This window comes from Streptomyces sp. NPDC101166, from assembly GCF_044768125.1.
Lineage (GTDB): Bacteria > Actinomycetota > Actinomycetes > Streptomycetales > Streptomycetaceae > Streptomyces.
Window position 1 is genome coordinate 110862 of the sequence record NZ_JBIWPF010000003.1, and the last position, 57167, is coordinate 168028.

The following is a 57167-nucleotide window of genomic DNA, read 5'->3' on the forward strand; positions in this document are numbered from 1 at the left end:
CAGCCGGCGCAGCGGCGCGCCCGCGTCCGAGCCGCGGGCCGCGGCGAGCAACTCGCGCGCGCCGGCGACGGGTTCGCGGCGGGCGAGCCAGTGCTCGGTCTCGGCGCGGGCGGCCTGCGGACCGTACCCGGCGCTGCCGTCGAGGAGGGCGTCGGCGCCCTTGTCGGCGAGGTCGCCGACGGCGGGCGCGGTGAAGCCGGCCTCCAGCAGTCGCGCCCGCAGCCCGTACAGGCCGAGCGGAGTGAGGCGGACCATGCCGTAGCGGGCGACGTCGGTGTCGTCGGCCGAGGCGGCCCCCTCACCTGAACCACCGGCCCCGCCGGAACCCTCGGCCCCGCCGCTCTCTTCGGCGTCACGCATGAGCGCCTCGTCGACGGGCCGGTAGGAGACGAGCCCGACCGGCTCCAGCAGGCGGAACTGGTCGTCCAGGCGCATCATCGCGTCGGAGATCTGCTCCAGCATGTCGTTGGTGGGCTCGACCGCGTCACCGGGGACGATCATGGATGCGGCGAGCGCGGGCAGCGGGACGGCCGCGTCGCCGGGGCCGTCCTCGCCGACGGTGAGCAGATAGAGGTTGCCGAGCACGCCGTCGAGGAAGGCGGCCTCCCGCTCGGGGTCGAAATCCAGCTGGGAGAAGTCGACATGGCCGCCGTCGGCGTCCATGGCGTCGATCAGGTCGTCGAGGTCGGGCACGCTCGCGTCGGCGAGGACCGTCTCCAGCGCGGCGAGCCAGACGGCGAGCACGTCGTGCGGGGAACCGCCGGTCAGCAGGGCGAGTTCCTCGCCGGGGGCGACGGCGCCGTTCTCCTCGTCGGTGATCTCGACCAGCCCGGTGTCCACGGCGATCCGCCACGCCTCGCTCGCGTAGGCGGCGGCGTCGTCGCCGGTGAGGCCGAGGAGTTCGGCGGCGGCCGGAAGCTGTGCGTCGACGAGTCCGCCCCCGGCGTCGACAAGGGTGTCGGGCCCGGCCCAGCGGGCTAGGCGGGCGGCCCGGGAGAGCAACGGGGTCGACAGCGCGTCGCGCGCCAGCTCCGCTTCGGAAGTCAGCCGTACTGGCGGCAGGGGGGAGCTGTCTGACATCGGCTGGTTCTCCTCGAAACGCGTGGTGCCACTCAGTCGCTCAGCCTAGACGGATATCCACCCATGCCGCCCGGTTCATCTGCCGGACGGTATCCGTACATGGCCGAAACCTTGACAACTGGCCGGAGCAGGCAGGAGATTGACGCGCGTAGAAGTTGGGGGGACAGGTGTTCACTGATCTTTCTCCGCGCGTCCGTCCGCGCCCACGCCTCACCCTCGTCCCGGCGCTCATGCACGTCCCCCGGAGGGAATCCGTTGCCTAGCAGGTCTTCCGCGCGCCTCGCCGCGCTCACCGTCGCCGCCGTCTGCTCCGCGGCGTCCGCCGTCGTCATCGCCTCGCCCGCGCACGCCGACGCCGTGCGCATCCACGACATCCAGGGAACGACCCGGATATCGCCGTACGCCGGTCAGCAGGTCACCGACGTGACCGGAATCGTCACCGGGGTGCGCTCCTACGGCTCCTCCAGAGGCTTCTGGATCCAGGACCCGTCCCCGGACGCGGACCCCGCCACCAGCGAGGGCGTCTTCGTCTTCACCAGCTCCGCGCCGAAGGTCGCCGTGGGCGACGCCGTCACCGTGAACGGCACGGTCTCGGAGTTCGTCCCCGGCGGCGCCTCGACCGGCAACCAGTCGGTGACGGAGATCGTGCGGCCGACGGTCACCGTCGTCTCCAGCGGCAACCCCGTCCCGGCCGCCGTCGTCGTGGACGCCGGGTCGGTCCCGAACAAGTACGCCCCGGAAGGCGACCCGGCCGCCGACGGCTCGGTCAACGGCCTGACGCTGCGGCCGCGGAAGTACGCCCTGGACTACTACGAGTCCCTCGAGGGCCAGAACATCCGGGTCAAGGACACCCGCGTGGTCGGCGCGACCGACCCGTACACCGAGCTGTGGGTCACGGTGAAGCCGCAGGAGAACGAGACCCCCAGCGGCGGCGCGGTCTACGGCTCGTACAAGCAGCAGAACACGGGCCGGCTGCAGATCCAGTCGCTCGGCGCGGCGGCCGGCTTCCCGAAGGCGAACGTCGGCGACGTGCTCGCGGGCGTGACCGAAGGCCCCCTGGACTACAACCAGTTCGGCGGGTACACCCTGATCGGCAACCGGATCGGCACGCTCGAGGGCGCCGGCCTGGAGCGTGAGACCACGCGCAAGCAGGGCGAGCGCGAGCTGGCCGTGGCGACGTACAACGTCGAGAACCTCGACCCGGGCGACACGACCTTCGCCGCGCACGCCGCCGCGATCGTGCAGCACCTGCAGTCGCCCGACATCGTGTCCCTGGAGGAGATCCAGGACGACAACGGCGCGAAGAACGACGGCACGGTGACCGCCGGTCAGACGGTGCGCAAGCTGATCGACGCGATCGTCGCCGCGGGCGGCCCGCGCTACGACTGGCGCTCCGTCGACCCGGTGAACAACGCCGACGGCGGCGAGCCGGGCGGAAACATCCGCCAGGTGTTCCTGTTCAACCCCGAGCGGGTCTCCTTCACCGACCGCGCGGGCGGCGACGCCACGACCGCGGCCGGCGTCACCGGGGTCCGTGGCAAGGCGGCCCTGACGGTCTCCCCCGGTCGCATCGACCCGGCGAACACCGCCTTCAACTCCAGCCGCAAGCCGCTCGTCGGCGAGTTCGCCTTCCAGGGCCGCACGGTCTTCGTGATCGCCAACCACTTCAACTCCAAGGGCGGCGACCAGGGTCTGACCTCGCAGTACCAGCCGGCGGCCCGCAGCTCCGAAGTCCAGCGCCACCAGCAGGCGGCACTGGTCAACGGGTTCGTGAAGGACATCCTGGACACCGAGCGCAAGGCGAACGTCATCGCGCTCGGCGACATCAACGACTTCGAGTTCTCCGGCACCGCGGACGTCCTCGAAGGCGACGGCGAGCTGTGGTCGGCGATCAAGTCGCTGCCGAGGAGCGAGCGTTACTCCTACGTCTACCAGGGCAACAGCCAGGTCCTCGACCAGATCCTGGTCAGCCCGGCGATCCGGCGCGGGGTCTTCGAGTACGACAGCGTGCACGTGAACTCGGAGTTCCACGACCAGATCAGCGACCACGACCCGCAGGTGCTGCGCTTCCAGCCGTAGGCGGCGGAGGCGGCGGCCGGCGGCACAGGTCGACGGGGCCGGCCGAACGGTGTGTTCGGCCGGCCCCGGGTTACCGGCCGGGCAAACCCGGCCGGCGCGCGGTTCGCGGCCCGGTTTCGGGAGACACGCAGGTCATGGACGAGGATTCGGACGAGGCGGGGCGTGGTCCCGGCCGGTTGCCCGCACGTTCGTGGTGGGCGGTGACACGGCGCACGGCGAAGGAACTGCTCGACGACGAACTCTCCGACCGGGCAGCCGCGTTGACGTACTACGGCGTGCTGTCGCTGTTCCCAGCCCTGCTGGTGATGGTGTCCGCGCTGGGCGTGGTCGGCCGCCGCGCCACCGACGCCATCCTCGACAACATAGGGGAGCTGACCCCCGGCCCTGCCCGGGACATCCTGCGCGACTCGGTGGTCCAGCTCGGCGACAGCGGCGGCACGAGCGGCGTGCTGGCGATCGCCGGTCTGCTCGCCGCGCTGTGGTCGGCGTCCGGCTACGTCGCCGCGTTCATCCGGGCGTCGAACGCCGTGTACGACCTCCCGGAGGGCCGGCCGGTGTGGAAGCTGACGCCGCTGCGCCTCGCGCTGACCGTGACGCTGATGCTGATGCTGGCGGCGAGCGCGCTGATCGTCGTCTTCACCGGGCCACTGGCCGAGCGGGCGGGCAGGCTGGTGGGGGCCGGCGACGCGGCGATCGCGGTGTGGGGCGTGGCCAAGTGGCCGGTGCTGCTGCTCCTCGTCGTGCTGATGATCGCGCTGCTGTACTGGGCCGCCCCCAACGTCCGTGGCCGCGGCTTCCGTTGGGTCTCCCCTGGCAGCTTCGTCGCCACCCTCATCTGGCTCGTCGCCTCGGGCGGGTTCGCGCTGTACGCGGCCAACTTCTCGCTCTACAACCGGACGTACGGCACCCTCGCCGGGGCCGTCGTCTTCCTGGTGTGGCTGTGGCTGAGCAATCTGGCGATCCTGCTCGGCCTGGAGTTCGACGCGGAGCTGGCCCGGGAGCGGGAGGAGACCGAGGACCCGTACACCGAGCCGTACGTGGAGCCGCGGGACACCCGGAAGTGGCCGGCGTGGCTGCGCACGACGTGGGCGGCGGCCCGGCGCGGCCGCTCGGCCCCGCCGCCCTCGGCCCCGTCGGCGTGAGGCCTCGGCGCCCAGCACACACGGAAGGGTCCGGCACCCGCAGGGGGTGCCGGACCCTTCCGTCCTGCGGCCGTCAGCGGCGGGCCGCTCGGCGCCGCCCCATGACACCCGCCGCGAGGAGCACCGCGCCCGCCGCCGCGGCGACGATCATCGGACGCGGGTGCTGCCGGGCGAACCGCACCGGGGCGCGCATCGCCTCGGGCATGCCGCGGGACGTCGTCTCCTGCAGGCCGTGGCGTGCGTGCACGGCCTTGTCCTGGGCGGTGAGCGCCGCCTCCTTGGCCTTGCTCTGGACGGCGTGGCCCGCCAGCCCCGCCTTCTCCTGGACCGTGTGACCGGCCCGCCCCGCGCCGTCCTGCACCGCGTGCGTCGCGCGCCCGGCCCTGCTCTGCACGGTATGGGTCGCGCGTCCGGCCTTCTCCTGCACTGTGTGGCCCGCCTGGGCCGCCGTGCTGCGGAGCTGGACCGTCATCGCACCCGCGCGGTCCCGAAGGTCCGCCGCCCGTGCGCGGGCCCGTCCACGAAGGTCCGTCTTCGCCGCCAACTCCTCGACGGTGTGACCGAGTTGACTGCGCGTCTGGGCGATCTGCCTGCGCAGCTCCGCCGCCGTCGTCCTGTCCGTCATCGATGCGCCCTTTCCCTGATCTCCTCGACGTCGGCCCTGACACTGCCGATGGCTTCCTCGGGGGTGGGGGGCGTGGCCCGGCGCAGCTGGCTGCGGCCGGTCACGGCCAGCACGGCGGCGATCGCGAACAGCACCGCCGTCACGATGAGCGCCGCCGCCCAGACGGGCAGCACCAGCGAGAGTGCGGCGACGCCCGTCCCGGCGAGCGCGAGCAGACCCGCGTAGGCGAACGCGCCCGCCCCGCCGAGCATTCCGCCGCCACGCCCCGCGCGGCGGCCCTTCTCGGTCAGCTCCTCCTTGGCGAGGGCGAGTTCCTGCCGCACGAGCTGGGAGAGCTGTTCGCCGGCCTGGTTCACGAGTTCGCCGACCGTGTGATGCCCGTCGTGGACGGGCCGGGTGTCCGTGGTCCCGGTCACGGTGTTCCGCCTCCTCTCGGTTCCGGACCACCCGGGTACCCGTACGCGCCGGCGCTACCCCTGCCCCTCGACGCCGCGCACCGTACAGCACAGCTAACCGTTGACCCATAGCAGATTTAAGTGGAGCTTCACCCGGACCTGGTCGAAGCTACCTGTATGACAACCGGACTCCGCCACACCCCCGCCCCTCCTTTCGGCCGCGCCCTCTGCGCCATGATCACGCCCTTCACGGAGTCGGGGGCGCTCGACCTGGACGGCGCACAGCGGCTCGCCGACCGGCTGGTCGCACACGGCTGCGACGGGCTCGTGCTGTCGGGGACGACGGGCGAGTCCCCGACCACGTCGGACACGGAGAAGGCGGAGCTGGTCCGGGCGGTGCGCGAGGCCGTCGGGGACGGGGTGCCGCTGGTGGCGGGCGTGGGCACCGCCGACACCCGGCACACCGTCGAGCTCGCCCTGGCCGCCGGGAAGGCGGGCGCGGACGGCGTCCTCGTCGCCACCCCCTACTACAGCAGACCTCCGCAGGACGCCCTGGAGGCCCACTTCCGTGAGGTCGCGGACGCCTGCGGGCTGCCGGTGATGCTGTACGACGTGCCCGGCCGCACCGGCGTGCGCATCGCGCCGGAGACGATGATCCGGCTCGGGGAGCACCCGGGGATCGTGGCGGTGAAGGACTGCTCCTACGACCTCCTGGGTGTCCAGAAGGTCCTGGCCCGCACCGGGCTGGCGTACTACGCGGGCTGCGACGAGCAGATCCTCGCCCTGTACGCGGTGGGCGCGGCCGGCTACGTCAGCACCGTCGCCAACGTCGCCCCGCGCCGGCTCCGCTCGATCCTGGACGCGTTCGACCGGGGCGACACCCGCGCGGCCGCCCGGCTCCAGTTGCGCGCGCTGGACCTCATCGAGGCGATGATGGCCACGGACCTGCCCGGCACGGTCACCGCCAAGGCCCTCCTGACCGCCCTCTCCCTCCCCTCCGGCCCACTCCGCCCCCCGCTGCTCCCCGCCACCCCGGAAACGACCCTCACCCTCCGAGCCGCCTACGACCACCTCATGACCAACCCGGAGTAAGGCCCGCACCGGCCGCCCGGCCGGCCTCCGCCGGCCGCTGGAAACAGCGAGAGCGCCCCGCCGGCCCGGTTGAGGCTGGATGCCTCCACGATCACATGATCATCCGTGGGTGGTGCGTTGATCACTTGAGGGTGCCATCGTTTGCCGACAGGCGACCGATGCACCTGTGAGTTGGAGCGGGCGGCTCGCCGCCGCCTCGTAGTCCCGTTACGACAGATGACGGGCGAAGAAGGTCCCCACCCGGCGCCGTACCTCAGCGAGTGTCACCGCAGGGTCGCCGGTACCGACGAGTGCGGTCCGCGCCGTCGCTGTCACGAGACCGGAAGTCTGGAGTCGAGGGACGAGCGACGTCTCAGCTCTCGGCGGGGGCGGCGGGCTGGTCTGCTTGCCGGGAATCGGATCGCCATCAACGAGGTTGGTGGGTGATGAACCGTTATTGGAGGGTCATGCGAGCGATTCAGGTGTACGAAGTGGGCGGTCCCGAGGTGCTGCAGGAGGCTGAGGTGGACCAGCCGCGGCCGGGTCCGGGCGAGGCGATCGTGGAGGTCGCCGCATCCGGGGTCAACTTCCTCGACGTCTACCACCGCGAAGGTCGGTACAGCCTCCCGCTGCCCTTCACCCCGGGCTCTGAGGGCGCCGGCACGGTCGTCGAAGTTGGACCCGGCGTCGCTGACGTCGCAGTCGGGGACCGGGTCGGTTGGGTGGAGATTCCCGGCACGTATGCCGAGCGGGCCGTCGTGGACTCCTCCCGGCTGGTGCCGCTGCCCGACGATATCGGCTTCGAGACAGCCGCCGCCGTGCTCCTCCAAGGCATGACCGCGCACTATCTCGTCAAGGACGCCTACCCGGTTCAGGGGGGCGACACGGTGCTCGTGCATGCGGCTGCTGGTGGCATGGGGCTGCTTTTGACCCAGCTCATCACCCATCTCGGCGGCAGGGTGATCGGCACGACGTCGACCACGGCGAAGGCCGAGCTGGCGAAGCGTGCCGGGGCCGCCGAGGTGATCCTTTCCTCCGCAGTCGACGATCTCGCAGCCGAGGTGAGGCGGCTCAACGGCGGTCAGGGACTGCCGGTCGTCTTCGACGGCGTCGGCGCGCACACCTTCGATGCGAGCCTCGCCAGCCTGCGAACCCGCGGCCATCTCGTGCTCTTCGGCGCGGCAAGTGGTGCCGTGCCTCCGTTTGATCCGATTCGGCTCGCCCACGGCGGTTCGCTGACCCTGATCCGGCCCAGTCTCGGGGACTTCATCGCCGATCGGTCCGAACTGCTCCGACGGGCCGCCGATGTGTTCGAGTGGGTGCGCTCCAAGGCGCTTGAAGTCACCGTAACGGGCCGCTACGCATTGTCCGAGGCCGCCCAGGCCCACAGCGATCTGGAGGCTCGACGTACCACCGGCAAGCTGCTCGTCGTACCCGATGCGGCCGCTATGGGACGCTGCGAGGAGACGCAGAGCTGATCGCGGGTGACGAGGCCGGGGATCTTGGAGACTGAGATGTCGAGGGCATGGCCGACCGTCATCGCCAAGATCCCCGACAGCGTCAGGCACTCATTTCGCCAAGAAGGTCGGCAAGGAGCGATTCGACGCCGAGTTCGCCAAGGTGATCAAGGGCAGTGACATCGCCCCGCGCACTCCCCGGCAGCGGTGCGCGACGGCCGCGAAGCGGCTGACCGAGGCGAGGGATTGCTCATCGCTACGCATACTCAGCGACGAACTCCGGGCGGTACGTGGTTTGGTAGTTGTCGAGCGCCCGGCGGAGCATGGCGGCCCCGCGAGGGACGCCGGCCGTGAGCTGGTCCCAGCCAAGGAAGCGCACGTGATCCGGGATCCTGACCAGGCCAGTGATTGCGTCCCAGAAGGCAGCCCAGTTCATGCCGTAGAAGTCCGGGAAGCTCAGCTCCCGCTTCAGAAGCAGCTGCAGGGCGCGCTCGTCGGTCACCTCGCTGACATCAATGGTGATCACGGCGACATGCTTGCACGTGGTCGCACATTCCGACATCCACGAGTGACATCAACGGCAGCGACAACGAGCAGCCGCGTGCGGCACCAGTGCCTGAGGCGGGTTCCCGCCGGACCGGGTGGAGAACGAACTTGTAGTGCGAGGCTCACGCACGAGCGCCCTCCCGGGCCGGCCTCGGGCCGTGGAAGGGCGCTCAATGGTGACCAACGTCGACAGGTGCCGACAGCTAGGCAGCAGGTCACCGCCGCCGATGATCAGTTGTGGCTGTGCAGGATCTCGTTCAGGCCGCCCCAGACCGCGTTGTTGGGGCGGGCCTCGACCGTGCCGGTGACCGAGTTGCGGCGGAAGAGGATGTTCGAGGCGCCGGAGAGGTCGCGGGCCTTGACGATCTGGCCGTCGGGCATGGTCACGCGGGTGCCGGCCGTGACGTAGAGGCCCGCCTCGACCACGCACTCGTCGCCCAGCGCGATGCCGACGCCCGCCTCCGCGCCGACCAGGCAGCGCTCGCCGATGGAGATGATCACGTTGCCACCGCCGGAGAGCGTGCCCATCGTGGACGCGCCGCCGCCGATGTCGGAGCCGTCGCCGACGACGACGCCCGCGGAGATGCGGCCCTCGACCATGGACGTGCCGAGCGTGCCGGCGTTGAAGTTCACGAATCCCTCGTGCATGACCGTGGTGCCCTCGGCGAGGTGCGCGCCCAGGCGGACGCGGTCCGCGTCGGCGATGCGGACGCCCTTGGGGGCCACGTAGTCCGTCATGCGCGGGAACTTGTCGATCGACGTCACCTGGAGGTGCAGGCCCTCGGCGCGCGCGTTCAGGCGGACCTTCTCGACGTCGTCCACGGCGACCGGGCCGAGGGACGTCCACGCGACGTTGGCGAGGTGGCCGAACATGCCGTCCAGGCTCTGGCCGTGCGGCTTGACCAGGCGGTGGGAGAGCAGGTGCAGCCGCAGGTAGACGTCGTGCGCGTCGAGCGGCTTGTCGTCCAGGGAGGCGATGACCGTGCGGACCGCGACGACCTCGACGCCGCGGCGGGCGTCCGGGCCGACGGCCTTGGCCGCGCCCTCGCCGAGCAGCTCCACGGCCTTCTCGGGAGAGAGGCGCTCGGTGCCGGCCGGACCGGGCTCGGCGGTGAGCTCGGGCGCGGGGAACCAGGTGTCGAGAACGGTGCCGTCGGCGGCGAGCGTGGCGAGCCCGGCGGCCGCGGCGCCGGTGGTGCGAGGAGCAGTCGTTTCGGTCATAAGCGCAACCTAACCGGCACAGCCCACCCGAGGCCAACCGGCCGCCGGGCGTCTCAGGTGGCGGTCGGGGCGGGCGGCGGGGCCGCTCCGGCGACGCGGGGGAACGGCACGGAAACGCCCGGGGGCAGGTCCGGCGACGCCGTGCGTGTCCCCTCCGTACACCGCGCATGCCCGCCCGCCCACAACTGCCCCTGTGTGAGAAACCGTTATGGAAACCGCTCGCTGAAACGGCTGCTCATGAGCCACACGTTCCACTACTGTTTCACCGTTCACATACCGGGCCTTCGCAGCCGCGGCCGCCGACACGAGCGCCGCTGGAGGAACAGCGCATGCCAGACAACAAGTCCCGGCCTTCCCCGGAGCACCCCTGGGGGAACGGTTGGGCCCCGGAAACCTCCCGGGCTCCCGGAACGCGACGGCTGTGGCTGGCCGGCGCTCTCGCCGTGGCCACCGTGGTGGCCTGCGTGACGGCGATATCCGTGACCGAAAAGGCCAATGACAAGCAGTCAGCCGCCCGCCAGGGCCGGACGACGTCCGACAAGGAGACGACCTCGGGGCTGATCTCCTTCGCGACGCCTTCGGCGAGCGGCTCTCCGACGACGTCCGCGCCGGCCGGGAGCCCCTCGCCGTCCGCGTCCGCTTCGGCGTCGGCCTCGCCGTCCGCCTCGGCTTCGCCCCGGCCGCAGGGGAGTTCGTCGCCCCGCCCGTCCACCGCCCCGGCCCCGCCGGTCAAGGACGTGCCCGCGCCGCGGCCGGCGAGCAACCGCAAGTCGGTGCAGTCGGTCAACTACCCCGACCGGTACTGGCGCGCGAGCGGCGGACTGGTGCGGCTGGAACAGAGCGGCGGCTCGGAGTTCCGCGAGGACGCCTCCTTCGACGTCGTGGCGGGCCTGGCCAAGAGCTCCTGCTACTCGTTCAGGACGGCCGACGGCACGTATCTGCGCCATCGCAACTTCGTGCTGCGCGCGGAACGCAACGACGGCTCGAACCTGTTCTCCCAGGACGCCACCTTCTGCCCCAACTGGTCGCCCTACTCGGGCTCCATGACGCTGCGTTCGGTGAACTACCCCGACCGCGCGCTGCGGCACCAGAACATGGAGATGCGTCTGGACCAGTACGGCTACAACACCCGGGGCAGCGAGGACTTCGCGTTCCGCCTCGTCGGCGGTCTCGCCTGAGCGGACCGTCACCCGCACACACGTGTGGCCCCCGGCGAGACTCGCCGGGGGCCACACGTGTCACCACAGTCCTCAGACGTTGAAGCCGAGCGCCCGAAGCTGCTCACGGCCGTCGTCGGTGATCTTGTCCGGGCCCCACGGCGGCATCCAGACCCAGTTGATGCGCAGCTCGTTGACGAGGCCGTCCGTGGCGGACTTCGCCTGGTCCTCGATGACGTCCGTCAGCGGACAGGCCGCCGAGGTCAGGGTCATGTCGATCGTCGCGATGTTCGCGTCGTCGATGTGAATGCCGTAGATCAGGCCGAGGTTGACGACGTCGATGCCCAACTCGGGGTCGACGACGTCGTACAGCGCCTCGCGGACCTCCTCCTCCGAGGCCGGCTTCATCTCCAGGGTCTCGCTCATGCGGTCTTCCTTTCGGCGTCGGCGCCCAGCGCCTGGGCCGTCGCGTCCTTCCACGCCATCCAGCTGAGGAGGGCGCACTTGACCCGGGCCGGGTACTTGGAGACACCGGCGAACGCGACCGCGTCCTCCAGCACCTCCTCCATCGCGTCGTCCGGCTCGATCTTGCCCTTGGACTGCATCAACTCCAGGAAGGTCTCCTGGATCCGGTGCGCCTCGGACAGCTCCTTGCCGACGAGGAGTTCATTCAGCACGGACGCGCTCGCCTGGCTGATGGAGCAGCCCTGGCCCTCGTACGAGACGTCCTCGATCTTCGTGCCGGCGTACTTCACCCGCAGGGTGATCTCGTCGCCGCAGGTCGGGTTCACGTGGTGCACCTCGGCGTCGCCGTCGCGCAGACCACGCCCGTGCGGGTGCTTGTAGTGGTCCAGGATGACTTCCTGGTACATGGAGTCCAGCTTCATGCGCTCGCTCGCCAACCCCTCAGCCGAAGAAGTTCCGTACGTGCTCCAGGCCGTCCACCAGAGCGTCGATCTCGGCGGGCGTGGAGTACAGGTAGAACGACGCTCGCGTCGTCGCGGGAATTCCGTAGCGCAGGCAGACGGGTCGCGCGCAGTGGTGGCCGACGCGGACCGCGATGCCCTGCTCGTCGAGGACCTGGCCCACGTCGTGCGGGTGGATGTCGCCGAGCGTGAAGGAGATCGCCGCGCCGCGGTCCTCGGCCGTGGTCGGGCCGATGATCCGCAGGTCGGGGACCTCGGCGAGCCGCTTCACCGCGTACTCGGTGAGCGCGTGCTCGTGGGCGAGGATCTTGTCCATGCCGATCGAGGACAGGTAGTCGATGGCCGCGCCGAGGCCGACCGCCTGGGCGACCGGGGGCGTGCCCGCCTCGAACTTGTGGGGGGCGGGGGCGTAGGTCGAGGAGTGCATGGACACCGTCTCGATCATCTCGCCGCCGCCGAGGAACGGAGGCAGGTCCTCCAGCAGCTCCTGGCGGCCCCACAGCACGCCGATGCCGGTCGGGCCGCACATCTTGTGGCCGGTGAAGGCCACGAAGTCGGCCTGGAGGGCCTGGACGTCCAGCGGCATGTGCGGGGCGGCCTGCGAAGCGTCGATGCAGACCAGCGCGCCGACCTCCTGCGCCCGGCGGACTATCGCCTCGACCGGGTTGACCGTGCCGAGGATGTTCGACACCAGCACGAAGGAGACGATCTTCGTCTTCTCCGTGATGATCTCGTCGATGTTCGACAGGTCGAGACGGCCGTCGTCGGTGAGGCCGAACCACTTCAGCTTCGCGCCCGTGCGCTGCGAGAGCAGCTGCCACGGCACGATGTTGGAGTGGTGCTCCATCTCCGTGATGACGATCTCGGTCTCGGAGTCCACGCGGTAGGGCTCGTCGGCCCAGCCCAGCATGTTCGCCACGAGGTTGAGCGACTCGGAGGCGTTCTTGGTGAAGATCACCTCGTCGCGGCTGGGCGCGTTGACGAACTCCGCGACCTTGTCGCGCGCGCCCTCGTACAGCGCCGTGGCCTCCTCGGCGAGCACATGCACACCGCGGTGGACGTTGGCGTTGTAGCGCTCGTAGTACTCGCTCAGGGCGTCCAGCACCTGGCGCGGCTTCTGCGAGGTCGCCGCGTTGTCCAGGTAGACGAGCTTCCGGTCGTCGTGGACCAGACGGTCCAGGATCGGGAAGTCCTTGCGGATCGCCTCTGTGTCGAGGAGGCCCGGCAGCTGTGTCACGCGGATACGCCACCCTTCGTGTCGACTGCGTCGTGCTTCGCGTACGCCTCGTAGCCCTCGTTCTCCAGCTTGTCGGCGAGCTCGGCGCCGCCGGACTCGACGATGCGGCCGCCCGAGAAGACGTGGACGAAGTCGGGCTTGATGTAGCGCAGGATGCGCGTGTAGTGCGTGATCAGCAGGGTGCCGACCTCGCCGGTCTCGCGGACGCGGTTGACGCCCTCGGAGACGATGCGGAGCGCGTCGACGTCGAGGCCGGAGTCGGTCTCGTCGAGGATCGCGACCTTGGGCTTGAGCAGTTCGAGCTGGAGGATCTCGTGGCGCTTCTTCTCACCGCCGGAGAAGCCCTCGTTGACGTTGCGCTCGGCGAAGGAGGGGTCCATGTTGAGGCGCTGCATGGCCTCCTTGACCTCCTTCACCCAGGTGCGCAGCTTGGGGGCCTCGCCGCGGACGGCGGTGGCGGAGGTGCGCAGGAAGTTCGACACGGAGACGCCGGGGACCTCGACCGGGTACTGCATGGCGAGGAACAGGCCGGCGCGGGCGCGCTCGTCGACGGACATCTCCAGGACGTCCTCGCCGTCGAGGGTGACGGTGCCGCCGGTGATCGTGTACTTCGGGTGACCCGCGAGGGAGTAGGCGAGCGTCGACTTGCCGGAGCCGTTGGGGCCCATGATGGCGTGCGTCTCGCCCTGCTTCACGGTGAGGTCGACGCCCTTGAGGATCTCCTTCGTGGCGTTGTCGGCCTCGACGGTGACGTGCAGGTCTCGGATTTCAAGCGTTGCCATGGATGCCTCAGGACTCCTGGGTGAGGGAGACGAGCACGTCGTCCCCTTCGATCTTTACGGGGTATACGGGGACGGGGCGCGTCGCGGGAAGGCCGGACGGCTTGCCGGTGCGCAGGTCGAAGGCGGAGCCGTGCAGCCAGCACTCGATCTGGCAGTCCTCCACCTCGCCCTCGGAGAGCGAGACGTTCGCGTGCGAGCAGATGTCGTGGATGGCGAACACCTCCCCCTCGGTCCGCACCACCGAGACCGGCGTGCCGTCGAGTTCCACCCGCTTCGGGGTGTCCTCCTCCAGCTCGCCCAGTCCGCAGGCGCGTACGTAGGTCGTCATGCGACCGAGGCCTCCAGCTCCTCTTCGATCTTCGCGAGCAGACGCTCCTCGATGTCGTCGACGCCGATCTGCTGGACCAGCTCGGCGAAGAAGCCGCGGACGACGAGGCGGCGGGCCTCGTGCTCGGGGATGCCGCGGGCCATGAGGTAGAAGAGCTGCTCGTCGTCGAAGCGGCCGGTGGCGGAGGCGTGGCCGGCGCCCACGATCTCGCCGGTCTCGATCTCCAGGTTCGGCACCGAGTCGACGCGCGCGCCGTCCGTGAGGACGAGGTTGCGGTTCATCTCGTAGGTGTCGGTGCCCTCGGCCTTGGCCTCGATGAGGACGTCGCCGATCCACACGGCGTGCGCGTCGTCGCCCTGAAGGGCGCCCTTGTAGGCGACGTTCGACTTGCAGTGCGGGGTGTTGTGGTCGACCAGGAGGCGGTGCTCCTGGTGCTGGCCGGCGTCCGTGAAGTACAGGCCGTACAGCTCGGCCTCGCCGCCGGTACCGGCGTACTGCACGCGCGGGTGCAGGCGGACCACGTCGCCGCCGAAGGTGACGACGATCGACTTGAAGGTGGCGTCCCGGCCGACGAGGGCGTTGTGCTGGGCGACGTGGACGGCCTTGTCGTCCCAGTCCTGCACGGAGACGACGGTCAGCTTGGCGCCGTCGCCGAGGAGGTACTCGACGTTGGCGGCGAGCACGGCGTCACCGGTGTGGTCGATGACGACGACGGCCTCGGCGAAGGCTCCCAGCTCGATGATCTGGTGGCCGTAGGCGACGCCGCCCTCGCCGTGCACGGAGATCCGGATCGGCTCGGTGAGGACCGCCTCCTTGGGGACGGAGACGACGCCGGCCTTCTCGAAGGCGGAGTAGGCCTGGGCGGCGACGCGGTCCACGGGCGTGCCGGCCTTGCCGAGCCGCGCGTCGTCGCGGCCGACGGCCTCGACGACGACGCCGTCGGGGGCCTCCACCGTGACCTTGACGCCGTTGCCGCCCGCGACGGCAGTGCCGTCGTGCAGGCCGCGCAGGCGCTCCAGCGGGGTGAACCGCCACTCCTCCTCACGGCCGTGCGGGACCGGGAAGTCCGCGACGTCGAAGGACGGCGGCGCGCTCATGCGCGTGGCGACGGTCGACTCGGCGGCCACCGCGATGGAGCCTGTGGTGGTGGAGCCCACAGGAAGATTCTGAGCCTCAGCCATGGCTGTCGTAGTGCTCGCTTTCGTTGACGTAAGGGGCGTGACGGACGGGCCGGGGGTCAGCCGACGGCGCCTTCCATCTGCAGCTCGATCAGCCGGTTGAGCTCCAGCGCGTACTCCATCGGGAGTTCCTTGGCGATGGGCTCGACGAAGCCGCGCACGATCATGGCCATCGCCTCGTCCTCGGAGAGACCGCGGCTCATCAGGTAGAAGAGCTGGTCCTCGGAGACCTTGGAGACGGTCGCCTCGTGTCCCATGGACACGTCGTCCTCACGCACGTCGACGTAGGGGTACGTGTCGGAGCGGGAGATGGTGTCGACGAGCAGCGCGTCGCACAGCACGTTGGACTTGGAGCCGGGGGCGCCCTCGCCGATCTCGATGAGACCACGGTAGGAGGTGCGGCCGCCGCCTCGCGCCACCGACTTGGAGACGATGTTGGAGGAGGTGTTCGGCGCCATGTGGACCATCTTGGCGCCGGCGTCCTGGTGCTGGCCCTCGCCGGCGAAGGCGATGGAGAGGGTCTCGCCCTTGGCGTGCTCGCCCATCAGGTAGACGGCCGGGTACTTCATCGTCACCTTGGAGCCGATGTTGCCGTCGACCCACTCCATGGTCGCGCCCTCGTAGGCGACGGCGCGCTTGGTGACCAGGTTGTAGACGTTGTTCGACCAGTTCTGGATGGTCGTGTAGCGGCAGCGGGCGTTCTTCTTGACGATGATCTCGACGACCGCGCTGTGCAGGGAGTCCGACTTGTAGATCGGGGCGGTGCAACCCTCGACGTAGTGCACGTAGGCGCCCTCGTCGACGATGATCAGGGTCCGCTCGAACTGGCCCATGTTCTCGGTGTTGATGCGGAAGTAGGCCTGGAGCGGGATCTCGACGTGCACGCCCTTCGGCACGTAGATGAAGGAGCCGCCGGACCACACCGCGGTGTTCAGCGCGGCGAACTTGTTGTCGCCGGCGGGGATGACGGTGCCGAAGTACTCCTTGAAGAGCTCCGGGTGCTCCTTCAGCGCGGTGTCGGTGTCGAGGAAGATGACGCCCTGCTCCTCCAGGTCCTCGCGGATCTGGTGGTAGACGACCTCCGACTCGTACTGGGCGGCGACACCGGCGACGAGGCGCTGCTTCTCCGCCTCCGGGATGCCCAGCTTGTCGTAGGTGTTCTTGATGTCCTCGGGCAGGTCCTCCCAGGACGCCGCCTGCTTCTCCGTGGAGCGCACGAAGTACTTGATGTTGTCGAAGTCGATGCCCGACAGGTCCGAGCCCCAGTTCGGCATGGGCTTCTTCTCGAAGAGCTTCAGGCCCTTGAGGCGGAGCTTGGTCATCCACTCCGGCTCGGACTTCTTCGAGGAGATGTCGTTGACGACGTCCTCGTTGATGCCGCGACGCGCGGACGCGCCGGCCGTGTCGGAGTCGGCCCAGCCGTATTCGTACTTGCCCAGGCCCTCGAGTTCGGGGTGAGCAGTCTCCGTGGGGAGAGTCATGCGGGGTTCCTCCCGGCCGTGCTTGCAGATGCGTTGTGACTGCGGTGGTCAGTGTGGGAAATCTTGGGGATGAACGTCGTGCAGACGCCGTCTCCGTGCGCGATGGTCGCCAGTCGCTGGACGTGCGTTCCGAGCAGCTGGGAGAAGATCTCCGTCTCGGCCTCGCACAACTGCGGGAACTTCTCCGCGACGTGGGCCACCGGGCAGTGGTGCTGACAGAGCTGCTCGCCTTTTTGAGGGAGGGGTGCGCTGCGCGCCGTAGCAGCGTACCCGTCCGCGCTCAGGGCCTTGGCCAGCGCTTCGGTGCGGTGCTCGGGGGCGGCGGCCTCGACGGCCTCGCGGTAGGCGGCGGCCTGTTCGGCGATCCGCGCGCGCGCGAACGCGACGACGGCCTCGTCCCCGCCGAAGCGCTCCTGGATCCAGCGCAGCGCGTCCGCGGCGAGCTTGTCGTAGGACTGATCGAAGGCGTCGCGGCCGCAGTCGGTGAGGGCGAAGACCTTGGCGGGGCGTCCGCGCGTCCGCGCGCCGTACACGCGCTGCTCGCGTGCCTCCACGACGTCGTCGGCGACCAGCGCGTCGAGATGCCTGCGTACGGCCGCGGGGGTGAGCCCGAGCCGTCCGGCCAGCTCGGTGACGGTCGACGGCCCGTGGTCCAGGATGGAGCGCGCGACCCGGTTGCGCGTCGAGCGCTCACCGGTCGCCAGCTCCTCCTGAGGGGCCCCCGCGGGGGTCTCCCGAGCCTGTCCGACGTTTTTCACAACGCCATTGTTGCGTAATTCGCCGGAGGCAGGCAAGCCGCGTCCGGCCGACCGGGCGGTGCGCTGTATCACTTAGGTAAAGCTAACCTGACCTGGGGAAACGATCTTTGATCGATCAGGCGACCGAGCCTTACCCGGTGCTTCCAGGGCACCTCCCGGCGTCCCCTGGGCGGCCCCGCGCGTCCGGGCGCCCGGCCGCGAACCTAGACTCTCCATCCATGCGAACTGAGCCTGTCGTCCAGGTCCAGGCCCTGGTGCAGCGGTACGGGACGAAGACCGCGGTGGACGGCCTCGACCTGGAGGCCCGGTCAGGCGTCACCGCCGTCCTCGGCCCCAACGGCGCCGGCAAGACGACGACGATCGAGACCTGCGAGGGATACCGCAAGCCGGACTCCGGCACCGTGCGCGTCCTCGGCCTCGACCCGGTGAGACAGGCCCGCGAGCTGCGCCCCCGGATCGGCGTGATGCTCCAGTCCGGCGGCGTCTACTCGGGCGCGCGGGCGGACGAGATGCTCCGCCATGTCGCGAAGCTGCACGCGAACCCGCTGGACGTGGACGCCCTCGTCGAGCGGCTCGGGCTCGGCAGCTGCGGCCGGACCTCCTACCGCCGGCTCTCCGGCGGGCAGCAGCAGCGGCTCGCACTGGCGATGGCCGTCGTCGGACGCCCTGAACTGGTGTTCCTGGACGAGCCGACCGCCGGCCTCGACCCGCAGGCCCGCCGCGCCACCTGGGACCTCGTCCGCGACCTGCGCGCCGACGGCGTCTGCGTGATCCTCACCACCCACTACATGGACGAGGCCGAGCAGCTCTGCGACGACGTCGCGATCATCGACGCCGGCCGGGTCATCGCCCAGGGCTCCCCGGAGGAGCTGTGCCGGGGCGGCGCCGAGAACACGCTCCGCTTCACCGGCCGCCCCGGGCTGGACGTGACCTCGCTGCTCAAGGCGCTGCCCGCGGACAGCACCGCCGAGGAGCTGACGCCGGGCTCGTACCGGGTCACCGGAAAGATCGACCCCCAGCTCCTGGCGACCGTCACCTCCTGGTGCGCGCAGCACGGTGTGATGCCTGACCGGATCTCGGTCGAACGGCACACCTTGGAGGACGTCTTCCTGGAGCTGACGGGAAAGGAACTGCGTTCATGACCGCCACCGGCACCCACACCCCGGCGCCGGGCGCCGCGCCGCTGCCACGGATGATCGGGGCCCAGGCGGCGCTGGAGACCCGGATGCTCCTGCGCAACGGTGAGCAACTGCTGCTGACCGTGGTGATTCCCACCCTGCTGCTGGTGCTGTTCAGCACGGTGGACATCGTGGACACCGGCGAGGGCGAGGCGGTGGACTTCCTCGCCCCGGGCGTCCTGGCGCTCGCCGTGATGTCGACGGCGTTCACCGGGCAGGCCATCGCCACCGGCTTCGAACGCCGCTACGGCGTGCTGAAGCGGCTGGCCGTCTCACCGCTGCCCCGCTGGGGCCTGATGACCGCGAAGACACTGTCGGTGCTGGTCACGGAGGTCCTCCAGGTCGTCCTGCTGACGGTGATCGCCTTCGCGCTGGGCTGGTCGCCGCACGGGAACCCGTTCGCCGTGCTGCTCCTGCTGGTGCTCGGCACGGCCGCCTTCTCCGGGCTCGGCCTGCTGATGGCGGGCACCCTGAAGGCCGAGGCGACGCTGGCCGCGGCCAACCTGGTGTTCCTGCTGCTGCTGGTGGGCGGTGGTGTGATCGTCCCCCTGGACAAGTTCCCGCCGGCGGCGCAGGACGTCCTCGCCCTGCTGCCGATCTCCGCCCTGTCCGGCGGCCTGCGGGACGTGCTCCAGCACGGGGCGGGCATGCCCTGGGGCGAACTCGGGATCCTGGCGGCGTGGGCGGTGGCGGGCCTGGCCGCGGCCGGCCGGTTCTTCCGTTGGGAGTAAGGAGTCACCCCCTCGTGAAAGCGTGCACAAGCTGCCCCCTACGATGGAAGGCGTGCCAAACGTGACCCGCGCCGACGCCCTGGCGGCCGTGCGCAATCCGCTCGCCTTCATCGCCGAACGCTGGACCCCCGCCCCCCGGACGGTTCAGCGGGCGGCCCTGTCCGCACTCGTGATGTCGGTGCTCATCGTGGTCACCGGCGGCGCGGTGCGGCTCACCGGGTCCGGCCTCGGCTGCCCGACCTGGCCCAAGTGCACCGAGGACTCCCTCACCGCGACCAGCGAGATGGGCTTCCACGGCGCCATCGAGTTCGGCAACCGCATGCTGACGTACGTGCTGTGCGCCGCGGTCGGCTGGGCGATCATCGCCGCCCGCTCGCAGAAGCCGTACCGGCGCGGCCTCACCCGGCTGGGCTGGGCCCAGTTCTGGGTGGTCATGAGCAATGCCGTGCTCGGCGGCATCGTCGTCCTCGTCGGCCTCAACCCCTACACCGTCGCCGCCCACTTCGTGGCCACGTCGGCGCTGATCGCGGTCGCCACGGTGATGTGGCAGCGCACCCGGGAGGGGGACGCGGCGCCCGAGCCGCTGGTCGGCGGCGCGGTGCGGCAGCTGGTGTGGTGCCTGGTCGGCGCGTCGGTCCTGCTGATCCTCGTCGGCACGGTCGTGACCGGCGCGGGCCCGCACGCCGGTGACTCCAGCGAGGTGGAGCGCATGCCGCTCGACTGGGAGACGGTCAGCAAGGCCCACGCCGTCCTCGCCTGGATCGTGGTGTCCCTGACGTTCGCCCTGTGGTTCGTGCTGAAGGCGGTCGACGCGCCGAAGGCCCCGCTGCACCGGACGCGGGAGCTGTTCGTCGTCCTGCTGTGCCAGGGAGTGGTGGGCTACGTCCAGTACTTCACGGATCTCCCGGAGATCCTGGTCGGCCTGCACATGCTCGGCTCCGCGCTGATGTGGATCTGGGTGCTGCGCGTGGTCCTCTCCCTGCGCGAGCGGCCCGCCGCCGGCGAGGCCGACGCCGTGCCGCCGGCTCAGGAGTACTTCTCCACCAGAGCGTCGATCGCCGGTCCCAGGTAACCCCGCGCCAGCCCGCTCCGGCGGGCCCGCCACTCCTGCCCGGAGAACAGCGGCCGCTGCCCGTACCGTCGCCGCCGAACGTCCTCGACGACCTCGGCGGGCGCCCCGAGCCCCGGCAGTTCCGCCAGCGCCTCCCGCTTGGAGATCAGCCGCCCCTCCCGCAGGGTGACGGCGGCCCGGGCGAAGGTCGTCAGGCCCAGGTCCACCCAGACGTCCCGGGTCCACAGCCGCGCCTCGTCCACGGCCGGCCGCCAGAAGTCGCGCTGGTCCCGCACGACGAAGGCCTCGAGTTCGAGGTCCGGCACCGGCGGCAGCGACTCGGCCGGCGCGCCCCCGTGCAGCACCCGGCCGAAGGTGTGCAGCTCACGCCGGGTGACCGGCGTGACCGTCCGCCTGAACAGCCGTCCATGGGCCCAGGTGAGATGCCTGCGTTCCGAGCCCGAGGCCGTGGCGGGCGTCAGATAGGTGCAGTGCAGCAGGTCCGCGAGCGGCTCGGTGCGCAGCCGGGCGTGGGCCACGGCCACCTCCCAGACGGTCCGCGCGGTGATCGGTTCCCGGAGTACGGCGATCAGATCCAGGTCGCTGCGTCCCTCCTGGTAGTCGCCTCCCGCGAGCGAGCCGTGCGCCCAGACGGCGAGGGGCTGCCGGTGAGCGGGGCCGGCGGGAGCCGGTACGGCGGACGGGACGGACAGGGAGGAGAGGGCGGCCAGGAAGCGGTCGAGTAACGCGTCGGTCCGGTTCATACGGCCAGTCTGGTCAGCTCAGCCCAGTCCGTACACCCTCCTCGCGTTCTCCGACGCGATCATCGACGCCACCCGCTGCGCGTCCGCCGGGGACCAGGCGCCCTCCGCGACCCACGCGCCCAGGACCCGGCCGAGGGCCTCGCGGAACAGCCGGGCGCCCACCACGTGCAGTTCGGGGAGCGCCTGCGCGCCGCTGGAGAAGAGGATCTTGCCGAAGGGGGCCAGTTCCAGGGTCTCCGCCAGGATCGTCGCCGCGCGGGCGCCGCTGTGGACGAGCGCGGTGCCGGAGTCGGCGTAGACGTGCGGGAAGACGCCGGCGAGGCGGGCGGCGTGCCGGTGGTGGGGGTGGCCGGGCAGCAGGACCAGATCGGCGCCGAGGCCGGCCGTCGCGCGGGCGAAGTCCGTCAGGAGGGCGGGGTGGTCGGCGCGGCCGGCGCGCGACCAGGGCTCCGCGGGCCCGGCGTGCAGTTGCAGCGGCAGTCCGGTGGCGAGCGCGCTCCACAGCAGGTGGCGCAGCAGCACCGGGTCGCTCAGCTCTCCGCCAGCCCGACGGCCGGTCAGCCAGCGGCCCGCCGCGCCCCGCACCTCCCCCGGTCCAGGCGGCTCGGGTGCGAGCGCGTGGCCGTGCCGCAGGCCGGCCACCGAGGTGAAGGCGACGGCGTGCGCGGCAGCGCCGTGCAGCGCCTCGGCGAGGTTGGCGAGGAAGGCCTCGACGGTCCCGGAGGTGTCGGCGACCTGCTCGGCGAGCGGCTCCAGCCGTACGATCTCGCGGGCCTCGGCCGCTCCGGCGGAGGCGATCTCCTCGGGCCCGGTGAGATCGCCGGGCAGCCCGGTGTCGACGAGGTAGGTGGTGACGCCGCTGCCCCGCAGCAGTCGGCGTCCCGCCTCCAGCACGCCGAGTTCACGGCGGCGGGCGAGATAGCCGGCCGGCGGACAGTGCGGCTCCAGTCCGAGCAGCGGCGGGCACCAGCGGCGTACGGCGAAGCCGGTCTGGGTGTCGAAGAGGGTGGTGCCGGGGGCGGGCGGGCCCTCGGTGCGGGACAGCCGGGCCTCGAAGGTGCCGAGGCCCAGCTCCGTTCTCAGCACGCCGTGGCAGTACTGGTCCACCAGGGACGGCGTTTCGATCATCGGGCTCTCCCGCGGGTCGACCACGTCGTTCCCCCGGCTAACGGGCGAACCGCGCTCCAGGTCGCGGGCGGCCGCGGGAGTGGGCGGCGGACGCTCCCGCCCGGGGTGGTCAGCCGTTCGACGGTCCGCCCACCTGGATCCCCGCCATCCGGGTCCATTCGTACGGCCCGGTCCTGACCTTGGCCGCGAACTCGCCGTCGAAGGACTCGTGGGCGGTGATGCCCGACTTCTCGACGGCCTTGCGGGCGATCTCGACCGAGGGGGCCACCAGGTCGCCCCAGCCGCCGTCCTCGCCGACGAGGACGATCCGGGCGCCCCGCTCGCCGATGTACGCGACCTGGCCCTCGGCCCCGCCGTGCTCCTTGGAGAAGGCGCCGATCCGCTTGGCCAGCCGGGCCGCCGTGCGCTCGGCCTTCGCCTCAACCTGCTTGCTGTCTGCCATGGTCAGGATGCTACCGACGGGTAGGCCGAACGGCGACGGCCGGGGTGCGTGGCTTTGACCACGCACCCCGGCCGTCATGATCCGCCGGATGGGCGCTCAGCGCAGGAAGGGGTCCACCGCGACCGCCACGAACAGCAGGGAGACGTAGGTGATCGACCAGTGGAACAGCCGCATCTCCTTCAGCTTCCCGCCCGTCGCCTCGGCCTTCGCGCGGTTCTGCAGGGCGTGCGCCTCCCACAGCCACCATCCGCCGGCGGCCAGTGCGACCGCGGTGTAGAACCAGCCGGTGTAGCCGAGCGGCGTCAGCAGCAGCGAGACGGCGACCATCACCCAGCTGTAGATCACGATCTGCTTGGCGACGGTCTTGTTGGAGGCGATCACCGGGAGCATCGGCACGCCCACGCGCGCGTAGTCGTCCTTCACCTTCATGGACAGCGGCCAGTAGTGCGGCGGCGTCCAGAAGAAGATGACGGCGAAGAGGATCACCGGCGCCCAGGACAGCGAGTTCGTCACGGCCGACCAGCCGATCAGCACCGGCATGCAGCCCGCGATGCCGCCCCACACGATGTTCTGCGACGTGCGCCGCTTGAGGATCATCGTGTAGACGACGACGTAGAAGAGGAGTGCCCCGAGGGCGAGCCAGGCGGACAGCCAGTTGACGGTGAGGCCGAACAGCAGGGTCGACACGACGGCCAGCGTGACGCCGAAGGCGAGGCACTCACGGGGACTGACCATGCCGGTGACCAGCGGACGCTGCGAGGTGCGGTCCATGAGCGCGTCGATGTCGCGGTCGATGTACATGTTCAGCGCGTTCGCGCCGCCCGCGGACAGATAGCCGCCGACGGAGGTGAGCAGGACCAGCTCCAGGTCCGGAACACCCTGCTGCGCCAGGAACATCACCGGCACGGTGGTGATCAGCAGCAGTTCGATGATCCGCGGCTTGGTCAGCGCCACGAACGCCTTGACACGGGCCCCGAACGGCCGGTGGCTCGGGCTCTGGCTCGTCCCGATCATCCCTACTGGACGGGATTCAACGGCCGTCACGCACACCCCTGACAGAGACTCCCAGCGAGCCTGCCGGTGTGAAGTCCCGGTAAAGGCTCGCGCGTACCACGCCACTGTAGACGTTGCCCATACTTCGTCCTTCGCGGGGGTGGGTCGTGTTGACGGGGGCCGGCCCCAGGGGGTGCCGGGGGGTGTTCGAGGGGGTCGCTCATCAGTGCCCGCGTGGCTCGATTGAGCAGTCGGATGAGCGGGTCCGTATTCATGTGTGGCAAGGGGAAAGGGCCCGGTCGGGAGGCGGATGCCGACGCGGCCCGGCAGTCTGGAATGACGCGAAAAAGGCGCCTCCTCACAGGGGTAGGCTCGACAGCGGCCGGTGCGCGCACAGCGCACCGGCAGCCGGTGGGCGCGCGCCCGCAACAGCCGGTATTCGACATGTGGAGAGGAGCCCTGACTCAGGGTGAGCACCAAGCCGACCACCACAGACCTCGAGTGGACCGAGTGGGACCAGCGGGCCGTGGACACCGCCCGCGTCCTTGCCGCCGACGCCGTACAGAAGGTCGGCAACGGCCATCCCGGTACGGCGATGAGCCTGGCTCCCGCCGCATACACCCTTTTCCAGAAGGTGATGCGGCATGACCCCGCCGACCCGGACTGGGTCGGCCGCGACCGCTTCGTGCTGTCCGCGGGCCACTCGTCCCTGACCCTCTACACCCAGCTGTACCTGGCCGGTTTCGGCCTGGAGCTGGACGACCTGAAGGCGTTCAGGACGTGGGGTTCGAAGACCCCGGGCCACCCGGAGTACGGCCACACCGTGGGCGTGGAGACGACGACCGGTCCGCTGGGCCAGGGCGTCGCCAACGCCGTCGGCATGGCGATGGCCGCCCGCTACGAGCGCGGTCTGTTCGACCCGGAGGCCGCCGAGGGCGAGTCCCCCTTCGACCACTTCGTCTACTGCATCGCCGGTGACGGCTGCCTCCAGGAGGGGATCTCCGCGGAGGCGTCCTCGCTGGCCGGTCACCAGAAGCTCGGCAACCTGGTCCTGCTGTGGGACGACAACCACATCTCGATCGAGGGCGACACCGAGACCGCCGTCTCCGAGGACACCGTCAAGCGGTACGAGGCGTACGGCTGGCATGTGCAGCGCGTCGCCCCCAAGCCGGACGGCGACCTCGACCCGCACGCCCTCTACGACGCGATCGAGGAAGCGAAGAAGGTGACGGACAGGCCGTCCTTCATCGCGATGCGCTCGATCATCGCCTGGCCGGCCCCGAACGCCCAGAACACCGAGGCCGCGCACGGCTCGGCGCTCGGCGACGACGAGGTCGCGGCCACCAAGCGCGTCCTCGGCTTCGACCCGGAGCAGACCTTCGAGGTCTCCGACGAGGTCATCGGGCACACCCGGGAGGCGCTGAAGCGCGGCGCCGAGGCGAAGGCCGAGTGGGAGAAGTCGTTCCAGCGGTGGCGCGACGAGAACGCCGAGCGGGCCGCCGAGTTCGACCGGATCGCGGCGGGCGAGCTGCCGGCCGGCTGGGAGGAGAAGCTCCCGGTGTTCGAGCCCGGCAAGGGCGTCGCCACGCGCGCCGCGTCCGGCAAGGTGCTCCAGGCGCTCGGCGGTGTGATCCCCGAGCTGTGGGGCGGTTCGGCCGACCTGGCCGGCTCCAACAACACCACCATCGACAAGACGTCGTCGTTCCTGCCCGCCGGCAACCCGCTGCCGGAGGCCGACCCGTACGGCCGCACCGTGCACTTCGGCATCCGCGAGCACTCCATGGCCGCGGAGATGAACGGCATCGCCCTGCACGGCAACACCCGTGTCTACGGCGGCACCTTCCTGGTGTTCTCCGACTACATGCGCAACGCGGTGCGCCTGTCGGCCCTGATGCACGTGCCGGTGACGTACGTGTGGACGCACGACTCCATCGGTCTCGGTGAGGACGGCCCCACCCACCAGCCGGTCGAGCACCTCGCCGCGCTGCGCGCCATCCCGGGCCTCAACGTCGTGCGCCCGGCGGACGCCAACGAGACCGCGATCGCCTGGCGCGAGATCCTCAGGCGCTGGACGAAGGAGTTCGGCAAGGGCGCCCCGCACGGTCTGGTGCTGACCCGTCAGGGCGTGCCGACCTACGAGCCCAACGAGGGCGCGGCGCGCGGCGGTTACGTCCTGCTGGAGGCCGAAGGCGGCGACGCTCAGGTCGTCCTGATCGCCACCGGTTCCGAGGTGCACGTGGCCGTCGAGGCGCGTGAGCAGCTCCAGGCCGACGGTGTCCCCACCCGCGTGGTGTCGATGCCGTCCGTGGAGTGGTTCGAGGAGCAGGACCAGGGGTACCGGGACAGCGTGCTGCCGCCGTCGGTGAGGGCCCGGGTCGCGGTCGAGGCGGGCATCGGACTGACCTGGCACAAGTACGTCGGGGACGCCGGTCGCATCGTTTCCCTGGAGCACTTCGGTGCTTCGGCCGACGGCAAGGTCCTCTTCCGCGAGTACGGCTTCACTGCCGAGAACGTCGCCGCGCAGGCGAGGGAATCCCTGGCCGCGGCCCAGCGCTGACGCCCCAATACACGACACGTAGGAGATGTAATTCCATGACAGACGCACTCAAGCGCCTCTCCGAGGAAGGCGTCGCGATCTGGCTGGACGACCTGTCGCGCAAGCGGATCACGTCCGGCAACCTCGCCGAGCTGATCGACCAGCAGCACGTCGTGGGCGTCACCACCAACCCGTCGATCTTCCAGAAGGCGATCTCGCAGGGCGACGGTTACGACCAGCAGCTGTCGGACCTCGCCTCCCGCAAGGTCACGGTCGAAGAGGCCATCCGCATGATCACGACGGCGGACGTCCGTGACGCCGCCGACATCCTGCGCCCGGTCTTCGACGCCACCGGCGGTCAGGACGGCCGGGTCTCCATCGAGGTCGACCCGCGGCTCGCCCACCACACCAAGCCGACGGTCGCCGAGGCCAAGCAGCTCGCCTGGCTGGTCGACCGGCCCAACACGCTGATCAAGATCCCGGCCACCATGGGCGGCCTTCCCGCGATCGGCGAGGTCATCGGCCACGGCATCAGCGTCAACGTCACGCTGATCTTCTCCCTGGAGCGCTACCGCCAGGTGATGGACGCCTACCTGAGCGGCCTGGAGAAGGCCAAGGAGCGCGGCCTGGACCTGTCGAAGATCCACTCCGTGGCGTCCTTCTTCGTGTCCCGCGTGGACACCGAGATCGACAAGCGGCTCGACGCGCTCGGCACCGACGAGGCCAAGGCCGCCCGCGGCAAGGCCGGCCTCGCCAACGCCCGGCTCGCCTACCAGGCGTACGAGGAGGTCTTCTCCTCGGACCGCTGGCTGGCGCTGGAGAAGGCGGGCGCCAACAAGCAGCGTCCGCTGTGGGCCTCCACCGGTGTGAAGGACCCGGCGTACAAGGACACGCTGTACGTGGACGACCTGGTGGCGCCGAACACGGTGAACACCATGCCGGAGGCGACCCTGTTCGCCGCCGACGACCACGGCGAGATCACCGGCAACACCGTCGCCGGCACCTACGAGCAGGCGCGCGCGGACCTCGACGCGGTCGAGAAGCTGGGGATCTCCTACGACGAGGTCGTGCAGCTGCTGGAGGACGAGGGCGTCGAGAAGTTCGAGGCGTCCTGGAACGACCTGCTCAAGTCGACCGAGGCGGAGCTCCAGCGCCTCGCCCCTTCGGAGGACTGAGGACTTGTCATCCCTTCCCGGTTCCGGAGCCAATCCGCTTCGTGACCCCGCAGACCGACGGCTCCCGCGTATCGCGGGGCCGTCGGGCCTGGTCATCTTCGGCGTCACGGGCGACCTGTCGCGCAAGAAGCTGATGCCCGCGGTGTACGACCTCGCGAACCGGGGTCTGCTGCCGCCGGGCTTCTCGCTGGTCGGGTTCGCCCGCCGCGAATGGGCCCACGAGGACTTCGCGCAGGAGGTCCACGACGCGGTCAAGGAACACGCCCGCACGCCCTTCCGCGAGGAGGTCTGGCAGCAGCTCATCCAGGGGATGCGCTTCGTGCAGGGCACCTTCGACGACGACGACGCCTTCGAGCGGCTTCGGGCGACGATCGGGGAACTGGACAAGGCGCAGGGCACCGGCGGTAATTTCGCCTTCTACCTGTCGGTGCCCCCGGGCGCCTTCCCGGTGGTCATCCAGCAGCTGAAGAAGCACGGGCTGGCGGACCAGAAGGGCGGCCACTGGCGGCGCGCGGTCATCGAGAAGCCGTTCGGCCACGACCTGAAGTCGGCCGAGGAGCTCAACGAGATCGTCCACGAGGTCTTCGCCCCGGACCAGGTCTTCCGGATCGACCACTACCTGGGCAAGGAGACCGTCCAGAACATCCTGGCGCTGCGCTTCGCCAACACGATGTTCGAGCCGATCTGGAACCGGTCCTTCGTGGACCATGTGCAGATCACGATGGCCGAGGACATCGGCATCGGCGGCCGGGCCGGCTACTACGACGGCATCGGCGCGGCGCGGGACGTCATCCAGAACCACCTGCTCCAGCTGATGGCCCTCACGGCCATGGAGGAGCCCGCCTCCTTCGACGCCGACGCGCTCGCCGCGGAGAAGACCAAGGTGCTCGGCGCTGTCCGGCTGCCGAAGGACCTCGGACGCGACACCGTGCACGGCCAGTACGCGGCCGGGTGGCAGGGCGGCGAGAAAGCCGTCGGCTATCTGGAAGAGGACGGCATCGACCCCAAGTCGAAGACCGACACCTACGCGGCGATCAAGGTCGAGGTCGACAACCGCCGCTGGGCGGGCGTCCCCTTCTACCTGCGCACCGGCAAGCGCCTCGGCCGCCGGGTCACCGAGATCGCGGTGGTCTTCCAGCGGGCCCCGCACTCCCCCTTCGACCACACGGCGACGGAGGAACTGGGCAAGAACGCGATCGTCATCCGCGTCCAGCCCGACGAGGGCGTGACGGTCCGCTTCGGCTCCAAGGTGCCGGGCACCTCGATGGAGATCCGGGACGTGTCCATGGACTTCGCCTACGGCGAGTCCTTCACGGAGTCCTCGCCCGAGGCATACGAGCGCCTCATCCTGGACGTCCTCCTCGGCGACTCCAACCTCTTCCCGCGCACCGAGGAGGTCGAGCTGTCCTGGAAGATCCTCGACCCGATCGAGGAGTACTGGGACAAGAACGGCAAGCCCGCCCAGTACCAGGCCGGCACCTGGGGACCCGTCGAGGCGGACGAGATGCTCGAACGAGACGGACGGAGCTGGCGCCGGCCATGAAGACAGACCTCACGGACACCACGGCCAGCAAGATCAACAAGGCGCTGGTCCAGGGCCGCCGGGCGATCGGCACGCCGGCCGTGGGCATGGTGCTCACGCTGGTCATCGTCACCGACGAGGAGAACGCGTACGACGCTCTCAAGGCGGCCGGCGACGCGTCGCACGAGCACCCCTCGCGCACGCTCGTGGTGATCAAGCGCGTCTCCCGCTCCCCCCGCGACCGCACCCAGTCCCGGCTGGACGCGGAGGTGCGGGTCGGCGCGGACGCGGGCACCGGCGAGACGGTCGTGCTGCGGCTGTACGGGGAGGTGGCCGACCACGCGCAGTCGGTGGTGCTGCCCCTGCTGCTGCCGGACGCGCCCGTCGTCGCGTGGTGGCCGGTCAACGCGCCGCTCGACCCGGCCCAGGACCCCCTGGGCGCGCTGGCCCAGCGCCGTGTCACCGACACCTACGCCGCCGAGCAGCCCGTACGGGACCTGGCGGCCCGCTCCGAGGCCTACACCCCCGGCGACACCGACCTGTCGTGGACCCGGATCACGCCCTGGCGTTCGATGCTGGCGGCGGCCCTGGACCAGGTCACCTGCAAGGTGGAGTCGGTCGAGGTGGAGGGCGAGGAGTTCAACCCGAGCTGCGAGCTGCTGGCGATGTGGCTGGGCGACCGGCTGGACGTCCCCGTCAAGCGCTCGCTGTCCGCCGGGCCGGGGCTCACGGCGGTGCGCATGTCCACCGACTGCGGCCCGATCGCGCTGGACCGGGCCGACGGCTCGCTGGCCACGCTCTCCATAGAGGGCCAGCCCGACCGCGCGGTGGCGCTCAAGCGGCGGGACACCGCCGAGCTGATCGCGGAGGAACTGCGGCGGCTGGACCCGGACGACACCTACGCCTCGGCGCTGCGGTTCGGCGTGGAGCGGCTGGCGGCGGGACAGGTCACACCGGCGGCCCGGGCGGAGCGGGCGCAGGCCGGCTACGGCTCGGACGAGCCGGCTTCGGGTGACGCGGCCTCGGGTGGAGCGGCCTCCGAGGGAGCGGCTTCGGAGGAACCGCGACCGGCTTCGGGTGAACCGGCTGCCGGTGGATCGGCCGAAGGGGAGCCGGCCGCCGTCGCCACTCCCGTGGAGGAGGCCGCGAAGGCGCCCGCCCAGCAGGCGGCCAAGAAGACGGCCCGCAAGGCCCCGGCGAAGAAGGCGGCGGCGAAGTGAGCGCCCCGCAGCTCGTCGTCCACCACGACAAGGAACTGATGGCGCAGGCCGCCGCCGCCCGTCTGATCACGAAGATCGTGGACGCGCAGGCATCCCGGGGCCACGCCTGCGTGGTCCTGACCGGGGGGCGCAACGGCAACGGCCTGCTGGCCGCGCTGGCGACCGCGCCCGCCCGGGACGCCGTCGACTGGTCCCGGATCGACCTGTGGTGGGGCGACGAGCGCTTCCTGCCCGAGGGCGACCCGGAACGCAACGACACGCAGGCCCGCGAAGCCCTGCTGGACTCCGTCCCCGTGGATCCGAAGCGCGTGCACGCCATGCCCGCGTCGGACGGTCCCCACGGCGCCGATGTGGAGGCCGCCGCGGCGGCCTACGCCGAGGAACTGGCCCGCGCGGCCGGCCCTGAGAACCATGGCGCCGTCCCCACCTTCGACGTCCTGATGCTGGGCGTCGGCCCGGACACCCACGTGGCCTCGCTCTTCCCGGAGCTGCCGGCCGTACGGGAGACCGAGCGCACGGTGGTCGGCGTGCGCGGCGCGCCCAAGCCGCCGCCGACCCGTATCACCCTCACCCTCCCGGCGATCCGGGCGGCCCGTGAGGTGTGGCTGCTGGCGGCCGGCGAGGACAAGGCGCGGGCGGCGGCGATCGCCCTGTCGGGCGCGGGCGAGATCCAGGCTCCGGCGGCCGGCGCGCGCGGCCGTGCGCGCACGCTGTGGCTGCTGGACTCGGCGGCCGCGTCCGAGCTGCCCAGGGCGCTGTACCCGCCGGCATCGCCGTGACGTACGGGGCCTGAGCACGGGTCGACGGGTGAGGGCGGCGGACCGACACGGTCCGCCGCCCTCACCCGTCCCCGTGCGCGGCGGGCTCACTTCACCGAGCCCGCCATCACCCCCTGCACGAAGTGCTTCTGGAAGGCGAAGAACACCGCCACCGGCACCACCAGCGACAGGAACGCGCCCGGCGCGAGCACGTCGATGTTGCTGCCGAACTGCCGTATCTGGGACTGGAGAGCGACCGTCAGCGGCTGCGAGGAGCTGTCGGCGAAGAGCAGCGCCACCAGCATGTCGTTCCACACCCACAGGAACTGGAAGATGGCCAGGCTGGCGAGGGCGGGCCGGCCCACGGGGACGACCAGCCGGGTGAAGATGCGCCACTCGCTGCCGCCGTCCATGCGGGCCGCCTCCAGCATCTCCTTCGGGATCTCCACGAAGTAGTTGCGCAGCAGGAACACCGCGAACGGCAGCCCGTAGGCCACGTGGAACAGCACCACTCCGGGGATGGTCCCGAACAGGCCCAGCTGGCCGAAGAGTTTGGCGACCGGCAGCAGGCCGATCTGCACCGGCACCACCAACAGCGCGACCACGACCAGGAAGACGGCGTCCCGGCCGGGGAAGTCCAGCCAGGCGAAGGCGTATCCGGCGAGCGCCGCCAGCACGACGACGAGCACGGTCGTGGGCACCGAGATCAGCACGGTGTTCCAGAACGCCTGGGTGATGCCGGCGTTCCCCAGCAGCGACCCGTAGTTGTCGAAGGACAGCTGCCCGGGACTGGCGAACACCGTCCACCAGCCGCCCTCGGCGGTGTCCTCGGCCGACCGGAGCGAGGACAGGAACAGTCCCGCCAGGGGCGTCATCCACACCAGGCCGACCAGCACGAGAAAGGCCTGCACGACCCCGCTGCCGAGGTGACGCCTGAGGGCGTTCATCGCTGACTCCTCTTGAATCGGCGGACGTTGAAGACCATCGCCGGGACCACCAGCAGCAGGAGCAGTACGCCGAGCGCGCTGCCGAGGCCCTGGTCGTTGCCGCCGCCGAAGGACACCAGCCACATCTGGGTGGCGAGCACGGTCGCGTCCTCCTGCACCGGTCCGGGCGCGATGATGTAGACGAGGTCGAAGACCTTCATCACGTTGATGACGAGGGTCACGAAGACCACGGTGAGGACGGGCGCGAGCAGCGGGACGGTGATCCTCCGGAAGATCTGCCACTCGTTCGCGCCGTCCATCCGCGCCGCCTCCAGCGCGTCCCGGGGCAGGGTGGAGAGCCCCGCGCCGATCAGCACCATCGCGAAGCCGGTCCAGATCCACAGGTACGCCCCGATGATCGCCGGCGTGACCAGGGCGGGGCCGAGCCAGGAGACGCCGTCGTAGGGCTGCGCGAAGTTCGAGGCGGGCAGCCGCAGTGTGTAGGAGCCGGCGTCCAGTCGCGGGAAGCGGAAGGAGCCGTCCGGGGCGGTGGTGGCGGTCGCGGCCGTCCTGCCGTCGCGGACCGCCTCGACCCGCATCCCGGGCAGCCCGCTCTCGCTCCGGTCGACCTTGCCCGGCGTTCCGCCTCCTCCGGGCGTGAAGTCGAGGTAGACCACCCCGCTCAGTCCGTCCCGCGCGGCCGGGCGGGCGGCGGTGTACGCGGGCTCGGCGCCGGTGGGGAGGTCCTTGGGCGCGACGCCGACGAGGGGGAGGGTCACCGTGTCGCCCGGGGACACGGCCGCGCCGGTGCGGTAGGAGCCGTCCGGGTCGGCGGTGAGCCCCTGCCCGTCGCGGGCGCGGGCCGTCGGGTAGGCCGAGGTGTCCTGGAAGGCGTCGTGGAGGGAGACGGCGGCGGCGTTGAGCACGCCCTTGTCGGGGTCCTCGTCGTAGGCGAGGCGGAAGATGATGCCGGCGGCGAGGAAGGACACCGCCATCGGCATGAACAGCAGCAGCTTGAAGGCCGTCGCCCAGCGGATCTTCTCCACCAGCACGGCGAGGATCAGGCCCAGCCCGGTCAGCAGCGCCGGAGCCACGACCACCCAGATCGCCGTGTTGCGGACGGCCTTGAGGGTGGCGGGGTCGCGGAACATCTCGGTGTAGTTCTCGCCGCCGACGAAGCGGGTGCCGGAGGCGTCGAACAGGCTGCGGCCGACGGAGAAGAGCACCGGGTAGACGACGAGGGCGCCCAGCAGGAGCAGGGCGGGCAGGGCGAAGAGCAGGGCGACGGCCCGCCCCCGCCGCCCGGACCGGCGTGCGCGGCCGGCCGGGGCGGCGGGCGGCGGGGCCGCCTCTTTCGCGAGGGTCGCGGTCATGTCCGGTCAGCCCTTGTAGGCCTTGGCGGCGGCGGCTTCGAGCTGGGCCGCGGTCGCCTTCGGGTCGGACGGGTCGCGCAGGAAGTCCTGGAGCAGCTTCCACTCCCCCGCGCCCTTGGTGCCGCCGAACGCGGCGGGCGCCTGGTCGGACATGTCGAAGCGGACCGAGTCCCCGGCGTCGACGAGGGACTTGGCGGTGGCGCGGGTGACGTCGTCGCCGTAGGAGGCGAGGTCGAGCTTCTTGTTCGGGGACAGGAAGCCGCCCGCCTCGGCCCAGACGGCGGCGGCCTCGGGGGTCGCGAGGTACTCCAGGAGGGCCATGCCCGCCTTGGCGTTCTTGCCGTCCTTGAGGACGACAGCCGCGTCGCCGCCGCTGACCACGGGGGCGTCGCCGCCGTCGACCGCGGGGAAGGGGAAGAAGTTCGCGTCCTGGCCGATCTTCCGGCCGAACTGGTCCTTGGCGACGCCGGCCACGAAGTCGCCCTCGTAGACCATGCCCGCCTCGGGCTTCGGCCCGAACACCTTCTCCACCGAACCCGGGAAGTCGGTGTTCAGCGCGCCCTTCTGGCCGCCGGCGATGAGCCGCTTGTCCTTGAAGAGTTCGCCGAGCGTGGTGAGCGCCTTGACGACGGAGGCGTCGGTCCACTTCAGCTTGTGGGCGGCGAGGGCGTCGTACTTCTCGGGTCCGGCCTGGGAGAGGTAGACGTTCTCGAACCAGTCGGTGAGGGTCCAGCCGTCCTGCCCGGCGACGGAGAAGGCGGCGAGCCCGGAGTCGGAGACGGTGCGTCCGGCCTTCAGCAGGTCGGCGTAGGTGGCCGGGGGCTTGACACCGGCCTGGGCGAGGGCGTCGGGGCTGTACCAGACGGTCGACTTGTGGGCGGCCTTGAAGTACAGGCCGTAGAGGGCGCCGCCGACGCTGCCGTAGGTCTTCCACACCGGGGCGTAGTCGGCCTCGACGGACTTGCGGGTGGTGTCGGAGAGGGGCGTGAGCCAGCCCTTGGCGGCGAACTGCTGGAGCACCCCGACCTGCGGGACCATGACGACGTCGGGGGCGTTGCCGCCCTCGATCTTGCTGCCGACGACGGTGGAGACGTTGTCCCCGGTGGAGGTGAACCGGGTCTTCGCGCCGGTCTTCTCGGTGAACGCGTCCAGGACCTTCTGGAAGTTCTTCTGCTCGCTGCCGGACCAGACGCCGGCCACGGTGACCGTCTGGCCGTTCAGCGCCTTGTCGCCGCCGCCCGCCGCGACCGGTCCTGAGCCGCCGCAGGCGGTGGCGCCGAGCGCGAGGGCGAGGGCGGTGCAGCTGGAGAGCAGGGTGGTACGTCGTCGCATCATCGTTGATGTCCCTTCGAGAGGTGGGGAGTTGACGGGTTCAGAGGTCGCTGAGCCACCAGGCCGAGGTCGAGCCGGGCAGGACGCCGGCCGGGCAGGGGTCGCTGGACAGCAGCGGGACGCCGGCGACCGGCGCGGGGGTGGGCGCCGTACCGAAGTTGACGGCGCAGAGAAGGCCGTCGCCGCGTTCGAAGGCGAGGACGCCGGGCGGCGTGTCCAGCCAGCGCAGGGCGCCCTCGCCCAACTGGGGTAGGGCGGAACGCAGTTGGAGTCCGTCGCGGTACAGGTGCCAGAAGGACCGGGTGTCGGCGAGGGCGCGGTCGGTGGCGTGCTCGGCGAAGTAGTCGGGCTGCGGCAGCCAGGGTTTGGCTCCCTCCGCGCCGGAGGTGAAGCCGAACGGCGAGGCCTGTCCCGACCACGGCAGCGGGACGCGGCAGCCGTCGCGGATGCGGGCGCGGCTTCCGGTGCGCCGGAAGATGGGGTCGGTGAGGACGTCGTCGGGCAGGTCGACGACCTCGGGCAGGCCGAGTTCCTCGCCCTGGTAGATGTAGGCGGCGCCGGGCAGCGCGAGCATCAGCAGGGCCGCGGCGCGGGCGCGGGCGGTGCCCAGTCCGCTGCCGGCGGGGGCCGGTTCGCCGTAGCGGGTGACGGTGCGGACCTGGTCGTGGTTGTTGAGGACCCAGGTGACCGTGGAGCCGGTGCCGGCGATGTCGGCCATGGCCTCGGAGATGACCTTGCGGAAGGCGTCGGCGTTCCACGGGGCGCTCAACAGGTCGAAGAAGAAGGCCTGGTGGAGCTCGTCCGGGCGGACGTACTGCGCGTGTTCGCGGGCGGTGGGGACGGAGACCTCGCCGACCAGGAGCCGTTCGCGGCCGTCGCGTGCCGTGTACTCCTCGCAGACCGCCCGCCAGTGCCGCCACACGCCGTGCACCTCGGGCTGGTTCCAGGCGAGCGGGTTGACCGAGTCGCGGGTGCGGGCGTCGGCCTCGGGGTCGTCGGAGTCGGGCAGTGAGGGGTGCTTGTAGAGGCCGGCGGCCACGTCGATGCGGAAGCCGTCGGCGCCCCGGTCCAGCCAGAAGCGCAGGATCCGGTCGAACTCGGCGGCGACCTCGGGGGTGCGCCAGTTCCAGTCCGGCTGCTCGGGGGTGAACATGTGCAGGTACCACTGGCCGGGCCGGCCGTCGGGCTCGGTGATCCGGCTCCAGGCGGGGCCGCCGAACATGGCGTGCCAGTTGTTGGGCGGCTCGGCGCCGTCGGGGCCGCGGCCGTCGGCGAAGTGGAAGCGGGCGCGGGCCGCACTGCCGGGCGGGGAGGCGAGCGCCTCGCGGAACCAGGGGTGCTCGCTGGAGCAGTGGTTGGGGACGATGTCCAGGAGCACCCTGACGCCGAGCCGGCGGGCGGCCGCCACCAGCAGGTCGAACTCGGCGAGGTCGCCGAAGAGCGGGTCGACGTCGCAGTAGTCGGCGACGTCGTAGCCGTGGTCGGCTTGCGGGGACGGGTAGAACGGGCTCAGCCAGATGCCGTCCACGCCGAGCTTCTTCAGGTAGGGCAGTCCGGCCCTGACCCCGGCGAGGTCGCCGACGCCGTCGCCGGTGCTGTCCAGAAAGCTGCGGACGTAGACCTGGTAGATCACCGCGTCCCGCCACCAGCAGTACTTACTCAACATGTATGCATGTTAGGTAAGCGTGTCAGGAAGGTGTCAACGAAAAGAAGCCGCATCAAGGCGAGATGAGACCTATGCGTTACCTAACAAGTAACTAGCGAGGGGAGGCGTGAAGGGAGTGCAGCGAGCGTCGGGCGCTCGTCAGCGGGAGATCGCCGCGAGTTCCCGCGCCAGGCGGCGCACCGCCGCCTCGGGCGTCTCGTGCCCGGCCATGGCGTCGTGCACGACCGACTGCACGACCAGGCTGACCTGGTCGTAGCGCGGGCTCTTGGGCCGCGGCGCGGCCGCGAGCACGCTCTCGCGCAGGGTCGGCAGATAGGGGAACGCCCGGATCAGTCCGGGGTCCTCGTAGAGCGCGGCGCGCACCGGCGGCAGGGCGCCGCGGGTGAGGACCTGGCGCTGGACGGGCTCGCTGGTGAGGTAGGCGATCAGCCGGGCGGCGGAGTCGGGGTGCCGCGCGTGGGTGTTCACCGCGAGGTTGGAACCGCCCAGGACGCTGGTGCCGGGACCGTCCGGTCCGGGCAGCGGTACGGCGCCGACCCGTCCGGCGACCTTCGAGGAGGGAGCCGAGGCGGCGACGTAGGCGTAGGGCCAGTTGCGCAGGAAGAGCAGCCGGCCGTCCTGGAAGGCCTGCTTGGACTCCTCCTCCTTGTAGGTGAGGGCCCGCTTCGGTATCCATCCCTCGCGCACGCCCCGGGCGAGGAAGCCGATGCCCTCGCGGGCGGCGGCCGAGTCCACGGTGACGCGCTCCCCCTCGTCGCCGAGGACGCTGCCGCCCGCCGAGTAGACGGCCTCGGCGGCGTTGACGGTGAGCCCCTCGTAGGGCAGGAACTGTCCGGCGTAGCCGTCGAGCCCGTGCTTCGGGGCGATGGTCCGGGCGTACCGTTCCAGTTCGGCCCAGGTGCGCGGCGGCGGGACGCCCTCCTCGGCGAGGACGTCCGCGCGGTAGAGCAGGAGGCCGGCGTTGGTGACGTACGGGACGGCGTACAGCCGCCCGTCGTAGGTGGCCGTGTCCACCACCGGTGCCAGGAAGTCCCGCAGGGGGAACCGGTCGGCGGGCAGCGGGCGTATCCAGCCTGCGGCGGCGAACTCGGAGGTCCAGCTGACGTCGATGTTGAGGACGTCGAAGCGGCTGCGGTCGCCGTCACGCAGGTCGGTGGCCATCTGCGCGTGGGTCTCGTCGGCGGAGTCAGGGAGCTCGACGAGGGTGACCCGCTCGCCGGGGTGGGCGCGGTTCCAGCCCTGCAGCAGGGGGCCCAGATAGCCGGTGAGGTCCCCGGCGGTGGCGAGCGTCAGCGGCCCGCGGCCGTCGCCGCCCCCCTCGTCGGCGCGGGCTCCCGAAGCGACGTACCCGGTCATGACCACGATCAGAACAAGGAGTCCCCTACCGGCGGCGCGTATCCACCGCATAGGTTCCTCCCAGCACACCCGGCCCCGGGCGCCTTCGCCCGGAGTCAGAGGCCATGTATACCTGTTAGGTATGGGCGATACTAGGGCCTGGAGCACATTCACCCTAGGACAGGAGGACAGCACGAGTGCGCCTGCCCCTCCTGGCACTTCTCGCGCGCGGACCGGCCCACGGGTACGAGCTGAAGCAGGACCTTGAGCAACTGCTGGGCTCCGCGTACCCTCAGCCGAACGTCGGCCAGGTCTATGTGACCCTCGGCCGCCTGGAGAAACAGGGGCTGATCGAGGGCGAGGCCGTCGAGCAGTCCAGCCGGCCCAACAAGAAGGTCTACCACCTCACCGACGACGGGCGGGCGGCGCTGCGCACCTGGTTCTCGGAGCCCGAGGACGAGCCGCGGGTGCGGGACGACTTCTTCATGAAGCTGGCCCTCGCCCCGCGTACCGGTCTCGCCGACCAGGTCGCCCTCATCAACCAGCAGCGGCGCCAGTACCTGAACACCATGCGCTCCCTGTCGAAGCTGGCGGCCGCCGAGGACCGGAACAACCGTATCGCCCACCTGCTGATCGAGGGCGCGATGCTGCACCTGCAGGCCGACCTGGACTGGCTGGAGCGGTGCCAGGAAGAACTCGAAGAGCTGAACGAACTGAGCGAGCTGGAGGAGCTGGAGTGAGCGAGCGCCCCGCTCCGGTGCTGCGCGCCGAGGGCCTGGTCAAGACGCATCACGGCGAGGGCGCCCCGGCCCGTGCGGTGCGCGGGGTCGACCTGTGCGTCGAGCGCGGCGAGTTCGTGGCGATCACCGGTCCCTCCGGCGCCGGGAAGTCGACGCTGCTGCATCTGCTCGGCGGACTGCAACGGCCGGACGGCGGCAGTCTCTGGCTGGACGGCGAGTGCACGGACTCCTACGGCGAGGCGCGCTGGGCGGTCGAGCGCAGGAAACGCATCGGGATCGTCTTCCAGTTCTTCAACCTGGTGTCGAACCTGTCCGTCGCCGACAACGTCGAACTGCCCGCGCTGCTGGCCGGCGTCTCCCCGCGGCAGGCGCGCGCGGAGCGGGAGGGGCTGCTGGCCGAACTGGGGCTCGCGGGCAAGGAGCGGAGCATGCCGGGCGAGCTGTCCGGCGGCGAGCAGCAGCGGGTGGCGCTGGCCCGCGCCCTGGTCAACCGTCCGCCGCTGCTGCTGGCCGACGAGCCCGCGGGCAGCCTCGACAGCAAGGGCACCCGCGAGGTGATGCGGCTGCTCTCCCGCTTCCACCGGCGCGGCCAGACGATCGTGCTGGTCACCCATGACGCCCGCCTGGCGAGCGCCGCGGACCGGGTGATCAGCTTCTTCGACGGGCGGATCGCCGACGACGCGACCCTCGACGGCGCCCCCGCACGCGGCGCCGGCATCTCCGGTGTGCTGGAACTGAGGGACTGACGTGCGGGCGTACGACGAATCCCGGAAGGGCTGAGACGGTGCGGGCCACCTTGCGCTGGGCGCACTCCGATCTGCGCACGCACCGCGGCGAGGCACTGTTCCTGGTGCTCGCCACGGCGGGCGTCGTCGCCTCGCTGCTGCTGGCGGCGGCGCTCTTCGGCTACGCCACCAACCCCTGGCAGCGGGTGTTCGCCCAGGCGCGCGGCGCCCATGTGTGGATGCACACCGGCCCGGCCGCCGCGACGGACAAACTGCGCTCGCTGGACGGCGTCGACTCCGTCGCCGGGCCCTGGCCGACCGCCTCCACCACCCTGACCTCCCGCGGCGCCCGCGCCTCGGTCGAACTGCGCGGGGCGTCCGAGCAGCCGGCCGTGGGCCGCCCGCTGCTGCTCTCCGGCCGCTGGCTGGATCCCGCGACGCCCGACGGCGTGGTCCTGGAGAGCCGCCTCGCCCGCACCCTGGTCGCCGAGCCCGGCGACACCCTCGCCCTGCCCGGCGCCGCGCACGAACTGACCGTGCTCGGCATCGCCGACAGCGCCGAGCCCCGCTACAGCCCGGGCGACCGGCCCGGCCTGGTCTGGACGCTGCCGTCCGCCGTACCGGATCCGTCCGGCCAGGTGATCGGGCTGCGCCTGGCCGATCCCGACGACACGGACTACGCCGTCCAGCGCGCGGTCACGGTGCTGGGCGCGGGCGCGGTCAGTGAGGTCTCCACCTGGCAGCAGGCGCGTGCCGAGGCCCAGGGCGACAACCGGCTGCTGGGGCAGGTGCTGGGGCTCTTCGGGCTGGGCGCCCTCGTCGCCGCCGGGCTCGCGGTGCACGGCGCGATCGCCACCCGGATCCGCGGTCATCTGCGGGACATCTCGATCCTGAAGGCGATCGGCTTCACCCCCGGCCAGGTCGTGCGGATCTTCCTGCTCCAGCACATCGCCTACGCGCTGCTCGGCGCGACGGCCGCGGCGGCCCTCACCCAGGCGCTGGGCAGCCTCGTCCCCGGCCGGCTCGGGGACGCGGTCGGCGTCTGGCATGGGCTGCCGGGACACACCGTGGCGCTGTTCGCGGTGCCGGCCGGGGCGGTGCTGTTCATCGCCGCGATCACCGGACTCGCCGCGTGGCGGGCGGGGCGCGTGCCGCCGGTGCCGGTGCCGCGCCCGGCCTCGCCGTCGGGGGGACGGCTGTCCGGGGCGGCGCTGCGGGCGCTCGGCCTGCGGCTGCCGCCCGCCCTGGTCCTCGGCTGGCACAAGGCCTTCCTCACCCGCCGGCTGAGGTCCCTGGCGACGGTGGCCCGGCTCGCGCTGCCGCTGCTGCTGATCGTGGTCGCGTTGAGCGCCTGGACCACGATCGACCGCTTCCACAGCGCACCCGAGCGGACGGGCCTGCCCACCGCGCTCACGGTCCACCCGGACGCCGCGCTCAACGGCACCTCGACGCGCGCGCTCCTCACCCGCGATCCGCAGGTCGCCGCCGCCTACCCCGGCGTGGAGGTGGCGGCCCTGGTCCCCGGCCAGACGGCCACGATCGCCCTGCGCGGTTACGGCACCCGCCAGGACCCCTACCCGTACACCCTGGCCGAGGGCCGCCCGGCGCACGGCCCGGACGAGGCGGTGGCCGGGCAGGGGCTGCTCGACCTGCTGGACGTGGGCGTCGGCGACTGGGTGCGGATGACGGTGGGCGACCAGCCGCAGATCCTGCACATCGTGGGCCGCAGCATCGAACCGGAGAACGCCGGCCGGGTCATCTCCACCTCGCTCGACACCCTCCGCGAGAACGCGCCCGAGCTGGGCGGACCGACCCTCTACCAGCTCCGCCTGACTCCCGACGCCGACCCGGCCGCGGTCGCGGCCCGCCTCACCGCGGCCGGCCAGGGCCGTCTGGACGTCCACACCGCCGTCAACCCGGCCGACGGGCTCTCCCCGCTGCGCGGGGTGGTGGTGGCTGTGATCGCCGTCCTGGCCCTGATCGGGCTCATCGAGCTGCTGACGGTGATCGGCGGCACGGTCCGCGAAAGCGAACGTGATCTGCTCGCCCTCAAGGCCGTCGGACTGTCCCCCCGGCAGATCACCGCGATCACCGTGACGGCCACCGCCTGCACGACGCTGGCGGCGGCCGTGCTGGGCACGGCCCTGGGCACGCCTCTGGCGCACTGGCTGATCGACACCCAGGGCCGGTCGAGCGGCATCGGGGCGGGGATCGCTCAGTCCCCGCCCCTGCCGCTCCTGCTGCTGCTCGGCACGGCGGCCGTGCTGGGCGCGACGGCTCTGGCGGCGCTTCCGGCCGCCCGCGCCTCCCGCCGCAGACTCGCGGACACCCTCAGCGCCGTGACATGAGCCTTGTTCTCGTCAACGACCCCTGAGGGAACGGTACTTGGCGACCAGCGCCCGCGTGGAGGCGTCCAGGCCCGGCACATCCGCGCCCTCGGTCAGGGCCGGCTCGACGCGCTTGGCGAGGACCTTGCCCAGTTCCACGCCCCACTGGTCGAAGGAGTCGATGTTCCAGATCGCGCCCTGCACGAACACCTTGTGCTCGTAGAGGGCGATGAGCTGACCGAGGACCGACGGCGTCAGCTCGCCCGCGAGGATCGTCGTGGTCGGGTGGTCGCCCTTGAACGTCTTGTGCGCGACCAGCTCCTCCGGCACGCCCTCGCCGCGCACCTCCTCCGGCGTCTTGCCGAAGGCCAGCGCCTGCGTCTGTGCGAAGAAGTTGGCCATCAGCAGGTCGTGCTGCGCCCGCAGCGGCCCGCTCAGCTCGGCGACCGGCTCGGCGAAGCCGATGAAGTCCGCCGGGATCAGCTTCGTCCCCTGATGGATCAACTGGTAGTAGGCGTGCTGGCCGTTGGTGCCCGGGGTGCCCCAGACCACCGGGCCCGTCTGCCAGTCCACCTCCCGGCCGTCGCGGCCGACGGACTTGCCGTTGGACTCCATGTCCAACTGCTGCAGATAGGCGGCGAACTTGGACAAGTAGTGGCTGTACGGCAGCACGGCGTGCGACTGCGCGTCGTGGAAGTTGCCGTACCAGATGCCCAACAGCCCGAGCAGCAAGGGGACGTTGGCCTCGGCGGGAGCGGTGCGGAAGTGCTCGTCGACGAGCCGGAAGCCGTCGAGCATCTCGCGGAAGCGGTCCGCGCCGACGGCGATCATCAGGGAGAGCCCGATCGCCGAGTCGAAGGAGTACCGCCCGCCGACCCAGTCCCAGAACTCGAACATGTTGGCCGTGTCGATGCCGAAGCCGGCGACCTTCTCGGCGTTGGTGGACAACGCGACGAAGTGCTTCGCCACGGCGGCCTCTCCCCCACCGAGGGCGTCCAGCACCCACTGGCGGGCCGAGCCGGCGTTGGTGATCGTCTCGATGGTGGTGAAGGTCTTGGACGCGATGATGAACAGCGTCTCGGCCGGGTCCAGGTCCTGTGTCGCCTCGTGCAGGTCGGCGCCGTCCACGTTGGAGACGAACCGGAAGGTCAGCGAGCGGTCGGTACAGGCGCGCAGCACCTCGTAGGCCATGGCCGGGCCGAGGTCGGAGCCGCCGATGCCGATGTTGACGACGTTGCGGATACGGCGGCCGGTGTGGCCGGTCCACTCGCCGGAGCGGACCCGGCCCGCGAAGTCGGCCATCTTGTCGAGGACGGCGTGCACCGCGGGGACCACGTTCTGCCCGTCGACCTCGATCACCGCGTCGCGCGGGGCACGCAGCGCGGTGTGCAGGACGGCGCGGTCCTCGGTGGTGTTGATCCTCTCGCCGCGGAACATGGCGTCCCGCAGGCCGAAGACGTCGGTGGCGGCGGCCAGCTCACGCAGCAGCCGCAGCGTCTCGTCGGTGACGAGGTGCTTGGAGTAGTCGATGTGCAGGTCGCCCACCTGCAGGGTGTACGCCTCGCCGCGCCCCGCGTCGTCGGCGAACAGCTCACGCAGCCCCACCCCGCCGAGTTCCTCACGGTGCTTGGCCAGAGCGGTCCACTCGGGCATCTGATGGAGCCTCGTGCCGTCTGCGTTCATGTCGAGCCAGCCCTCTTCCTCGCCTGTCCGTGCTGCGCGTCTTGTCCCGCTCGGGTCCCAACCTAATTGATCAGCACACGAGATGAGCTGACGCGGGCCCGTGCGGGGTGCGACAACAGATACGGCCGACAGGGGCGGTTCGCCTCACAGCGCACGCGGGCAGGAGGGACGGGGCGGCCGGCGCGCGGGGGCGGAAAAGCGACCGGCCAGGTGCCCGAAGGCGCCCGGCCGGTCTCAACTCCTAGATCTCGCCCCGCAGTTTGGCGAGCGCCTCGGCGAGGATCGCCTCGCCGTCCGCGTCGCTGCGCCGCTCCCGCACATAGGCGAGGTGCGTCTTGTAAGGCTCGGTGCGCGGCGGGGCCGGGGGGTTGTCCCGGTCCTGGCCGGCCGGGAAGCCGCAGCGCGGACAGTCCCAGGTCTCGGGCACCTGCGCGTCGCTGGCGAAGCTGGGCTGCGTCTCATGCCCGTTGGAGCACCAGAAGGAGATGCGCAGACGCGGCGCTGACTCACCGCGCTCGGCCTCGCCCATCGGCCCCGCCCCGACCCGGCTTCCCCGGATCGCGTTGCCACTTGCCACGGTCGTAACTCCCTGCGTGATGGTGCCGCAAAGCGAGTCGGGTTTCGCTTCGCCGCGAGCGCCTCAGTCTACGTAAGGCCCAACGCGCGTCCAGTGACCGGAGTTACAAGGCCCCCGCTCCGCGAGACGCAAGCCCCATGATAGGCCGCGGTCAGCCGCGCGTACCGAACATGGGGCGTTACGTGTGGAATGTGCTTTTGTGTGCGCTCTCAGCAGGGCGACCGCTCAGCGGCCGGTCGTCCGCTCAGCTGTTCGTCTTCATGAGGATGCCGAGGACGACGATGCACGCGAACCACAGCAGACCGATCACCACGGTGATGCGGTCGAGGTTGCGCTCGGCGACCGAGGAGCCGCCGACGGAGGACTGCATACCGCCACCGAACATGTCGGAGAGGCCGCCGCCCTTTCCCTTGTGCATCAGCACCAGCAGCATCAGCAGCAGGCTGAAGACGATCAGGGCGATCGAGAACCCCAAAACCACGGCTGGACCAACTTCCTCGGATTCGGATGACGACGGGGGCACAGCGACGTCGCTGCGCCCCCGCAAGGGTACGACGGATCGCCGCTACCGCATACTCACAGCTCGGCCCGCCTGATGGCTACTGGTCGCGGAAACGCACGATCTTGACGAACTCGTCGGCGTCCAGCGAGGCGCCGCCGACCAGCGCGCCGTCGATGTCGGCCTGCGCCATGATCTCGGCGACGTTGCCGGCCTTGACGGAGCCGCCGTACTGGATGCGGACCCCGTCGGCCAGCTCCTGCGTGTACAGCTCGGCGACCTTGCCGCGGATGGCGGCGCAGACCTCCTGGGCGTCCTCGGCGCCGCAGACCTTGCCGGTGCCGATGGCCCACACGGGCTCGTAGGCGATGACGACCGTCTCGGCCTGCTCGGCCGGGAGGTCCTTCAGACCGCCCTCGACCTGGGCGAGGGTGTGGGAGACGTGGTTGCCCGCCTCGCGGACCTCCAGCTCCTCGCCCACGCACAGGATCGGGGTGAGGCCGTGCTTGTAGGCGGCCTTCACCTTGGCGTTGACCAGCTCGTCGGTCTCGGCGTGGTACTGGCGGCGCTCGGAGTGGCCGACGGCCACGTAGGTGCACTTCAGCTTGGCCAGCATGGCGCCGGAGATCTCGCCGGTGTAGGCGCCCCCGTCGTGCGCCGAGATGTCCTGGGCGCCGTACTTGATCTTGAGCTTGTCGCCGTCGACCAGGGTCTGCACGGAGCGCAGGTCGGTGAAGGGCGGCAGGACGGCGACCTCGACGGCCTCGTAGTCCTTGTCCGCGAGGGCGAAGGCGAGCTTCTGGGTGTGGGCGATGGCCTCGAGGTGGTTGAGGTTCATCTTCCAGTTGCCCGCCATCAGCGGCGTGCGCGCGGTCATGTGGGTCAGTCCTCCAGTGCGGCGAGGCCGGGGAGCGTCTTGCCCTCGAGGTATTCGAGGGAGGCGCCGCCGCCGGTCGAGATGTGGCCGAATGCGTTCTCGTCGAAGCCCAGGAGGCGGACGGCCGCGGCGGAGTCGCCGCCGCCGACGACCGTGAAGCCCGGGGAGTCGAGGAGGGCCTGGGCGACCGCCTTGGTGCCCTCGGCGTAGTCGGGGTGCTCGAAGACGCCCATCGGGCCGTTCCAGAAGACGGTGGCCGCGTCGGCGAGCTTCGAGGCGTAGAGCTTGCGGGTCTCGGGACCGATGTCCAGACCCTCCTGGTCGGCGGGGATCGAGTCCGCGGCGACGGTCGTGGGGTGGGTGGGCGCCTTGGCCTTCAGGTCCGGGAACTCGGGCGAGACCAGCACGTCGACCGGCAGGACCAGTTCGACGCCGGTCTTCTCGGCGCGCGCGATGTACTCGGTGACGACCGGGATCTGGTCCTCCTGGAGGAGGGAGATGCCGACCTCGTGGCCCTGGGCCTTGAGGAAGGTGTACGCCATGCCGCCGCCGATGAGGAGACGGTCGGCCTTGCCGAGCAGTTCGTCGATGACGGCGAGCTTGTCGGAGACCTTGGCGCCGCCGAGGGCGACGACGTAGGGCCGCTTGACGTCCTCGGTGAGCTTCCTCAGGACGCCGACCTCGGTGGCGATGAGGTAGCCGGCCGCGTGCGGCAGCCGGGCCGGGAGGTCGTAGACGGACGCGTGCTTGCGGTGCACCGCGCCGAAGCCGTCGCCGACGTAGAGGTCGGCGAGCTCGGCGAGCCGGTCGGCGAAGTCGCCGCGCTCGGCGTCGTCCTTGGACGTCTCGCCCGCGTTGAAGCGCAGGTTCTCGATGACGGCGACCTGGCCGTCGGTGAGGCCGGCGACGGTGGAGCGGGCGGACTCGCCGACCGTGTCGGTCGCGAAGGCCACGTCGGCACCGAGGAGTTCGCCGAGGCGGGCGGCGGCCGGGGCGAGGGAGAAGGCCGGGTCCGGAGCGCCCTTGGGGCGGCCCAGGTGCGAGGCGACGACCACCTTGGCGCCCGCGTCCGCGAGGGCCTTGACGGTCGGCAGCACGGCGCGGATGCGGCCGTCGTCGGTGATGGCGCCGCTGTCCAGCGGCACGTTGAGGTCGGCACGGACGAAGACGCGCTTGCCTGCCACGCCTTCGGAGAGAAGTTCGTCGATCGTCTTCATGAAAGGGGCTCCCGGGAGGGCTGGTGGTACTCCGTGATCGTAGAGAAGGCCTGTCGTGACGTGAGTCAGGGCTCGGGCAGCGCGTCCCTGCGCTGCCCGAGCCCTGCTCTCACATCGAGCTGCCCGCTCTGTCGGTCAGAGCTGGCCGCCGACGAAGACCGTCAGGTCGACGAGGCGGTTGGAGTAGCCCCACTCGTTGTCGTACCAGCCGATGACCTTCACGTTCTTGCCGTCCTGGACCATGGTCAGGGACGAGTCGAAGGTGCAGGACGCGGGGGCGTTGACGATGTCGGAGGAGACGATCGGGTCCTCCGTGTACTCCAGGATGCCCTTGAGCTCGCCCTCGGCGGCCTTCTGGAAGGCGGCGTTGACCTCTTCCTTGGTGACCTCGCGGCCCAGCTCCAGCACCAGGTCGGTGACGGAGCCGGTGGGGACCGGGACGCGCATCGCGATGCCGTCGAGCTTGCCCTTGAGCTGGGGCAGGACCAGGGCGGTGGCCTTGGCGGCGCCCGTCGTGGTCGGGATGATGTTCTCGGCGGCGGCGCGGGCGCGGCGCAGGTCCTTGTGCGGGAAGTCCAGGATGCGCTGGTCGTTGGTGTACGCGTGCACCGTCGTCATCAGGCCCTTGACGATGCCGAAGTTCTCGTCGAGGACCTTGGCCATCGGCGCCACACAGTTGGTGGTGCAGGAGGCGTTGGAGATGACGTGGTGGTTCGCCGGGTCGTACTTGTCCTGGTTGACGCCCATCACGATGGTGACGTCCTCGTCCTTGGCCGGAGCCGAGATGAGGACCTTCTTGGCGCCGCCGGCGAGGTGCTTCGCGGCGTCTTCCTTCTTGGTGAAGATGCCGGTGGACTCGATGACGATGTCGACGCCCAGCTCGCCCCACGGGATGTCGGCGGGGTTGCGCTCGGCGAGCACCTTGATGGTCTTGCCGTCGACGGTGATCGTGTCGGCGGTGTGCGAGACCTCGGCCTTCAGACGGCCCAGGATGGTGTCGTACTTGAGCAGGTGAGCGGTGGTCGCGGTGTCACCCAGGTCGTTGACAGCCACGATCTCGATGTCAGCACCCTGCTCCAGGAGCGCGCGGAAGTAGTTACGCCCGATACGGCCGAAGCCGTTGATGCCTACGCGGATCGTCACGAACCGATCTCCTCGTTGGTACGCCGGCCATGCGGTGCCGGCGAGCTGTGTTTGGGATGTCCCCGACCACCCCCGACCCTACCTCTCCGCGACCCGGGGAGTGACATTGAGTCGGCCCATACACGGCATGGCGGTCCGTACCCGCCAGTAGGGGTACGGACCGCCCTGGCCAGAGGCCCTTCGGGGCCGTTTTCGCTACGGACCGTCAAAGGCGGTTGACCGGTGCGTCACTGATCAAGTGATGCGAGGGCCTTTCCGATGAGCGCTTTGCGGTCGGCGGCGGCGGTGAGGTGCTCCAGCCCGAAGCCCAGCAGCACGGTGTCGTCGGTGGCGACCGCCGCGTACGTCTGGAACAGGGCTCCGCTGCGCGCCCAGTCCTTGACGACGGCGGGGCTGCCGGCCGGCGGGCCGGGGACGCTCCAGGCGCCGAGCGACGTCTCGAAGCCCTCGGTCTGCACCGCGTCGCCGCCCACGACGACGGAGGCGTTGTCGGCGAGGACGCCACGGCCGCCGGTGCCGGGGTCGGTGATGTAGGAGAGCGACACCTCCACGGACTTCCCGGCATAGGCGGACAGGTCGAAGGACACGTCCTGCCAGCCGGCCGAAGCGCCGGTGAAGCTGTTCCAGGAGCCGCTGGAGCCGGTCGGCGCGCAGGCGCCGCCGCTGAGCGTCAGATACCGCTTGAGCGCGGGGTGCGCCTGGATCAGATACCCGGCCTCGCATTCGGCGGGCACGGCGGTGCTGGTGGCGCCGCCGGCCTCCGGCAGCGTGGTCCAGTCGTCGGCGCCCGCGGTGTGCGCCTCCAGGACGGCGTGGTCGTAGCCCGGTTCGGTGTTCCACAGCAGCCGGGTCCGCAGCGCCGGCTGCTGGGACGCGCTCACCCCGGTGAGGTCGATGGTGCGGGTGAGGCGGTTCCAGGCGTAGTCGCTGTGGGTGACGGCGGCCATGGAGGCGCCCTCGTAGGGCCCGAACGGGTTGACCGTGCCGGGGTAGCGGCCCGCTCCCGCGCTGGCGAACTGCGGGAAGCCGGACATGGGCAGGTTGTCGGAGGTGACGGTGAACGAGCCTGCCTGGTTCAGCGGGTTGCCCGGCGCCGCGCCCAGCGGCCCGCCGGAGCCGGCCAGCGCGCCCGCGCCCTCGAAGGAGGTCGGGCCGGGCAGGGAGGTGCGGGTGTAGGCGCCCAGGTAGTACTGGCTGAAGTCGTTGGACGGGGTGCCGTCGCCCAGGTCGACGTTGCCGCCCGCGAGTTCGCCCGCCTCGATCAGTTTGCCGCCCTCGTTGAGGTAGGCGCGCAGCTCCAGCTGGGTCGGGTTGCCCGGGGCGCTCGCACCCGTGTAGTGGACGACGGTGTCGAAGTGGCCGAGCACGCCGAGCGCGTCGGGCACGCCCTGCCGTGCGACGTCCCAGACGACCGCCTTGTGGCCGTTGGCCTTCAGCGCGTCGACGTAGGTCTGCGCCTGCGTGGCGGCCGCGCCCTCCTCGGCGACGACCAGTGTGTCCGCCTTGGGCAGTTCGGCGACCGTGTACGTGAAGTGCGCGCTGGAGACCTGCGCGCCGTCCTCGTCCTCACCGGTGAACCACACCTCGACCTTGTCGCCGGGTTCGCCGTGCTTCACCTTGGCGCGGTACTCGTCGAAGTAGAGGTCGTCCTCGCCGCCGTAGGTCTCGCCGCCGTTCCAGGACTTGAGCCTCTGGTCGTACGTGGGGCCGCCGTTGACGCGGTACTTGAGCTCCTTGTCGCGGATCGCCTTGCGGGCGACGACCGAGACCTCCTGCTTGTGCCCGCGCGAGTACGACGTGCTGAACGGCGCGAGGGTGAAGTCGGCCGCGGTCAGGCCGACCGAGGACTTCGGCCGGTCGGGGCGCGCGGCGCTCTCGGCGACGGAGAGCGCGAAGGGGATGTTCTTGGCGAACTCCTGCTGGATCAGCTTCTCGTCGTCCGGGAAGTTGAAGACCGACTGGCAGTCGGCCGCGTTCCACCGGTCGTCCGGGACGAGGTCCGAGGCCGTCTGACAGGTCGACATCTCGGGGGTGAACATCGCCGTGCCGTTGACGTTGACCGCGTGGCCGTCGGCCTCGCCGTTGGTGGTGTACAGCTCCGAGGAGACCTGGGGGTGGTAGCCGGGGATCGCGGAGTGCTCCGGGGTGCCGGCGAGCGCCTTGTAGGCGACGTCGTCCGGGGTGTCGGTGGCGACCTGCCAGCCGACGCCGTAGAGGAGGAGTTCGGCGGCGGAGTGGTAGTTGATGCCGTACGCGAAGCCGATGCGCTTCTCGAAGGCGTCCAGCGCCTTGGTCTCGGGCTCGGAGTTCGGGCCCGGGCCGCGGTAGGTCTGACTGGTGGGGGTGGGGGACGAACCCTCGTCGTCGTAGCCCCACTTGTAGGCGAAGTTGCGGTTGAGGTCGACGCCGTCGCCGGTGCCGATGACTCCGTCGGCGTTGACGTCCCGCAGGTTCTTGCGCCACAGGCGGTTGTCGGCGCTCTGGAAGGTGTAGTCGTAGCCGTCCGGGTTGGCGGACAGCAGGAACCACAGTTCGGTGGTGTCGACGATCTTCTTGACGCGCTGGTCCGTCGAGTAGCTGTCCAGGTAGTGGTGGAGCAGCCGGCGGGTCATCTCCGGCGTGATCCACTCGCGCGCGTGCTGGTTGGACATGTACAGCGTGGCCGGCTTGGAGCCGTCCTTGCTCCGCTTCGCGTCCTTGGTGAGCTTGAGCGCGAGGATGTCCTGTCCCCCGACGGTCTTGCCGATGGAGACGACCTTGGTGAGGCCGGGGTTCTCCTGGGCGGTGCGGAGGAGCTCCTCCTTCAGGCCGCCCTTGCCGCTGTAGGGGCGGAACACCCCGTCGGCGGCGGCCTCCACACGGGCCTCCGCCTTGGCGGACAGGGCGTGCTCGGTGAGGGGGACGCCCTGCTGCTCCAGTTTCCGGGCCTGCTTGTCGGTGAGGTAGACCTCGACGGTGGCGGTGCCCTGAGCGGGCGCCCGCTCACTGAGTTCGTGACCGTCCTGACCGGCCGCCAGCAGCAGCGGGATCTGCTTCTTGCTGACCTCGGCGCGGAACACCTTGACCTCGTCCGAGTCGGTGTCCTTCGCCGGTGTTCCGGGTTGTGCCTGTGCGATGGGCGCGAGGCTCGCTCCGCCGATCAGGAGCGCGCCGACAGCGAGGATCGATCTCGCTCTACGTCTCATGAACCCCCCTGGTGTGGGTTCGCCGCAACAGCGAACAGGTGCCAGGCTCATGTCAGTTCTTGATCGAGTCAAGGGTGCCTCAAGGGTGGATGAACACGCCGGCTACCAGCCCAAGTGGGCTTGCCTTGTGACGTGTTGGGGTGGGGGGTGAGGTTGGGGCGAAGGGATGGGGTCGGGGTGGGGGTGGGGTGGTGTGGGTTGGGGGTGTTCGCCGGGCGCTGCCGCCCTTGGGCAGGCGGCCCGGTGACCGGTGGTCAGGTACCGCGGTGGGCGCGGTGCCGCGTGCGCTGCGCCAGTGGGCCTGACCGCTTTCGGGCAGCCCGGACGGGGCAGTCGGGCCGGTGGCGGGCGCCGGCGGGGACGACGGCACTGCTACGACCGTGAGGCTCTCCCCCGCTCCGAAGGTCCGGTGCCGCCGGGACAGCGGCCGTGGGACTCGGCCGGCAGGGCCTCCCGCTTCGGCCGGCACGGCACCGGTGGGGCGGTGCGGCGGGCGCTGCGCAGGACCGGGGGGTGCGGTGGGCCCTGCGGGGGCGATGGGCCGACGGGGCTGCGCCGGGCCGGTGGTGCGGGTGGTGCCGTGGTGCTTGTGGGGCGGGGGGTTGGTGAGGCTGGTGGTGCGGTGGGGTCGGTGGCTCGGTGTGGGGCTGGTGTGCGGGTGCGGTGAGGCTGGTGGTGCAGTTGGGCCGGTGTGCGGATGCGGTGCTGCGGTTGAGCTGGTGTGCGGGCTCGGTGAGGCCGTGGTACGTGGGGCCCGTGGTGCGGTGGAGCCAGCGTGCGGGCGGGGACCGCGGTGCGCTGGAGCCGGCGGTGCGGGCGGGGCCCGTGGTGCGTGGCCCCCGTGATGCGGTGGGGTCGGCGGTGCGGGCGGGGCCCGTGGTGCGTGGCCCCCGTGATGCGGTGGGGTCGGCGGTGCGGGCGGGGCCCGTGATGCGTGGCCCCCGTGATGCGGTGGGGTCGGCGGTGCGGGCGGGGCCCGTGATGCGTGGCCCCGGTGATGCGGTGGAGCCGGCGGTGCGGGCGGGGCCCGTGGTGCGGTGGAGTCGGCCGTGTGGGTGGTGCGGGTGGGGCCCGCACCGGACCGGGGGGTGACCGCGGAGTGGTGCCGTTGGGTGCGCCGGGCGGTCAGCCCACCAGGTTGTCGGCCAGTTCCTCGCTGAGGTTGGCCTCCGTGCTCGGGATGCCCAGGTCGGAGGCGCGCTTGTCGGCCATGGCGAGCAGCCGTCGGATGCGGCCGGCGACGGCGTCCTTGGTCAGTGGCGGATCGGCGAGCGCGCCCAGCTCCTCGAGTGAGGCCTGCTTGTGCTCCATGCGCAGCCGGCCGGCCGCCGCGAGGTGCTCGGGGACCTCCTCGCCGAGGATCTCCAGGGCGCGCTGCACACGGGCCCCGGCGGCCACCGCCGCACGGGCGGACCGGCGCAGGTTGGCGTCGTCGAAGTTGGCGAGCCGGTTCGCCGTGGCGCGCACCTCGCGGCGCATCCGGCGCTCCTCCCAGGCCAGCACCGACTCGTGCGCGCCGAGGCGGGTCAGCAGCGCGCCGATCGCGTCGCCGTCGCGGACGACGACCCGGTCGACCCCGCGCACCTCACGGGCCTTCGCGGCGATGGACAGCCTGCGGGCCGCGCCGACGAGCGCGAGCGCGGCCTCCGGGCCGGGGCAGGTGACCTCCAGGGAGGAGGACCGGCCGGGCTCGGTGAGCGAGCCGTGCGCGAGGAACGCCCCCCGCCAGGCCGCCTCCGCGTCACAGGTCGCCCCGGAGACCACCTGCGGCGGCAGACCGCGGATCGGGCGGCCCCGGCCGTCGACCAGACCGGTCTGCCGGGCCAGCTGGTCACCGCCCGCGACCACCCGTACGACGTACCGGGAGCCGCGGCGCAGACCGCCGGGCGCCATCACGATCAGCTCCGAGCTGTGGCCGAAGATCTCCAGGATGTCCCGCTTGAGCCGGCGGGCCGCCATCGCGGTGTCCAGCTCCGCCTCGATCACGATCCGACCGCTCACCAGGTGGAGGCCGCCGGCGAACCGCAGGATGGCGGAGACCTCCGCCTTTCTGCAGCAGGTCCGGGTGACGGGGAGCCGGGAGATCTCGTCCTTCACCGCTGCCGTCATCGCCATGGGCCGATCCTTCCATGCATCCGAAAAATACGGTCGTACGCGGCGGCCAGCAGCTCCGGATCATGCCGCGGAGTTCCGTCGGGCCGGGCCACCGGCGCCAGCTCCACCGCGGCCCCGAACCGTTTGGCGGCGTCGGTGAGAGAGTCGCGGTCGGGCACGGCGGCCTCGTCGGCCAGCACCACGTCCAGGGCGAGTTTAGGGGCGTGTCGTCCCAAAACCTCCAAATGACGCTGCGGGGAGAAGCCGTCGGTTTCTCCGGGCTGCGGTGCGAGGTTCAGCGAGAGTACCCGGCGCGCCTTGGTCTGCGTGAGCGCGTCCAGCAGCTCCGGCACCAGCAGGTGCGGGATGACGGAGGAGAACCAGGAGCCGGGCCCGAGGACGACCCAGTCCGCGTCGAGGACCGCCTCCACCGCCTCCGGGACGGCCGGCGGGTCGTGCGGCACGAGGTGCACCGACTGCACCTCACCGGGCGTGAGCGCCACGGTCGCCTGCCCCCGGACGGTGTCCACGTCGTCGGGGCGCTCGGGGTCGTGCCCCTTGACCAGCGCCTGGAGTTCCAGCGGCACGGCCGACATGGGCAGCACACGCCCGTGCGCGCCCAGCAGCCGGCCGACCAGGTCCAGCGCCTGCACATGGTCGCCGAGCTGCTCCCACAGGGCCACGATCAGCAGGTTGCCGACCGCGTGGCCGTTGATCTCGCCCTGCGACTGGAAGCGGTGCTGGATGACCCGGGACCAGGTCTGGCCCCAGTCGTCGTCGCCGCACAGCGCGGCCAGCGCCTTGCGCAGATCGCCGGGCGGCAGGACGCCCAGCTCGTCGCGCAGACGCCCGCTGGAGCCGCCGTCGTCGGCCACGGTGACGACGGCGGTGAGATCACCGGTGATCCGGCGCAGCGCGGCGAGGGAGGACGACAGGCCCATCCCGCCGCCGAGGGCGACGACCTTGGGCTGGGCGCCGCGGCGGCGCGGTCTGCCGCCCCGGGCCTCGACCGGCCGGCTCACCCGCCCCTCGGACGCCGTCCTGCGCAGCCGGCCGAGCCGCGGAGTGCGTCCCGTCATTCCCGTCCCATGTCCCGGTGCACGACCACCGTCTCCACGCCCTCGGCCGCGAGGCGCGCGGCGAGCTTCTCCGACATGGCGACAGAGCGGTGCTTTCCGCCCGTGCAGCCCACCGCGATGGTCACATAGCGCTTGCCCTCCCGGCGGTAGCCCGCGGCGACGAGCTGGAGCAGCTCGGCGTACCGGTCGAGGAACTCCTTGGCGCCGGGCTGGTTGAGGACGTAGGCCGACACCTCCTCGTTCAGGCCGGTGAAGGGGCGCAGCTCCGGGACCCAGTGCGGGTTGGGCAGGAAGCGCATGTCGACGACCAGGTCGGCGTCGACGGGGAGGCCGTACTTGAAGCCGAAGGACATCACGGTGGCCCGCAGCTCGGGCTCCTCCTCGCCGGCGAACTGGGCGTCCATCTTGGCGCGCAGTTCGTGCACGTTGAGGCTGGAGGTGTCGATGACCAGGTCGGCGTCGCCGCGCAGCTCGCGCAGCAGCTCGCGTTCGGCGGCGATGCCGTCGACGATGCGGCCGTCGCCCTGGAGGGGGTGCGGGCGGCGCACGGACTCGAAGCGGCGCACCAGGGCGTCGTCGGAGGACTCCAGGAAGACGATCCGCCGGGTGACGCTCCTGGACTCCAGGTCGGCGAGGGACTCGCGGAGGTTGTCGAAGAAGCGCCGGCCGCGGACGTCGACGACGACGGCGATCCGCGCCACGTTGCCCTGAGAGCGTGCGCCGAGCTCCACCATGGTGGGGATCAGGGCGGGCGGGAGGTTGTCGACGACGAACCAGCCGAGGTCCTCCAGACACTTGGCCGCCGTCGAGCGGCCGGCCCCGGACATGCCGGAGATGATCACCAGCTCGGGGATGGCCGCCTCGGGGATCCCGGGTGGTGTGACGTCCGTGCTCACCTGTGCTCCGTCTTCCTGACGCGCCTGCTGTTCGGCGCCGTCGTGACCTGCATTGTGCGGGTCGGGTTGCGCGCCGGACGCGCGGGGGGCCTGCTGGGCGGCCCGCGGCGGCTGTCCGGGGGCCGGCGGCGCCGGCGTGGGGGTCTGGTCCTGTCCGCTGGTGGGGTGTGCGTCGTGCTCGGTCATGTCTCCTGCCCCCGTCGTTCTTCCGGGACGCCCGCGGCGACGGGCTCCCCGGGGGAATCCGCCGTTTCACCGGGTTCCCCTTCTTCCATGATCTCTCCCGTGGCCGTGTTCACGGCGGGCGCGGGCGGAGCCGCCTCGGCGAAGGCGGCGGCGATCGTCTCGGCCGTCTTGCGGCCTATGCCGGGCACCTCACAGATCTGTTCGATCGTCGCGGCACGCAGCTTCTTCACCGAGCCGAAGTGTTTGATCAGGGCCTGTTTGCGGGTCTCGCCGAGGCCCGGCACGTCGTCCAGCGGGCCGGAGCGGAACCGCTTGGCGCGCTTGGTGCGCTGGTAGGTGATGGCGAAGCGGTGGGCCTCGTCACGGACGCGCTGGAGCAGGTAGAGGCCCTCGCTGGTGCGGGGCAGGACGACCGGGTCGTCGTCGTCCGGCAGCCAGACCTCCTCCAGGCGCTTGGCGAGGCCGCAGACGGCGATGTCGTCGATGCCGAGCTCGTCCAGCGCCCGGCGGGCGGCCGCGACCTGCGGCTGCCCGCCGTCGACGACGACGAGCTGGGGCGGGTAGGCGAACCGCTTGGGGCGGCCGTCGTCCTCGGTGAGGGTGCTGGCGACGGCGTCCCCGGTGGTGGCGGGCGCGCCGTCGGCGAGAGTTCCGTCGGGGAGGGCGGAGTCGCCGTCGGTCCACTCGCCGGTGCGCTCCTTCTCGGCGAGGTAGCGCCGGAAGCGGCGGGAGATCACCTCGTGCATGGACCGGACGTCGTCCTGCCCCTCGCCGTGCCAGATCTGTGTGTCTCCGACACGACCCTTGATCTGGAAGCGGCGGTACTCGCTCTTGCGGGCGAGCCCGTCCTCGAAGACGACCATGGAGGCCACCACGTCGTCCCCCTGGAGATGGGAGATGTCGAAGCACTCGATCCGCAGCGGGGCGCTGTCCAGGTCGAGGGCCTCCGCGATCTCCTCCAGGGCGCGCGAGCGTGTGGTCAGGTCCGAGGCGCGCTTGGTCTTGTGCAGGACCAGGGCCTGCTGGGCGTTGCGCTCCACGGTCTCCATCAGGGCCCGCTTGTCGCCGCGCTGGGGAACGCGCAGCGAGACGCCGGAGCCGCGCCGCCCGGTCAGCCACTCCTGGACGGGCTCCACCGGGTCGGGCAGCGCGGGGACCAGGACCTCCTTGGGCACCGCGTCCCCGGACTCCTCGCCGTAGAGCTGCTGCAGGGCGTGTTCGACGAGGGCGCCGGTGGTGATCTCCTCGACCTTGTCGGTGACCCAGCCGCGCTGGCCGCGCACCCGTCCGCCGCGGACGTGGAAGATCTGGACGGCCGCCTCCAGCTCGTCCTCGGCGACCGCGATCAGGTCGGCGTCGGTCGCGTCCGCGAGCACGACCGCGTTCTTCTCCATGGCCTTCCGCAGGGCCTCTATGTCGTCGCGCAGGCGGGCGGCCCGCTCGTACTCCATCTCGTCGGCCGCCTGTGCCATCTGCTGCTCCAGCCGCCGCAGATGGGCGCCGGTGCGGCCGGCCATGAAGTCGCAGAACTCCTCGGCCAGGTCCCGGTGGTCGTCGGCGGAGATCCTCTCGACGCAGGGCGCGGAGCACTTGCCGATGTAGCCGAGCAGACAGGGGCGGCCGGTGCGGGACGCGTTCTTGAAGACGCCCGCGGAGCACGTGCGGACGGGGAAGACGCGCAGGAGGAGGTCGACGGTGTCGCGGATCGCCCACGCGTGCGCGTACGGCCCGAAGTACCTGACGCCCTTCTTCTTCTGGCCGCGCATCACCTGCACCCGCGGGAAGTCCTCGTTCATCGTCACCGCGAGGTAGGGGTAGCTCTTGTCGTCGCGGTACTTGACGTTGAAGCGGGGGTCGTACTCCTTGATCCACGAGTACTCCAGCTGGAGCGCCTCCACCTCCGTGGACACCACCGTCCACTCCACGGACGCCGCCGTGGTGACCATGGAGCGGGTGCGCGGGTGCAGGCCCGCGAGGTCCTGGAAGTAGTTCGCCAGGCGCTGGCGCAGGCTTTTCGCCTTTCCGACGTAGATCACCCGGCGGTGCTCGTCGCGGAATCGGTACACCCCGGGGGAGTCCGGGATCTGTCCCGGCTTGGGGCGGTAGCTGGAGGGGTCGGCCATGTCTCACACCCTACTGGCGCGCGGTGACAGTCCGGCCGGGCTGTGGACAACCGCGGCGGGTGCGTCACGTTCCGGGGCTCAGGTGTTGTCGGGGCTTGGTCAACACGCTTCAATGCGGGGGAACTCGGGTGGTGAAGCACGCCCTACGGATGTGAAGGCGTCCCGCGCCCTCCTGGGGTGCCCGGCCACCACGCGAACGGTCTGACCAGCCGTCGTGCGCATT

At 71.2% G+C, this 57167-nt stretch carries 49 protein-coding genes (1 of these 49 only partly in view); 16 read left to right on the plus strand and 33 right to left on the minus strand.

Going from position 1 to position 57167, the window contains the following annotated elements:
• Positions 1-1080, minus strand: partial view of a hypothetical protein gene (locus tag ACIRS4_RS07355; RefSeq protein ID WP_404191350.1) — the 5' portion only. Its footprint begins 393 nt before the window's first position; the window shows 1080 of its 1473 coding nt (coding positions 1-1080); the start codon lies at positions 1078-1080; its stop codon lies off the left edge, out of view.
• Positions 1081-1335: 255 nt separating this feature from the next.
• Here ACIRS4_RS07355 and ACIRS4_RS07360 point away from each other — a divergent pair, with 255 nt between their 5' ends.
• Both ACIRS4_RS07360 and ACIRS4_RS07365 read left to right on the plus strand, forming a co-directional pair.
• Positions 1336-3159 (plus strand): endonuclease/exonuclease/phosphatase family protein, encoded by a 1824-nt coding sequence (locus ACIRS4_RS07360; RefSeq protein WP_404191353.1) that lies wholly within the window; start codon positions 1336-1338, stop codon positions 3157-3159.
• Positions 3160-3293: 134 nt separating this feature from the next.
• A complete protein-coding gene (locus ACIRS4_RS07365; RefSeq protein WP_404191355.1) occupies positions 3294-4301 on the plus strand; it encodes a YihY/virulence factor BrkB family protein in 1008 nt (335 codons plus the stop codon).
• Between the two features lie 73 nt (positions 4302-4374).
• Here ACIRS4_RS07365 and ACIRS4_RS07370 read toward each other — a convergent pair whose 3' ends face one another.
• Both ACIRS4_RS07370 and ACIRS4_RS07375 read right to left on the minus strand, forming a co-directional pair.
• Positions 4375-4926 (minus strand): DUF3618 domain-containing protein, encoded by a 552-nt coding sequence (locus ACIRS4_RS07370; RefSeq protein ID WP_404191358.1) that lies wholly within the window; start codon positions 4924-4926, stop codon positions 4375-4377.
• Positions 4923-5342 carry a phage holin family protein gene (locus ACIRS4_RS07375; protein ID WP_404191360.1) on the minus strand — a complete coding sequence of 140 codons (420 nt, stop codon included), beginning with the start codon at positions 5340-5342 and terminating at the stop codon, positions 4923-4925. Before ACIRS4_RS07375 ends, ACIRS4_RS07370 begins: the two co-directional genes overlap by 4 nt.
• Positions 5343-5498: 156 nt before the next feature.
• On the opposite strand from ACIRS4_RS07375, the gene dapA reads away from it, so the two are divergent.
• Together dapA and ACIRS4_RS07385 are read left to right on the plus strand one after the other, a co-directional pair.
• A complete protein-coding gene (dapA, locus tag ACIRS4_RS07380) occupies positions 5499-6413 on the plus strand; it encodes a 4-hydroxy-tetrahydrodipicolinate synthase (RefSeq protein ID WP_404191363.1) in 915 nt (304 codons plus the stop codon).
• A 446-nt stretch (positions 6414-6859) separates the two neighbouring features.
• Positions 6860-7870: a quinone oxidoreductase family protein gene (locus ACIRS4_RS07385; RefSeq protein WP_404191365.1), complete on the plus strand. Its 1011-nt coding sequence runs from the start codon at positions 6860-6862 to the stop codon at positions 7868-7870.
• Positions 7871-8105: 235 nt separating this feature from the next.
• Here ACIRS4_RS07385 and ACIRS4_RS07390 read toward each other — a convergent pair whose 3' ends face one another.
• Positions 8106-8375: a barstar family protein gene (locus ACIRS4_RS07390; RefSeq protein WP_404191368.1), complete on the minus strand. Its 270-nt coding sequence runs from the start codon at positions 8373-8375 to the stop codon at positions 8106-8108.
• Positions 8376-8626: 251 nt separating this feature from the next.
• Positions 8627-9616: a 2,3,4,5-tetrahydropyridine-2,6-dicarboxylate N-succinyltransferase gene (gene dapD / locus ACIRS4_RS07395; protein ID WP_404191371.1), complete on the minus strand. Its 990-nt coding sequence runs from the start codon at positions 9614-9616 to the stop codon at positions 8627-8629.
• A gap of 329 nt (positions 9617-9945) precedes the next feature.
• On the opposite strand from dapD, the gene ACIRS4_RS07400 reads away from it, so the two are divergent.
• Positions 9946-10794: an AbfB domain-containing protein gene (locus tag ACIRS4_RS07400; protein WP_404191374.1), complete on the plus strand. Its 849-nt coding sequence runs from the start codon at positions 9946-9948 to the stop codon at positions 10792-10794.
• Positions 10795-10866: 72 nt separating this feature from the next.
• Here the strand turns inward: ACIRS4_RS07400 and ACIRS4_RS07405 are convergent, their stop codons facing one another.
• From ACIRS4_RS07405 to ACIRS4_RS07440, 8 genes are read right to left on the minus strand one after another with little or no spacing between them, the layout of a single operon-like run.
• The gene (locus ACIRS4_RS07405; protein WP_020130530.1) at positions 10867-11199 is read right to left on the minus strand and encodes a metal-sulfur cluster assembly factor; all 333 of its coding nucleotides are present in this window, start codon (positions 11197-11199) and stop codon (positions 10867-10869) included.
• A complete protein-coding gene (gene sufU / locus ACIRS4_RS07410) occupies positions 11196-11660 on the minus strand; it encodes a Fe-S cluster assembly sulfur transfer protein SufU (RefSeq protein ID WP_404191376.1) in 465 nt (154 codons plus the stop codon). The genes ACIRS4_RS07405 and sufU overlap by 4 nt, the downstream gene beginning before the upstream one ends.
• 19 nt (positions 11661-11679) lie before the next feature.
• Positions 11680-12936, minus strand: a complete 1257-nt coding sequence (locus ACIRS4_RS07415) for a cysteine desulfurase (RefSeq protein ID WP_358795042.1) — start codon at positions 12934-12936, stop codon at positions 11680-11682.
• Entirely contained in the window at positions 12933-13718 is a 786-nt protein-coding gene (gene sufC / locus ACIRS4_RS07420; protein ID WP_352247588.1) for a Fe-S cluster assembly ATPase SufC, read from the minus strand. Before sufC ends, ACIRS4_RS07415 begins: the two co-directional genes overlap by 4 nt.
• A 7-nt stretch (positions 13719-13725) precedes the next feature.
• Positions 13726-14046, minus strand: a complete 321-nt coding sequence (locus ACIRS4_RS07425; protein WP_358795044.1) for a non-heme iron oxygenase ferredoxin subunit — start codon at positions 14044-14046, stop codon at positions 13726-13728.
• Entirely contained in the window at positions 14043-15227 is a 1185-nt protein-coding gene (sufD, locus tag ACIRS4_RS07430; protein WP_404191380.1) for a Fe-S cluster assembly protein SufD, read from the minus strand. The genes ACIRS4_RS07425 and sufD overlap by 4 nt, the downstream gene beginning before the upstream one ends.
• 56 nt (positions 15228-15283) lie before the next feature.
• Positions 15284-16705, minus strand: a complete 1422-nt coding sequence (sufB, locus tag ACIRS4_RS07435; RefSeq protein ID WP_403816409.1) for a Fe-S cluster assembly protein SufB — start codon at positions 16703-16705, stop codon at positions 15284-15286.
• Positions 16702-17463 carry a helix-turn-helix transcriptional regulator gene (locus ACIRS4_RS07440; protein WP_404191384.1) on the minus strand — a complete coding sequence of 254 codons (762 nt, stop codon included), beginning with the start codon at positions 17461-17463 and terminating at the stop codon, positions 16702-16704. Before ACIRS4_RS07440 ends, sufB begins: the two co-directional genes overlap by 4 nt.
• 218 nt (positions 17464-17681) lie before the next feature.
• Between ACIRS4_RS07440 and ACIRS4_RS07445 the strand changes: the two genes are divergently transcribed.
• From ACIRS4_RS07445 to ACIRS4_RS07455, 3 genes are read left to right on the plus strand one after another with little or no spacing between them, the layout of a single operon-like run.
• Positions 17682-18605, plus strand: a complete 924-nt coding sequence (locus tag ACIRS4_RS07445; protein WP_404191387.1) for an ABC transporter ATP-binding protein — start codon at positions 17682-17684, stop codon at positions 18603-18605.
• Positions 18602-19372, plus strand: a complete 771-nt coding sequence (locus tag ACIRS4_RS07450; RefSeq protein WP_404191391.1) for an ABC transporter permease — start codon at positions 18602-18604, stop codon at positions 19370-19372. Before ACIRS4_RS07445 ends, ACIRS4_RS07450 begins: the two co-directional genes overlap by 4 nt.
• 43 nt (positions 19373-19415) lie before the next feature.
• Entirely contained in the window at positions 19416-20444 is a 1029-nt protein-coding gene (locus ACIRS4_RS07455) for a heme A synthase (RefSeq protein WP_404191394.1), read from the plus strand.
• Here ACIRS4_RS07455 and ACIRS4_RS07460 read toward each other — a convergent pair.
• The 4 genes from ACIRS4_RS07460 to ACIRS4_RS07475 form a co-directional block, all read right to left on the minus strand.
• Positions 20399-21187: a nucleotidyltransferase gene (locus tag ACIRS4_RS07460; protein ID WP_404191397.1), complete on the minus strand. Its 789-nt coding sequence runs from the start codon at positions 21185-21187 to the stop codon at positions 20399-20401. The genes ACIRS4_RS07455 and ACIRS4_RS07460 overlap by 46 nt on opposite strands.
• A gap of 18 nt (positions 21188-21205) precedes the next feature.
• The gene (locus ACIRS4_RS07465) at positions 21206-22315 is read right to left on the minus strand and encodes an amidohydrolase (RefSeq protein ID WP_404191399.1); all 1110 of its coding nucleotides are present in this window, start codon (positions 22313-22315) and stop codon (positions 21206-21208) included.
• 109 nt (positions 22316-22424) lie between these two features.
• Positions 22425-22757, minus strand: a complete 333-nt coding sequence (locus ACIRS4_RS07470) for a hypothetical protein (protein ID WP_351096946.1) — start codon at positions 22755-22757, stop codon at positions 22425-22427.
• A 96-nt stretch (positions 22758-22853) separates the two neighbouring features.
• On the minus strand, positions 22854-23771 hold the full coding sequence (locus ACIRS4_RS07475) for a heme o synthase (RefSeq protein WP_404192087.1): 918 nt from the start codon (positions 23769-23771) through the stop codon (positions 22854-22856).
• Between the two features lie 448 nt (positions 23772-24219).
• Here ACIRS4_RS07475 and tkt point away from each other — a divergent pair, with 448 nt between their 5' ends.
• The 5 genes from tkt to pgl are packed head-to-tail and all read left to right on the plus strand — an operon-like array spanning position 24220 to position 30982.
• A complete protein-coding gene (gene tkt / locus ACIRS4_RS07480; RefSeq protein WP_404191401.1) occupies positions 24220-26307 on the plus strand; it encodes a transketolase in 2088 nt (695 codons plus the stop codon).
• A gap of 35 nt (positions 26308-26342) precedes the next feature.
• Positions 26343-27461, plus strand: coding sequence for a transaldolase (tal, locus tag ACIRS4_RS07485; protein ID WP_404191404.1), 1119 nt, complete (start codon positions 26343-26345; stop codon positions 27459-27461).
• 4 nt (positions 27462-27465) lie between these two features.
• On the plus strand, positions 27466-29004 hold the full coding sequence (zwf, locus tag ACIRS4_RS07490) for a glucose-6-phosphate dehydrogenase (protein ID WP_358795056.1): 1539 nt from the start codon (positions 27466-27468) through the stop codon (positions 29002-29004).
• Positions 29001-30203: a glucose-6-phosphate dehydrogenase assembly protein OpcA gene (gene opcA, locus ACIRS4_RS07495; protein WP_404191407.1), complete on the plus strand. Its 1203-nt coding sequence runs from the start codon at positions 29001-29003 to the stop codon at positions 30201-30203. Before zwf ends, opcA begins: the two co-directional genes overlap by 4 nt.
• Complete coding sequence (pgl, locus tag ACIRS4_RS07500) at positions 30200-30982, plus strand: 6-phosphogluconolactonase (protein WP_404191410.1); 783 nt, start codon at positions 30200-30202, stop codon at positions 30980-30982. Before opcA ends, pgl begins: the two co-directional genes overlap by 4 nt.
• An 86-nt stretch (positions 30983-31068) precedes the next feature.
• On the opposite strand, the gene ACIRS4_RS07505 is transcribed toward pgl, so the two are convergent.
• The 5 genes from ACIRS4_RS07505 to ACIRS4_RS07525 form a co-directional block, all read right to left on the minus strand.
• Entirely contained in the window at positions 31069-31908 is an 840-nt protein-coding gene (locus tag ACIRS4_RS07505; RefSeq protein WP_404191413.1) for a carbohydrate ABC transporter permease, read from the minus strand.
• Complete coding sequence (locus tag ACIRS4_RS07510; RefSeq protein WP_404191416.1) at positions 31905-33260, minus strand: carbohydrate ABC transporter permease; 1356 nt, start codon at positions 33258-33260, stop codon at positions 31905-31907. The genes ACIRS4_RS07505 and ACIRS4_RS07510 overlap by 4 nt, the downstream gene beginning before the upstream one ends.
• Positions 33261-33266: 6 nt before the next feature.
• A complete protein-coding gene (locus ACIRS4_RS07515) occupies positions 33267-34595 on the minus strand; it encodes an ABC transporter substrate-binding protein (RefSeq protein WP_404191419.1) in 1329 nt (442 codons plus the stop codon).
• 37 nt (positions 34596-34632) lie between these two features.
• Positions 34633-36258 carry a glycoside hydrolase family 13 protein gene (locus tag ACIRS4_RS07520; RefSeq protein ID WP_404191421.1) on the minus strand — a complete coding sequence of 542 codons (1626 nt, stop codon included), beginning with the start codon at positions 36256-36258 and terminating at the stop codon, positions 34633-34635.
• A gap of 138 nt (positions 36259-36396) precedes the next feature.
• Positions 36397-37665, minus strand: a complete 1269-nt coding sequence (locus tag ACIRS4_RS07525) for an ABC transporter substrate-binding protein (RefSeq protein WP_404191424.1) — start codon at positions 37663-37665, stop codon at positions 36397-36399.
• Positions 37666-37790: 125 nt separating this feature from the next.
• Here ACIRS4_RS07525 and ACIRS4_RS07530 point away from each other — a divergent pair, with 125 nt between their 5' ends.
• From ACIRS4_RS07530 to ACIRS4_RS07540, 3 genes are read left to right on the plus strand one after another with little or no spacing between them, the layout of a single operon-like run.
• On the plus strand, positions 37791-38333 hold the full coding sequence (locus ACIRS4_RS07530; protein WP_404191427.1) for a PadR family transcriptional regulator: 543 nt from the start codon (positions 37791-37793) through the stop codon (positions 38331-38333).
• Complete coding sequence (locus ACIRS4_RS07535; RefSeq protein WP_404191430.1) at positions 38330-39079, plus strand: ABC transporter ATP-binding protein; 750 nt, start codon at positions 38330-38332, stop codon at positions 39077-39079. The genes ACIRS4_RS07530 and ACIRS4_RS07535 overlap by 4 nt, the downstream gene beginning before the upstream one ends.
• Positions 39080-39117: 38 nt before the next feature.
• Positions 39118-41406, plus strand: coding sequence for an ABC transporter permease (locus tag ACIRS4_RS07540; RefSeq protein ID WP_404191433.1), 2289 nt, complete (start codon positions 39118-39120; stop codon positions 41404-41406).
• Between the two features lie 12 nt (positions 41407-41418).
• Here the strand turns inward: ACIRS4_RS07540 and pgi are convergent, their stop codons facing one another.
• The 11 genes from pgi to uvrC form a co-directional block, all read right to left on the minus strand.
• The gene (gene pgi / locus ACIRS4_RS07545; RefSeq protein ID WP_404191436.1) at positions 41419-43068 is read right to left on the minus strand and encodes a glucose-6-phosphate isomerase; all 1650 of its coding nucleotides are present in this window, start codon (positions 43066-43068) and stop codon (positions 41419-41421) included.
• Positions 43069-43309: 241 nt separating this feature from the next.
• Positions 43310-43645 (minus strand): RNA polymerase-binding protein RbpA, encoded by a 336-nt coding sequence (locus ACIRS4_RS07550; protein ID WP_078637775.1) that lies wholly within the window; start codon positions 43643-43645, stop codon positions 43310-43312.
• A gap of 244 nt (positions 43646-43889) precedes the next feature.
• On the minus strand, positions 43890-44120 hold the full coding sequence (gene secG, locus ACIRS4_RS07555) for a preprotein translocase subunit SecG (RefSeq protein ID WP_207228689.1): 231 nt from the start codon (positions 44118-44120) through the stop codon (positions 43890-43892).
• A gap of 124 nt (positions 44121-44244) precedes the next feature.
• Positions 44245-45021, minus strand: coding sequence for a triose-phosphate isomerase (gene tpiA, locus ACIRS4_RS07560; protein WP_404191439.1), 777 nt, complete (start codon positions 45019-45021; stop codon positions 44245-44247).
• Between the two features lie 5 nt (positions 45022-45026).
• On the minus strand, positions 45027-46238 hold the full coding sequence (locus ACIRS4_RS07565; protein ID WP_404191442.1) for a phosphoglycerate kinase: 1212 nt from the start codon (positions 46236-46238) through the stop codon (positions 45027-45029).
• Positions 46239-46373: 135 nt separating this feature from the next.
• Positions 46374-47381, minus strand: a complete 1008-nt coding sequence (gene gap, locus ACIRS4_RS07570; RefSeq protein ID WP_351096977.1) for a type I glyceraldehyde-3-phosphate dehydrogenase — start codon at positions 47379-47381, stop codon at positions 46374-46376.
• Positions 47382-47608: 227 nt separating this feature from the next.
• Positions 47609-50566, minus strand: a complete 2958-nt coding sequence (locus ACIRS4_RS07575; RefSeq protein ID WP_404191446.1) for a M14 family zinc carboxypeptidase — start codon at positions 50564-50566, stop codon at positions 47609-47611.
• Positions 50567-51691: 1125 nt separating this feature from the next.
• Positions 51692-52681 (minus strand): DNA-binding protein WhiA, encoded by a 990-nt coding sequence (whiA, locus tag ACIRS4_RS07580; protein ID WP_130437364.1) that lies wholly within the window; start codon positions 52679-52681, stop codon positions 51692-51694.
• Complete coding sequence (yvcK, locus tag ACIRS4_RS07585) at positions 52672-53739, minus strand: uridine diphosphate-N-acetylglucosamine-binding protein YvcK (protein WP_404191449.1); 1068 nt, start codon at positions 53737-53739, stop codon at positions 52672-52674. The genes whiA and yvcK overlap by 10 nt, the downstream gene beginning before the upstream one ends.
• Complete coding sequence (gene rapZ, locus ACIRS4_RS07590; RefSeq protein ID WP_404191452.1) at positions 53736-54821, minus strand: RNase adapter RapZ; 1086 nt, start codon at positions 54819-54821, stop codon at positions 53736-53738. The genes yvcK and rapZ overlap by 4 nt, the downstream gene beginning before the upstream one ends.
• Positions 54818-56944, minus strand: coding sequence for an excinuclease ABC subunit UvrC (gene uvrC / locus ACIRS4_RS07595; protein WP_404191455.1), 2127 nt, complete (start codon positions 56942-56944; stop codon positions 54818-54820). Before uvrC ends, rapZ begins: the two co-directional genes overlap by 4 nt.
• Positions 56945-57167 lie beyond the last annotated feature (223 nt).

Coding starts and splice junctions, on each gene's coding strand:
- ACIRS4_RS07365 (WP_404191355.1), top strand. CDS start 3,294: ATGGACGAGGATTCGGACGAGGCGGGGCGTGGTCCCGGCCGGTTGCCC.
- ACIRS4_RS07370 (WP_404191358.1), bottom strand. CDS start 4,926: ATGACGGACAGGACGACGGCGGCGGAGCTGCGCAGGCAGATCGCCCAG.
- dapA (WP_404191363.1), top strand. CDS start 5,499: ATGACAACCGGACTCCGCCACACCCCCGCCCCTCCTTTCGGCCGCGCC.
- ACIRS4_RS07385 (WP_404191365.1), top strand. CDS start 6,860: ATGCGAGCGATTCAGGTGTACGAAGTGGGCGGTCCCGAGGTGCTGCAG.
- dapD (WP_404191371.1), bottom strand. CDS start 9,616: ATGACCGAAACGACTGCTCCTCGCACCACCGGCGCCGCGGCCGCCGGG.
- ACIRS4_RS07400 (WP_404191374.1), top strand. CDS start 9,946: ATGCCAGACAACAAGTCCCGGCCTTCCCCGGAGCACCCCTGGGGGAAC.
- ACIRS4_RS07405 (WP_020130530.1), bottom strand. CDS start 11,199: ATGAGCGAGACCCTGGAGATGAAGCCGGCCTCGGAGGAGGAGGTCCGC.
- sufU (WP_404191376.1), bottom strand. CDS start 11,660: ATGAAGCTGGACTCCATGTACCAGGAAGTCATCCTGGACCACTACAAG.
- sufC (WP_352247588.1), bottom strand. CDS start 13,718: ATGGCAACGCTTGAAATCCGAGACCTGCACGTCACCGTCGAGGCCGAC.
- ACIRS4_RS07425 (WP_358795044.1), bottom strand. CDS start 14,046: ATGACGACCTACGTACGCGCCTGCGGACTGGGCGAGCTGGAGGAGGAC.
- sufD (WP_404191380.1), bottom strand. CDS start 15,227: ATGGCTGAGGCTCAGAATCTTCCTGTGGGCTCCACCACCACAGGCTCC.
- sufB (WP_403816409.1), bottom strand. CDS start 16,705: ATGACTCTCCCCACGGAGACTGCTCACCCCGAACTCGAGGGCCTGGGC.
- ACIRS4_RS07445 (WP_404191387.1), top strand. CDS start 17,682: ATGCGAACTGAGCCTGTCGTCCAGGTCCAGGCCCTGGTGCAGCGGTAC.
- ACIRS4_RS07450 (WP_404191391.1), top strand. CDS start 18,602: ATGACCGCCACCGGCACCCACACCCCGGCGCCGGGCGCCGCGCCGCTG.
- ACIRS4_RS07455 (WP_404191394.1), top strand. CDS start 19,416: ATGGAAGGCGTGCCAAACGTGACCCGCGCCGACGCCCTGGCGGCCGTG.
- ACIRS4_RS07460 (WP_404191397.1), bottom strand. CDS start 21,187: ATGAACCGGACCGACGCGTTACTCGACCGCTTCCTGGCCGCCCTCTCC.
- ACIRS4_RS07465 (WP_404191399.1), bottom strand. CDS start 22,315: ATGATCGAAACGCCGTCCCTGGTGGACCAGTACTGCCACGGCGTGCTG.
- ACIRS4_RS07470 (WP_351096946.1), bottom strand. CDS start 22,757: ATGGCAGACAGCAAGCAGGTTGAGGCGAAGGCCGAGCGCACGGCGGCC.
- ACIRS4_RS07475 (WP_404192087.1), bottom strand. CDS start 23,771: ATGATCGGGACGAGCCAGAGCCCGAGCCACCGGCCGTTCGGGGCCCGT.
- tal (WP_404191404.1), top strand. CDS start 26,343: ATGACAGACGCACTCAAGCGCCTCTCCGAGGAAGGCGTCGCGATCTGG.
- opcA (WP_404191407.1), top strand. CDS start 29,001: ATGAAGACAGACCTCACGGACACCACGGCCAGCAAGATCAACAAGGCG.
- ACIRS4_RS07505 (WP_404191413.1), bottom strand. CDS start 31,908: ATGAACGCCCTCAGGCGTCACCTCGGCAGCGGGGTCGTGCAGGCCTTT.
- ACIRS4_RS07510 (WP_404191416.1), bottom strand. CDS start 33,260: ATGACCGCGACCCTCGCGAAAGAGGCGGCCCCGCCGCCCGCCGCCCCG.
- ACIRS4_RS07515 (WP_404191419.1), bottom strand. CDS start 34,595: ATGATGCGACGACGTACCACCCTGCTCTCCAGCTGCACCGCCCTCGCC.
- ACIRS4_RS07520 (WP_404191421.1), bottom strand. CDS start 36,258: ATGTTGAGTAAGTACTGCTGGTGGCGGGACGCGGTGATCTACCAGGTC.
- ACIRS4_RS07525 (WP_404191424.1), bottom strand. CDS start 37,665: ATGCGGTGGATACGCGCCGCCGGTAGGGGACTCCTTGTTCTGATCGTG.
- pgi (WP_404191436.1), bottom strand. CDS start 43,068: ATGAACGCAGACGGCACGAGGCTCCATCAGATGCCCGAGTGGACCGCT.
- tpiA (WP_404191439.1), bottom strand. CDS start 45,021: ATGACCGCGCGCACGCCGCTGATGGCGGGCAACTGGAAGATGAACCTC.
- ACIRS4_RS07565 (WP_404191442.1), bottom strand. CDS start 46,238: ATGAAGACGATCGACGAACTTCTCTCCGAAGGCGTGGCAGGCAAGCGC.
- ACIRS4_RS07575 (WP_404191446.1), bottom strand. CDS start 50,566: ATGAGACGTAGAGCGAGATCGATCCTCGCTGTCGGCGCGCTCCTGATC.
- whiA (WP_130437364.1), bottom strand. CDS start 52,681: ATGGCGATGACGGCAGCGGTGAAGGACGAGATCTCCCGGCTCCCCGTC.
- yvcK (WP_404191449.1), bottom strand. CDS start 53,739: ATGACGGGACGCACTCCGCGGCTCGGCCGGCTGCGCAGGACGGCGTCC.
- rapZ (WP_404191452.1), bottom strand. CDS start 54,821: ATGACCGAGCACGACGCACACCCCACCAGCGGACAGGACCAGACCCCC.
- uvrC (WP_404191455.1), bottom strand. CDS start 56,944: ATGGCCGACCCCTCCAGCTACCGCCCCAAGCCGGGACAGATCCCGGAC.